The organism is Herbiconiux daphne (assembly GCF_024979295.1).
Classification (GTDB): domain Bacteria; phylum Actinomycetota; class Actinomycetes; order Actinomycetales; family Microbacteriaceae; genus Herbiconiux; species Herbiconiux daphnes.
In genome coordinates this window covers 115344-165500 of sequence record NZ_JANLCJ010000007.1, presented here as the reverse complement: position 1 = coordinate 165500, position 50157 = coordinate 115344, and the positions used below count along the sequence as shown (strand labels likewise).

General features: G+C 70.0%; 46 protein-coding genes, 1 tRNA gene, 1 other RNA gene and 1 pseudogene (1 of these 49 cut by a window edge). 25 read left to right on the top strand and 24 right to left on the bottom strand.

The genetic code is table 11. The features are described 5' to 3' along the window. The coding region (locus N1032_RS18065) for a hypothetical protein (RefSeq protein ID WP_259540593.1) at positions 1-442 on the bottom strand (442 nt) is incomplete at its 3' end. A 71-nt stretch (positions 443-513) separates the two neighbouring features. After that, positions 514-1083: pseudogene (locus N1032_RS18060) on the bottom strand (ice-binding family protein); the annotation flags it as partial. 353 nt (positions 1084-1436) lie between these two features. Between N1032_RS18060 and N1032_RS18055 the strand changes: the two are divergent. Continuing rightward, complete coding sequence (locus tag N1032_RS18055; protein ID WP_259540588.1) at positions 1437-2222, top strand: hypothetical protein; 786 nt, start codon at positions 1437-1439, stop codon at positions 2220-2222. Between the two features lie 18 nt (positions 2223-2240). Here the strand turns inward: N1032_RS18055 and N1032_RS18050 are convergent. Both N1032_RS18050 and N1032_RS18045 read right to left on the bottom strand, forming a co-directional pair. Beyond that, a tRNA-Ser gene (locus N1032_RS18050) sits at positions 2241-2325 on the bottom strand. 112 nt (positions 2326-2437) lie between these two features. After that, positions 2438-3091 carry an SDR family oxidoreductase gene (locus N1032_RS18045; protein WP_259540587.1) on the bottom strand — a complete coding sequence of 218 codons (654 nt, stop codon included), beginning with the start codon at positions 3089-3091 and terminating at the stop codon, positions 2438-2440. A gap of 58 nt (positions 3092-3149) precedes the next feature. On the opposite strand from N1032_RS18045, the gene ffs reads away from it, so the two are divergent. The 3 genes from ffs (at position 3150) to N1032_RS18030 (ending at position 6764) form a co-directional block, all read left to right on the top strand. Continuing rightward, positions 3150-3246, top strand: an RNA gene (ffs, locus tag N1032_RS18040) — signal recognition particle sRNA small type. 105 nt (positions 3247-3351) lie between these two features. Next, positions 3352-5571 carry a phosphate acetyltransferase gene (pta, locus tag N1032_RS18035; RefSeq protein WP_259540586.1) on the top strand — a complete coding sequence of 740 codons (2220 nt, stop codon included), beginning with the start codon at positions 3352-3354 and terminating at the stop codon, positions 5569-5571. Then, the gene (locus tag N1032_RS18030) at positions 5568-6764 is read left to right on the top strand and encodes an acetate/propionate family kinase (protein ID WP_259540585.1); all 1197 of its coding nucleotides are present in this window, start codon (positions 5568-5570) and stop codon (positions 6762-6764) included. Before pta ends, N1032_RS18030 begins: the two co-directional genes overlap by 4 nt. 120 nt (positions 6765-6884) lie before the next feature. Here the strand turns inward: N1032_RS18030 and N1032_RS28320 are convergent, their stop codons facing one another. Further along, positions 6885-8033, bottom strand: coding sequence for a GNAT family acetyltransferase (locus N1032_RS28320; RefSeq protein WP_310795966.1), 1149 nt, complete (start codon positions 8031-8033; stop codon positions 6885-6887). 74 nt (positions 8034-8107) lie between these two features. Here N1032_RS28320 and N1032_RS18015 point away from each other — a divergent pair, with 74 nt between their 5' ends. From N1032_RS18015 to N1032_RS18000, 4 genes are all read left to right on the top strand, one after another. Further along, complete coding sequence (locus N1032_RS18015; RefSeq protein ID WP_259540584.1) at positions 8108-8572, top strand: GNAT family N-acetyltransferase; 465 nt, start codon at positions 8108-8110, stop codon at positions 8570-8572. Between the two features lie 115 nt (positions 8573-8687). After that, a complete protein-coding gene (locus N1032_RS18010; RefSeq protein WP_407933055.1) occupies positions 8688-11786 on the top strand; it encodes a DNA polymerase III subunit gamma and tau in 3099 nt (1032 codons plus the stop codon). Between the two features lie 15 nt (positions 11787-11801). Beyond that, positions 11802-12401 (top strand): recombination mediator RecR, encoded by a 600-nt coding sequence (gene recR, locus N1032_RS18005; RefSeq protein ID WP_259540582.1) that lies wholly within the window; start codon positions 11802-11804, stop codon positions 12399-12401. Positions 12402-12877: 476 nt separating this feature from the next. Further along, positions 12878-14839 (top strand): bifunctional 3'-5' exonuclease/DNA polymerase, encoded by a 1962-nt coding sequence (locus N1032_RS18000; protein WP_259540581.1) that lies wholly within the window; start codon positions 12878-12880, stop codon positions 14837-14839. Between the two features lie 125 nt (positions 14840-14964). Here N1032_RS18000 and N1032_RS17995 read toward each other — a convergent pair whose 3' ends face one another. Next, entirely contained in the window at positions 14965-15168 is a 204-nt protein-coding gene (locus N1032_RS17995; RefSeq protein WP_259540580.1) for a hypothetical protein, read from the bottom strand. Positions 15169-15245: 77 nt separating this feature from the next. Continuing rightward, positions 15246-15674, bottom strand: a complete 429-nt coding sequence (locus N1032_RS17990; protein ID WP_259540579.1) for a cupin domain-containing protein — start codon at positions 15672-15674, stop codon at positions 15246-15248. A gap of 113 nt (positions 15675-15787) precedes the next feature. Here N1032_RS17990 and N1032_RS17985 point away from each other — a divergent pair, with 113 nt between their 5' ends. The 5 genes from N1032_RS17985 (at position 15788) to N1032_RS17960 (ending at position 22785) form a co-directional block, all read left to right on the top strand. Next, complete coding sequence (locus tag N1032_RS17985; RefSeq protein WP_259540578.1) at positions 15788-17056, top strand: aspartate kinase; 1269 nt, start codon at positions 15788-15790, stop codon at positions 17054-17056. 34 nt (positions 17057-17090) lie between these two features. Beyond that, the gene (locus N1032_RS17980; protein ID WP_259540577.1) at positions 17091-18179 is read left to right on the top strand and encodes an aspartate-semialdehyde dehydrogenase; all 1089 of its coding nucleotides are present in this window, start codon (positions 17091-17093) and stop codon (positions 18177-18179) included. Positions 18180-18345: 166 nt separating this feature from the next. Beyond that, positions 18346-19182, top strand: a complete 837-nt coding sequence (locus N1032_RS17970; protein ID WP_310795965.1) for an SGNH/GDSL hydrolase family protein — start codon at positions 18346-18348, stop codon at positions 19180-19182. Between the two features lie 83 nt (positions 19183-19265). Next, positions 19266-21764 carry a putative bifunctional diguanylate cyclase/phosphodiesterase gene (locus N1032_RS17965; RefSeq protein ID WP_259540576.1) on the top strand — a complete coding sequence of 833 codons (2499 nt, stop codon included), beginning with the start codon at positions 19266-19268 and terminating at the stop codon, positions 21762-21764. A gap of 31 nt (positions 21765-21795) precedes the next feature. Further along, positions 21796-22785 carry a glycoside hydrolase family 6 protein gene (locus N1032_RS17960; protein WP_259540575.1) on the top strand — a complete coding sequence of 330 codons (990 nt, stop codon included), beginning with the start codon at positions 21796-21798 and terminating at the stop codon, positions 22783-22785. Positions 22786-22793: 8 nt separating this feature from the next. On the opposite strand, the gene N1032_RS17955 is transcribed toward N1032_RS17960, so the two are convergent. After that, entirely contained in the window at positions 22794-23228 is a 435-nt protein-coding gene (locus tag N1032_RS17955; RefSeq protein ID WP_259540574.1) for a response regulator, read from the bottom strand. A 32-nt stretch (positions 23229-23260) separates the two neighbouring features. Between N1032_RS17955 and N1032_RS17950 the strand changes: the two genes are divergently transcribed. Beyond that, on the top strand, positions 23261-24154 hold the full coding sequence (locus tag N1032_RS17950) for a response regulator transcription factor (protein ID WP_259540573.1): 894 nt from the start codon (positions 23261-23263) through the stop codon (positions 24152-24154). Between the two features lie 6 nt (positions 24155-24160). Here N1032_RS17950 and N1032_RS17945 read toward each other — a convergent pair whose 3' ends face one another. Next, the gene (locus N1032_RS17945) at positions 24161-24550 is read right to left on the bottom strand and encodes a hypothetical protein (RefSeq protein ID WP_259540572.1); all 390 of its coding nucleotides are present in this window, start codon (positions 24548-24550) and stop codon (positions 24161-24163) included. Then, positions 24547-25992 (bottom strand): glycosyltransferase family 2 protein, encoded by a 1446-nt coding sequence (locus N1032_RS17940; protein WP_259540571.1) that lies wholly within the window; start codon positions 25990-25992, stop codon positions 24547-24549. The genes N1032_RS17945 and N1032_RS17940 overlap by 4 nt, the downstream gene beginning before the upstream one ends. Before the next feature lie 127 nt (positions 25993-26119). Here N1032_RS17940 and N1032_RS17935 point away from each other — a divergent pair, with 127 nt between their 5' ends. Next, positions 26120-26764 (top strand): hypothetical protein, encoded by a 645-nt coding sequence (locus N1032_RS17935; RefSeq protein ID WP_259540570.1) that lies wholly within the window; start codon positions 26120-26122, stop codon positions 26762-26764. A 304-nt stretch (positions 26765-27068) separates the two neighbouring features. Here the strand turns inward: N1032_RS17935 and N1032_RS17930 are convergent, their stop codons facing one another. Next, positions 27069-28241: a GGDEF domain-containing protein gene (locus tag N1032_RS17930; protein WP_259540569.1), complete on the bottom strand. Its 1173-nt coding sequence runs from the start codon at positions 28239-28241 to the stop codon at positions 27069-27071. A gap of 39 nt (positions 28242-28280) precedes the next feature. Beyond that, complete coding sequence (locus tag N1032_RS17925; protein ID WP_259540568.1) at positions 28281-29915, bottom strand: sensor histidine kinase; 1635 nt, start codon at positions 29913-29915, stop codon at positions 28281-28283. A 93-nt stretch (positions 29916-30008) separates the two neighbouring features. Here N1032_RS17925 and N1032_RS17920 point away from each other — a divergent pair, with 93 nt between their 5' ends. The 3 genes from N1032_RS17920 to N1032_RS17910 are packed head-to-tail and all read left to right on the top strand — an operon-like array spanning position 30009 to position 33033. Continuing rightward, positions 30009-30677: a response regulator gene (locus N1032_RS17920; RefSeq protein WP_259540567.1), complete on the top strand. Its 669-nt coding sequence runs from the start codon at positions 30009-30011 to the stop codon at positions 30675-30677. A 2-nt stretch (positions 30678-30679) separates the two neighbouring features. Beyond that, positions 30680-31882, top strand: coding sequence for a sensor histidine kinase (locus tag N1032_RS17915; RefSeq protein ID WP_259540566.1), 1203 nt, complete (start codon positions 30680-30682; stop codon positions 31880-31882). Next, positions 31879-33033, top strand: coding sequence for a hypothetical protein (locus N1032_RS17910; RefSeq protein WP_259540565.1), 1155 nt, complete (start codon positions 31879-31881; stop codon positions 33031-33033). Before N1032_RS17915 ends, N1032_RS17910 begins: the two co-directional genes overlap by 4 nt. Before the next feature lie 114 nt (positions 33034-33147). Here N1032_RS17910 and N1032_RS17905 read toward each other — a convergent pair whose 3' ends face one another. Then, positions 33148-33333 carry a hypothetical protein gene (locus tag N1032_RS17905; protein ID WP_259540564.1) on the bottom strand — a complete coding sequence of 62 codons (186 nt, stop codon included), beginning with the start codon at positions 33331-33333 and terminating at the stop codon, positions 33148-33150. A 322-nt stretch (positions 33334-33655) separates the two neighbouring features. Between N1032_RS17905 and N1032_RS17900 the strand changes: the two genes are divergently transcribed. Further along, positions 33656-34588: a TetR/AcrR family transcriptional regulator gene (locus tag N1032_RS17900; RefSeq protein ID WP_259540563.1), complete on the top strand. Its 933-nt coding sequence runs from the start codon at positions 33656-33658 to the stop codon at positions 34586-34588. Positions 34589-34607: 19 nt separating this feature from the next. Here the strand turns inward: N1032_RS17900 and N1032_RS17895 are convergent, their stop codons facing one another. Next, positions 34608-34811, bottom strand: coding sequence for a hypothetical protein (locus tag N1032_RS17895; protein ID WP_259540562.1), 204 nt, complete (start codon positions 34809-34811; stop codon positions 34608-34610). A 66-nt stretch (positions 34812-34877) separates the two neighbouring features. Here N1032_RS17895 and N1032_RS17890 point away from each other — a divergent pair, with 66 nt between their 5' ends. Beyond that, positions 34878-35486 (top strand): arsenate reductase/protein-tyrosine-phosphatase family protein, encoded by a 609-nt coding sequence (locus N1032_RS17890; protein WP_259540561.1) that lies wholly within the window; start codon positions 34878-34880, stop codon positions 35484-35486. A gap of 73 nt (positions 35487-35559) precedes the next feature. Further along, positions 35560-35826: a hypothetical protein gene (locus N1032_RS17885; protein WP_259540560.1), complete on the top strand. Its 267-nt coding sequence runs from the start codon at positions 35560-35562 to the stop codon at positions 35824-35826. A gap of 1 nt (position 35827) precedes the next feature. Here N1032_RS17885 and N1032_RS17880 read toward each other — a convergent pair whose 3' ends face one another. Beyond that, positions 35828-37087, bottom strand: coding sequence for an MFS transporter (locus N1032_RS17880; RefSeq protein ID WP_259540559.1), 1260 nt, complete (start codon positions 37085-37087; stop codon positions 35828-35830). 55 nt (positions 37088-37142) lie between these two features. Between N1032_RS17880 and N1032_RS17875 the strand changes: the two genes are divergently transcribed. Next, positions 37143-37724, top strand: a complete 582-nt coding sequence (locus N1032_RS17875) for a CGNR zinc finger domain-containing protein (protein ID WP_259540558.1) — start codon at positions 37143-37145, stop codon at positions 37722-37724. On the opposite strand, the gene N1032_RS17870 is transcribed toward N1032_RS17875, so the two are convergent. Both N1032_RS17870 and N1032_RS17865 read right to left on the bottom strand, forming a co-directional pair. Further along, positions 37721-38167, bottom strand: coding sequence for a VOC family protein (locus tag N1032_RS17870; RefSeq protein WP_259540557.1), 447 nt, complete (start codon positions 38165-38167; stop codon positions 37721-37723). The two genes, N1032_RS17875 and N1032_RS17870, sit on opposite strands and share 4 nt — an antisense overlap. Before the next feature lie 35 nt (positions 38168-38202). After that, positions 38203-39282 (bottom strand): SDR family oxidoreductase, encoded by a 1080-nt coding sequence (locus tag N1032_RS17865; RefSeq protein WP_259540556.1) that lies wholly within the window; start codon positions 39280-39282, stop codon positions 38203-38205. A gap of 196 nt (positions 39283-39478) precedes the next feature. On the opposite strand from N1032_RS17865, the gene N1032_RS17860 reads away from it, so the two are divergent. The 3 genes from N1032_RS17860 (at position 39479) to N1032_RS17850 (ending at position 44202) form a co-directional block, all read left to right on the top strand. Beyond that, a complete protein-coding gene (locus tag N1032_RS17860; RefSeq protein ID WP_259540555.1) occupies positions 39479-40492 on the top strand; it encodes an ABC transporter permease in 1014 nt (337 codons plus the stop codon). 83 nt (positions 40493-40575) lie between these two features. After that, complete coding sequence (locus N1032_RS17855) at positions 40576-41682, top strand: substrate-binding domain-containing protein (protein WP_259540554.1); 1107 nt, start codon at positions 40576-40578, stop codon at positions 41680-41682. A gap of 12 nt (positions 41683-41694) precedes the next feature. Continuing rightward, positions 41695-44202, top strand: coding sequence for an ATP-binding cassette domain-containing protein (locus N1032_RS17850; protein WP_259540553.1), 2508 nt, complete (start codon positions 41695-41697; stop codon positions 44200-44202). Between the two features lie 24 nt (positions 44203-44226). Here the strand turns inward: N1032_RS17850 and N1032_RS17845 are convergent, their stop codons facing one another. From N1032_RS17845 to N1032_RS17815, 7 genes are all read right to left on the bottom strand, one after another. Continuing rightward, positions 44227-45756 carry a glycosyltransferase family 39 protein gene (locus N1032_RS17845; protein ID WP_259540552.1) on the bottom strand — a complete coding sequence of 510 codons (1530 nt, stop codon included), beginning with the start codon at positions 45754-45756 and terminating at the stop codon, positions 44227-44229. A 21-nt stretch (positions 45757-45777) separates the two neighbouring features. Continuing rightward, the gene (locus N1032_RS17840; RefSeq protein WP_259540551.1) at positions 45778-45963 is read right to left on the bottom strand and encodes a hypothetical protein; all 186 of its coding nucleotides are present in this window, start codon (positions 45961-45963) and stop codon (positions 45778-45780) included. Between the two features lie 244 nt (positions 45964-46207). Further along, a complete protein-coding gene (locus tag N1032_RS17835) occupies positions 46208-47188 on the bottom strand; it encodes a glycosyltransferase family 2 protein (RefSeq protein ID WP_259540550.1) in 981 nt (326 codons plus the stop codon). After that, positions 47185-48519 carry a wax ester/triacylglycerol synthase family O-acyltransferase gene (locus N1032_RS17830; RefSeq protein ID WP_259540549.1) on the bottom strand — a complete coding sequence of 445 codons (1335 nt, stop codon included), beginning with the start codon at positions 48517-48519 and terminating at the stop codon, positions 47185-47187. Before N1032_RS17830 ends, N1032_RS17835 begins: the two co-directional genes overlap by 4 nt. Before the next feature lie 12 nt (positions 48520-48531). Next, positions 48532-49212 (bottom strand): 4'-phosphopantetheinyl transferase family protein, encoded by a 681-nt coding sequence (locus tag N1032_RS17825; RefSeq protein ID WP_259540548.1) that lies wholly within the window; start codon positions 49210-49212, stop codon positions 48532-48534. Next, on the bottom strand, positions 49209-49487 hold the full coding sequence (locus N1032_RS17820) for an acyl carrier protein (protein ID WP_259540547.1): 279 nt from the start codon (positions 49485-49487) through the stop codon (positions 49209-49211). Before N1032_RS17820 ends, N1032_RS17825 begins: the two co-directional genes overlap by 4 nt. Before the next feature lie 35 nt (positions 49488-49522). Then, positions 49523-50157 carry the final stretch of an AMP-binding protein gene (locus N1032_RS17815; protein ID WP_259540546.1) on the bottom strand. It continues 1087 nt past the right edge of the window, so 635 of the gene's 1722 nt are visible here — the last part of the coding sequence; its start codon lies beyond the right edge, outside the window; its stop codon occupies positions 49523-49525.

Below are 50157 nucleotides of genomic sequence, written 5' to 3'. Positions count from 1 at the left end.
TGTCGTCGGCGGGGTGGTTGTCGGCGGCGTTGTCGTGGGCGGCGTCGTGGTTGGCGGCGTCGTCGTCGGCGGCGTTGTCGTGGGCGGTGTTGTCGTCGGCGGGGTGGTCGTCGGCGGCGTAGTCGTCGGAGGAGTCGTCGTCGGCGGCGTCGTGGTGGGCGGTGTCGTTGTGGGAGGCGTTGTCGTCGGCGGGGTGGTTGTCGGCGGCGTTGTCGTGGGCGGCGTCGTGGTTGGCGGCGTCGTTGTGGGAGGCGTTGTCGTCGGCGGGGTGGTCGTCGGCGGCGTTGTCGTTGGCGGCGTCGTGGTTGGCGGCGTGGTTGTCGGCGGCGTTGTCGTGGGCGGTGTCGTGGTTGGCGGCGTGGTTGTCGGCGGTGTCGTCGTGGGCGGTGTCGTGGTCGGCGGCGTGGTTGTCGGCGGTGTCGTCGTCGGCGGGGTCACGCATCCGCCGCCCGTGAACACGTTCGAGTCGAGGGTGACCGAGCCGTTGCGGGCGAGAGCCCGGCCGTCGACGGTCGCGCCCGTCGCCAAGGTGATCGTGGTCAGCGCCATGATGGTGCCGACGAACGACGTCGAGGTGCCCAGCGTGGCCGAGCTGCCCACCTGCCAGAACACGTTGCAGCTGCGGGCGCCGTTGATGGGCACGACGCTGCTCGACGTGGCGGTGGTGAGCGCCGATCCGATCTGGAAGATGAAGACCGCGTTCGAGTCGCCCTGGGCGTCGAGCGTGAGCGCGCCGGTGAGACCGGCGGTGCTCGAAGCGTTGTAGACGCCGGCGAGGAGGGTCTGGCCTCCGAGGTCGCCGGTGATCGAGGCATCCGGAGCCTGCCCTGCGACCGCGTTGTAGGCCACGGTGAGGTCGCTCTGGGCCTGGCCGGCCGCGGCGTCCGCGGCGTGCGTGGCGCCCGAGGCGAGGCCGGGCGGAAACCCGGTGATGGCCGTGCCCGGGCTCACGCCGAGGTCGCCACCGAGAACGCTCGGTCCCGTGTTGGTGACCGAGGCCCCTCCGAGCACCGAGTAGCTGGCGGCGGTGCCGAGATCGGGAGCGACGCCGATGGCGCTCGCCGACTGCGAGGCCGAGAGCATGGCGGCGAATCCGACGAACAAGACGGTGCCACCCGCGATGGCGCGGTTGTGGCGACGTTTCAGATCGGTTGTTGCATGGCGTGGAACATTTCGGCCTCTCATGAAGCCCCCCAATTTCCCTCGACGACGAGGGTCCCCATCACGAAATGTGAATGGCGGCCAACCGTATGCCCCTCCAGGGGCGTTTACCTAGGCCAGCGGCCTTATTGCCAGGTTGGTGGACATTGTTCACATACCGGAAACTTAACGCCAGGTGTACGGTTCTACTATTCCGGGTGAACACGGTGCAGTGATCTCCCGGCTCGAGGACGAGTCCGGTGCCGGGTTCGCCGACCCGAGGGGGAGCACGCGCCATGGCAAATACACCGACGTCCGCCATCCGTTCCACTGTGCGCTGGACCTTCAGCGGTCAGCGCTCGGTCGCCCTCGTGGCGGTGTTGATCGTGGGCGTCGACATCGCTCTCGGCCTCGTGCATCTGCTCGTGATGGCCCTGTTCGACGCCCCGAACCTCTGGCGCGTCGACATGGACGGCAGCTACGGCGAGGCCTTCCAATACGTCAAGTACGTGTGGGTGCTCGCCCTGGTGATCGTCTACGCCCGGCAGGCGCGCAACTGGCCGATGGTGGCCTGGGTGCCGCTCATCGTCTACTTCCTGCTCGACGACTCGGTGCAGTTCCACGAGCTCATCGGCTACTGGTACTCCACCCAGCCGTGGTCGTTCGGCATCAGCGTCGTCAGCGCCGAGACGCTGGGTGAGTTGGCGGCCTCGGCGGCCTTCGGTCTCGTGCTGCTGATACCCCTCGTCATCGGTTACCTGAAGGGTGACGCCCGCACGCGGTGGATCTTCCGGGTCATGGCGGTCATCCTCGCGGTGCTGCTGGTGTTCGCCGTGGTGATCGACGTGCTGCATTCGCTGGTGGTCGACATCCGCATCCTCGACCGGGGCATCGGCTTCGCGGAGGACTTCGGCGAGATGCTGGCGCTCTCGGCGCTCGTGCTGTTCGTCTTTCGCCTGAACGTGAGCGGCGGCGAACGCGGCTTCGCAACGCCGCCTGCAGGCGTGGCGTCGGGTGTCGCAGAGCGGAGTGCGGCGGACTCGAACCCTGCCGTCGTCGCGCGCTCACGTCATGCGTCGTAGCGGTGGCTTTCGTAGGAGCGGAGAATGGGGGATTCGAACCCCCGAGGGCTTGCACCCAACACGCTTTCCAAGCGTGCGCCATAGGCCACTAGGCGAATTCTCCTGAGCATCGGCCCGCGGAACGGGCGATGACCAAAAAGCATCCTACCCGTAGTCGGCGGCCGCCGCGCGCCACCCGCCGCCGTCGAGCCCTCGACGGCCCACCCGCAGCTCGCTCAGAGCGCGCGCAACGCCTCGGCGATCGGGGTGGTTCCCGAGATCGCCTCGAACTGCTTGCGCACGGCATCGCCCGTCGTGAGCAGGTGCACGAGTATCCACGCCACGTCGGCGCGTGGGATGCTGCCGCGCCCGGTCGAGTCGGCGAGGGTCACGAGACCGGTCGCGGGGTCGTCGGTGAGACCGCCGGGCCGCACGATGGTCCAGTCGAGGTCGGTGGCGCGCACGGCGGCATCCGCTTCGCTCTTCGCACGCAGGTAGACCTGGAAGACGTCGTCGCTCGACGGATCGAACGCGTCGGCGCCCATGGCCGACACCAGCACGTAGCGGTGGATGCCGGCCCGCCACGCCGCATCGGCGAGCAGCACGGCCCCGTCGCGGTCGACGGTGAGCTTGCGCTCGGCCGATGAACCGGGCCCGGCTCCGGCCGCGAACACGACCGCGTCGATCGACTTGGCGGCCAGTTCGCCGGCGAGCTTCTCGGAGTCGGACTGCTCCAGATCGAGCACGAGCGCGTGGCCGCCGGCGTCTTCGACCTCCGACGCGTGGGCCGGATTGCGCACGATGCCCCACACCTCATGACCCGACGACGTGAGCAGCTTGGTGGCGAGCAGGGCTATCTGGCCGTGGCCTCCTGCGATGGCGATCTTCATGGCTCCAGTCAACGCCAGTGCGGGCTTCGAGCCAAGCCCGGGTCACGCTACAATGGTTTCCGGCCCCCCGTGTGGCGCCATCCAGGCCAACTCCCCCAGGACGGAAACGTAGCAAGGGTAACCGGGCTCTGGCGGGTGCGCGGGGGGTCCTTTCGTGCCCGCAGCAGGGCCGCTCGAGGGGTCGCGGCAGCTCGTGCAGCATCGCCAGCGGCACGGCCCGCGACCATAGACTGGAACACGGACGACCGAAGAGGATTTCCGTGCCTTCACTCGAACAGACCCCCCCCGCCGCCGGCATCAAGAGCATCTACATCACCTCTGCCGAGGGCCATTCCGGCAAGTCCACCGTCGCGCTCGGCGTGCTCGACACGCTGCGCCGCTCGATCCAGCGCGTCGGCGTCTTCCGCCCCGTCGCGCGTTCGGTGAGCGCCCGTGACTACGTGCTCGAGATGCTGCTCGAGCACGACGGCATCGACCTCGACTACGAGGCCGCCATCGGCGTCACCTACGACGACGTGCACAACGATCCGGATGCCGCCCTCTCCCGCATCGTCGAACGCTACAAGGCCGTCGAGCGCGAGTGCGACGCCGTGGTGATCATCGGCTCCGACTACACCGACGTCGGCAGCCCCACGGAGCTCGGGTTCAACGCCCGCATCGCCGCCAACCTCGGAGCGCCCGTGCTGCTCGTGCTCGGCGGCCGCAAGGGGCAGGGCTCCGAGGAGCTGCTCGGGCACTCCGATGCCCGCACCCCGGATGACATGCGGCAGATCACCGAGATCGCACTCGTCGAGCTGCGCAACGCCCACGCCACCCTCGTCGGCATCGTGGCCAACCGCTCCGACCCCGAGAATCTCGAGAAGATCCGCGACGCCATCGGCCGCGCCGCACGCGAAGCGGTCGACGACCTGGTGGCGTCGGCCGCGGTCGCCCCGCCCGTCGACGACACCCCGCCGCTCCCGGCCCAGCCCCGGCGCATCCCGGTTTGGGCCATTCCCGAAGACCGCGTGCTCGTGGCGCCGAGCATGGAGGGCATCGTCGAGTCCATCGGCGGAACCCTCATCATGGGCGACCCGCGCCTGCTGGCCCGCGAGGCGCTGGGTGTCGTCGTGGCCGCGATGTCGATGCGCAACGTGCTCCCGCGGCTCACCGAGGGCGCCGTGGTGGTCGTTCCGGGCGACCGCGCCGAGGTGCTGCTCGCCGTGCTGATGGCCAACGCCTCGGGCACCTTCCCCTCCCTCGCCGGCATCGTGCTGAACGGCGGTTTCGAGCTGCCCGAGCCGGTGGTGCGGCTGATCGAGGGGCTCGACCCCAAGATCCCCATCATCACCACCCCGCTCGGCACCTACGAGACCGCGGTGCGCATCACCTCCACGCGCGGCCGGCTCGCCGCAGACTCGCAGGTCAAGTACGACAGCGCGCTCGCCCTGTTCGAGCAATACGTCGACGCCGAGCAGCTTCTCGCCCTGCTCGACGTGAGCCGAGCGGATGTCGTGACACCGCTGATGTTCGAATACGGCCTGCTCGACCGTGCCCGCTCGGCCGACCGGCACATCGTGCTTCCCGAGGGCGGCGACGACCGCATCCTCCGGGCCGCGAGCACCGTGCTGAAGCGCGGGGTCGCCCGCCTCACCATCCTGGGCGAAGAAGACGAGGTGCGCGGCCGCGCCACCGACCTCGGCCTCGACCTCACGGCGGCGTCGGTCGTCAGCCCGTTCGATCCCGAGCTGCGGCAGAGGTTCGCCGAGGAGTACCAGAGCCTGCGCGCCCACAAGGGCACCACGTTCGACATGGCGTTCGACACGGTGACCGATGTCTCGTACTTCGGCACCATGATGGTGCAGCTCGGCCTCGCCGACGGCATGGTGTCGGGGGCCGCGCACACGACCGCGCACACCATCCGCCCGGCGTTCGAGATCATCAAGACCCGGCCCGGCGTCTCGGTCGTCTCGAGCGTGTTCCTGATGGCGCTCGCCGACCGGGTGCTCGTCTACGGCGACTGCGCGGTGGTGCCCGACCCCACCAGCGAGCAGCTCGCCGACATCGCGGTGTCGTCGTCAGAGACGGCGCAGCAGTTCGGCATCGAGCCGCGCGTGGCGATGCTGTCGTATTCCACGGGTTCGTCGGGCACCGGCGCCGACGTCGAGAAGGTGCGGGCAGCAACCGCGCTCGTGCACGAACACCGCCCCGACCTGCTGGTCGAGGGCCCGATCCAATACGATGCCGCAGCGGATGCCGTGGTCGCCGCCGCGAAGATGCCCGGTTCGCGGGTGGCGGGCCGTGCCACAGTGTTCATCTTCCCGGACTTGAACACGGGCAACAACACCTACAAGGCTGTTCAGCGGAGTGCTGGAGCGGTGGCCATCGGGCCGGTGCTGCAGGGACTCAACAAGCCCATCAACGACCTTTCCCGAGGAGCGCTCGTGCAGGACATCGTCAACACCATCGCCATCACGGCCATCCAGGCGGCCGGCGCATGAGCATCATCCTGGTCGTCAACAGCGGGTCGTCGTCGTTCAAGTACCAGCTGATCGAGGTGGAGTCCGAGACCGTGCTCGCGTCCGGTCTGGTGGAGCGCATCGGCGAGGAATCGGGCCACACCCGGCACACCACCCAGGTCGGCCTGTGGGAGGAGGAGCTTCCCATTCCCGACCACACCGCCGGGTTCGCCGCCATGCTCAAAGCGTTCGAGGAGCACGGTCCGAACCTCTCGACGCATCCGCTCGCCGCCGTGGGGCACCGCGTGGTGCACGGGGGCAAGCGTTTCCACGAGGCGACCGTCATCACCGACCTCGTGAAGATCAACATCGAAGACCTCTCCGAGCTCGCGCCGCTGCACAACCCGGCGAACCTGCAGGGCATCGAGGCTGCGCAGAAGGCCTTCCCCGACGTGCCGCAGGTGGCCGTGTTCGACACGGCGTTCCACCAGACGCTGCCGCCGGCCGCCTACACCTACGCCATCGACGCCCAGTTGGCCGAGAAGCAGCGGGTGCGGCGCTACGGGTTCCATGGCACGTCGCACAAATACGTGTCGCAGGCGACGGCCGAGTTCTTGGGCCGACCGCTCGAGGAAGTTAAGATGATCATCCTGCACCTCGGCAACGGGGCGTCGGTGTGCGCGGTCGACGGCGGGCGTTCGGTCGAGACATCCATGGGCATGACGCCGCTCGAGGGGCTCGTAATGGGAACGCGGTCGGGCGACCTCGACCCGGGGGTGCTGTTCCATCTGAACCGCAAGACCGGCATGGGGTTCGCCGAGCTCGACGAGTTGCTCAACCGCCGCAGCGGGTTGCTCGGGCTGTCGGGGCACGGCGACATGCGCGACGTGCAGAAGGCCGCCGCCGAGGGCGACAAGGCGGCCGAGCTGGCGCTCGAGGTGTATCTGCACCGCATCCGGGGCTATGTGGGCTCGTACTACGCGCAGCTCGGGCACCTCGATGCGATCGTGTTCACGGCCGGGGTCGGCGAGAACAACCCGCTCGTGCGGCAGCGGGCGCTGTCGGGGCTGGCCGAGCTGGGCATCGAGGTGTCGCCGGCGCTCAACGAGGCGGGTGGCTCGCGGGCGGCCCGGCGCATCTCGCCGCCGTCGTCGCGCGTCGAGGTGCTCGTCGTGCCGACCAACGAGGAACTCGAGATCGCCCGGCAGTCGCTCGCGGCGGTGGCGGGCGCTTAGGGCGGCCCGACCTGCCGGCCGTCTGGGCGAATTCGGTTAGCGGATGCAGAAATTTCGAAGAGCGAGGCCGTATACGCGGCCACTCGTCGAAATTTCTGCATCCGCTAACCGAACCCGGCGTCAGTCGTCGGGGATGAGGCGTTTGCCGAAGCTCACGGCGCCGTCGGGGGCGTAGCCGAGGGCCTCGTAGAACGCCATGACGGGCTCGTTGCCCGCGCGGATCTGCAGGTTGAGTTTCGGGCAGCCCCGCTCGCGCAGCAGCGTCTCGGCCTCGGTCATCAGGGCGCGGCCGATGCCGCCGCCCTGCGCGGCCGGGTCGACGGCGAGGTAGTTCACCCAGCCGCGGTGACCGTCGTAGCCCACCATCGCGCTGCCGAGCAGCGCGCCCGTGTCGATCGACTCGGCCACGAGAAAGAGCTCGGGCTGCGTGGTGAGTTTGCGGGCGATGTCTTTGCGGGGGTCGTTCCAGGGGCGCACGAGGCCGCAGGCCTGCCAGAGCGCGACGACGGCGTCGGTGTCGGCGGGGCGGAACGAGCGGATCCACGGGGCGGCGTCGTCGCGCGTGTCGTGGTCACGCGTGGCGGTCGAGCGGGCGGGCTCGGCGGTCGTTCGCCGGGCGGCGGCGTCTGCCGGGCCTGCTGCCGCGGCTTCGCTCGCGGGGGCTTCGGCACCCTCGGGGCGAGCCTCGCCGAGGGCGCGGGTGACGGCATCCGTCATCGCCTGGCGCTGAACGGCGGGGGAGTAGGTCTCGGGGTCGACGGCGCTGAGCGTGTTCGCGCCGTCGGCGAGCGAGATGAGCGCGAGGGCCTCGCGGCGCGCCCGGTCGGCCGGCCAGTCGGGCCGGCACGCCTCGACCAGCCGCGTGATGCGGGCCACGAAGCTGCGGTTGCGGGCGATGTGGCGCTCGGCGAGGGCGGGGTCGGCGAGGGCGGCGGCGAGGTAGCTGATCCACACGCGTGACTCGTCGACGCTGCGCTGGTCGAGCGAGAGGGCGTCGAGCAGCACGGCGAGCAGGGCCTCGCGGGGAGTGGTCGCCGCGGCCTCGGCGGCGTCGAGCTGCTCGCCGGTGCGCTGGTGCAGCAGGTCGCGCGCGTGCAGCAGCAGTGCCTCCTTGGTGGGGAAGGCGTGCATGACGAGGCCGGTGGTGCACCCGGCTCGCTCGGCGACCGCGCGGATGGTGAGGCCCGGCAGCCCACGTTCGGTGAGCAGCGACCAGGTGGCCTCGGAGAGGCGCTGCTGCTGGTCGGCGAGGTTGCGCTGGCGGCTCATGGGCGTCCTTTCCCGGTTTGCCGTCTCAGCATAACAATTGTTACGGTAATGCTTGTTCCCCGAAGGAGGCGCCCGTGCAGCCCGACATCACCATCGCCCGCGAGCCGTTCGACGGCGCCGACGCCGCCGCGTTGCGCCGGGCCCAGCGTGACGAGCTCGACGCCCGCTACGGGCGCGACGACCACGAGCCGGGTGAGAAGCCGACGGCTGAATCGGTGCCGGTGTTCCTGGTGGCCCGTGACGCGTCGGGAACGGCGATCGGATGCGGCGGGCTGCGACTGCTCGCCGACGGCGGCGCCGAGATCAAGCGGATGTACGTGGTGCCCGCCTCGCGCGGAACGGGAGTGTCGACCGCCGTTCTGCACGCGATCGAGCGCGAGGCGTTGACGCTGGGTGTCGAGCGACTGGTGCTCGAGACCGGCACCGAGCAGCCCGACGCCATCCGCTTCTATGAGCGCGAGGGGTACGAACTCATTCCCAACTTCGGTGCCTATGTCGACTCGCCGATCTCGGTCTGCTACGCCCGCCGTCTGGTCTGATCGCATCCCCTCCACAGGCGCCCTCGCCACCGGCCCCGGTGTCGGTGGGCGAAGGTAGTCTTGTCGGGTGGTCACCGCCCTTTATCGCCGTTACCGGCCAGAGAACTTCGCCGAGATGATCGGGCAGTCGCAGGTGACCGATCCGCTCATGACGGCGTTGCGCACCAACCGGGTCAATCACGCCTATCTGTTCAGTGGTCCGCGCGGGTGCGGCAAGACGACATCCGCCCGCATCCTGGCCCGCTGCCTCAACTGCGCCGAGGGCCCCACCGACACCCCGTGCGGCGTCTGCCCCAGCTGCGTCGAGCTCGGGCGCGACGGCCCCGGCTCGCTCGACGTGGTCGAGATCGACGCGGCGAGCCACAACGGCGTCGACGACGCCCGCGACCTGCGCGAGCGCGCGGTGTTCGCGCCGGCCCGCGACCGGTTCAAGATCTTCATCCTAGACGAGGCGCACATGGTGACGCCGCAGGGTTTCAACGCGCTGCTCAAGATCGTCGAAGAGCCGCCCGAGCACATCAAGTTCATCTTCGCCACGACCGAGCCCGACAAGGTGATCGGCACCATCCGGTCGCGCACCCACCACTACCCGTTCCGGCTCATCCCGCCGGCGCAGCTGCTCGAATACGTGCAGCACCTCTGCGACACCGAGGGTGTCGACGTGGCGCCCGGCGTGCTGCCGCTCGTGGTGCGGGCCGGCGGCGGGTCGGCGCGCGACACGTTGTCGCTGCTCGACCAGCTCATCGCGGGCTCCGAGAACAACCGGGTCGACTACGAGCGGGCGGTCGCGCTGCTCGGTTACACCCACGGCGCGCTGCTCGCCGAGGCGATCGACGCCCTCGGCTCGCACGACGGCGCGGCGGCGTTCGACGCGGTCGACCGGGTCATCCAGACAGGGCAAGACCCGAGGCGTTTCGTCGAAGACCTGCTCGAGCGGCTGCGCGACATCATCATCGTGTCGGCGACGCGCGAGTCGGCGTCATCCGTTCTTCGCGGGGTGCCGGCCGACGAGATCGAGGCGATGCGGCGCCAGGCGGCCCTGTTCGGGCACGCCGAGCTGTCGCGGGTGGCCGACATCGTGAACACGGCGTTGTCCGAGATGACCGGGGCGACGTCGCCGCGGCTGCACCTCGAGCTGATGATCGCGCGCGCCCTGGTGCCGGCGTCTGACGACACGCAGCGCGGGGCGCTCGTGCGGGTGGAGCGGCTCGAGCGGCGCATCGGGGTCGACGCTCCGGATGCCGGCGGGGGTGCGGCTGGGGTCTCGGGTGGGTCTTCGGCGGCGTCTTCTTCTTCTTCTTCTTCGTCTCCGTCTCCGTCTCTGTCGTCGTCGGCCGCGTCGGCGGCGCGTTCGGAGGCCTCTGGCGCGCCTGCGCGCGCGTTCGACGGCGCGGCTCCCGGGGCGGTTCCGGTTGCTGCTCAGGCCGGCTGGCCGGTCACGACTCCCGGTTCGGGCGCGGATTCGACCCGGCTGGCACCTGATGCGACTTCGTCCGCGGCCGCCGTGGTCGAGCCGCCCCGCGAGGCCGACAGTTCTGAAGCAGCCACAGGGTCACCCGCACCCTCCCGGGCCGAGCAGTCTCGCGCGGGTGAGACGGGCGCCGCGGCATCCGGAACACCCGTTCCCGTGGAGCCCACGCCCGACGGCGCGTTCTCAGGAAGCACGGCCTCGTCACCCGCCACGCCCCAGAGCGGGTCGGCCGCGGTGGCCGCGGCGGCGGGCGAGGTGTCGTTGCAGCAGCTGAAAGACGCCTGGCCCGAGATTCTCGAGGTCGTGCAGAAGGCCAAGATGACCGCGTGGCTCGTGGTCTACACAGCACAGGTTCGGGCGCTCGACGGCGACGTGCTCACCCTCGCGTTCCCGAGCGAGAACGACGTCGCGAGCTTCAAGGAGCGCTCGGCTCCCGGGCAGGGTGTCAGCGAGTTCCTGCGGCAGGCCATCCTCGACGTGCTGGGTCTACGCGTGAAATACATCGCCCGCGTCGACTCCTCCCTGCGCCCCCACGACGAGGCGCCGGCGGCGTCCACGCCGGCTTCCGCCCCCGCCGCCGCGCAGCCACCCGCCTCGCCCACGAACGAAGCGCCGCCCGCGGTCGCTCCTGCCGCTGGCGCGTCGGCGCCCGATGTCGACTCGACACCTCCCACGAACCGCACAGAACGCGGGGCCTCACTGCGCGGCGGCGCTGCGTCATCCACCACCAGCACTCCCGCGTCGCCCGTTCCTCCCCGCGTCGCCGGCACGCCCGACACGGCCCCGGCCGACTCCGCCACCCAGGGCCAACCGTCGTCCGGCGCGCCATCCGCTGTGAACACCGACGGCGACGACCTCGACGACCCGGACGAGCTCGACGACGATGACAACGACCTCCCACCCGAGGAGCCGCTGCCGCCCGAGCCACGCGCCATCGTCGATGCCTCAGGCTGGGCCGTTCCCGGACTCAACGAGAACACCGCAGCCCCGATCACCGACACCGCCGCGGATGCCGCCACCGACTCCGCCGAGGTGGCCCGCATGCGCGCGCAGCTCGCCTCGTTGAAGGGTGCCGCTCAGAACCCGGCCCCCACGCAGCGCCCCAGTTCGGCCCAGACCTCCAGCTCGCCCCCCGTCTCGGCGCCGTCCGCTGGCCGTCCGCCGGCGCAGGCATCTGCTCCGGCGCAGCGCCCAACCCAGCCACCGCGCGACGCGACGCGGGCTCCCGACGCGGCCGGCCGGCGACCACCGGCGCCCACTACCACCTGGGACGTCGTCGCCATCCCCACCTCCTCGAGCGAAGAGCCACCGCCCTTCGACGAACCGATGCCGAGCGACGAGCCCGATCTGCCGCCGTCGCTGGCCGACATCATGGCGCACGGCGACCCGTCGTCGTCCGCGTCGGCCGGCCGGCGGGCCCCAGGCGGTCCCGACCAGCGCGAGCGCACCGCCCCAGGCGGGCCGGCCCAGGCCGACGCAAGCCGCGCCCCCCGCGCCGGCGATCCCGCCGCGCGCCCCGGAGCCCTGCGCTTCGCGGCATCCGGGCCCGAGCCCGACGCCGAGACGCAGACCTCGCCCACCCGAAACGCCGATGCACCCAGCGCACCGGCCGCGGCATCCGCCCCGCCCTCGACACCACCCGCCACTTCCCGCGGCCGCGCGCGCTATGGCGAGGCGGTCGTGCGCGAGATCCTCGGCGCGAATTTCATCGAAGAGCAGCCCCTCCCGGGCCGAGACGGCTAGCGAGGCGCCCCGCACATGTATGAAGGAATCGTTCAAGAACTCATCGACGAACTCGGCCGCCTGCCCGGAATCGGGCCGAAGTCGGCCCAGCGCATCGCGTTCCACATCGTGCAGACCGAGTCGTTCGACGTGAGCCGGCTCGCCGAGATCCTCACCGATGTGCGCGACAAGGTGCACTTCTGCCAGATCTGCGGCAACGTCTCCGAGCAGGAGACCTGCGCCATCTGCCGCGACCCGCGTCGTTCGCAGAACCTCATCTGCGTGGTCGAAGAGGCCAAAGACGTCGTGGCCATCGAGCGCACCCGCGAGTTCCGTGGCCTCTACCACGTGCTCGGCGGCGCGATCAGCCCGATCGACGGCATCGGCCCTGACAACCTGCGCATTCGCGAACTCATGCAGCGCCTCGCCGACGGAACCGTCACCGAAGTCATCATCGCCACCGACCCCAACCTCGAGGGCGAGGCCACCGCCACCTACCTGTCGCGCCTGCTGACCACGCTCGAGATCCGCGTGACCCGCCTCGCCTCAGGCCTCCCCGTCGGCGGCGACCTCGAATACGCCGACGAAGTCACCCTCGGCCGCGCCTTCGAGGGCCGCCGCCTCGTCGAGCGCTAGCGTGCGCCGGGCCCGGTCGCGCGCTCACGCCCGCCTCGCCCCGCACCCCGGCCCCGGATGTCGCCGATGAACCCCTCCGTCGTCGCCACCGCCCCGGCTTCCGCCCGTGTGCACCTCGTGTCCGCCGACGACACGGGTGCCCCCCTCCCCGTCCCCGGATGCCGCCCATGAGCCCCTCCGTCGTCGTCGCCACCGCCCCGGCTTCCGCCCGTGTGCACCTCGTGTCCGCCGACGACACGGGTGCCCCCCTCCCCGTCCCCGGATGCCGCCCATGAGCCCCTCCGTCGTCGTCGCCACCGCCCCGGCTTCCGCCCGTGTGCACCTCGTGTCCGCCGACGACACGGGTGCCCCCCTCCCCGTCCCCGTATGCCGCCCATGAGCCCCTCCGTCGTCGTCGCCGCCCCGGCTTCCGCCCGTGTGCACCTCGTGCCCGCCGACGACACGGGCGCCCCCCTCCCCGTCCCCGGATGCCGCCGATGAGCCCGTTCATCGTCGTCAGCGCCGCCGGCTCCGGACGTGTGCACCTCATCCGCACCGACGACGCCGGTGCGCCGGTCCCCGCCGATGTGTCTGAGGCGGCGGCGCCTGTGGGAGCGGACCCCGCCATCACCACCGTCGACGCCGCCGACCTCGCGCGCACTGTCGCAGCGCTGGAGAGCGAGCGCCCGCGTTGGGTCTGGGACGACACTTCCCGCTGGTACCCACCCCTGCTCGCCGCCGGAGTGCGCGTCGAGCGCTGCGTCGACCTGCGCCTGTCGCACGCCATTCTGCGGCACTCGACGCTCACCGAGTCGTCGGAACTCGCCAAGTCCGCGCCCAATGCCTTCACCTCGGTCGCCCAGGCCGGAGTGCCCGCGCCCGCGCTCCCGCCCTCCCCGTCCGCTCGTCAACAGCACTCCACGCTCTTCGACCTCGACGTCGACCTCGACCCTGACGACCGAGCCGATTCTCTGGGCACGCCGCCCACTGGCATCGACAGCCGCGCCGCATCCGATGACGACCGATCAGCTACGAAGGCGATCACGCCGACACCCACGCCTGCTTCCTCGACGCCGACGCCGACGCCGACGACCACGACCGCAGGCACGCCGGCTCCCACCACCCCGCCCGCCCCCAAGCCCGCGACCGCCGAGAACCCGGTGCTCCGCGAGTTCCGACGCCAACGCGAGGCCATCCGCACCGCCACCGACCCGAGCCGCATCGCGCTGCTCATCGCGGCCGAATCTGCCGGCAGCCTCGTGGCGGTCGAGATGCAGCACGCCGGAATCCCCTGGAACGCCGACCACCACGACCGCCTTCTCGCCGACCTGCTCGGCCCGCGCCCGGTCGCCCCGGGCATCCGGCCCGCGCACCTCGAAGAACTGCTCGCGAGCATCCGCACCGCTCTCGACGACCCTCTCGCCAATCCCGACTCGCCGGTCGAGCTCGTCAAGTCGCTGCGCCGCGCCGGCCTCGACGTCACGAGCACCCGCTCCTGGGAGCTCAAGTCGATCGTGCACCCCGTCATCGAGCCGCTGCTGGAATACAAGAAGCTCTCGCGCCTGCTCACCGCCAACGGCTGGAACTGGGTCGACACCTGGGTGCGCGACGGCCGATTCCACCCCAATTACATTCCGGGCGGCGTCGTCACCGGCCGCTGGGCGTCGGAGGGTGGCGGCGCCCTCCAGCTGCCGAAACAGGTGCGCAGCGCCGTCATCGCCGACCCGGGCTGGAAGCTCGTCGTCGCCGACGCCGCCCAACTCGAACCGCGCATCCTGGCGGCCCTCGCCGGCGACCGCGCCATGGCCGCCGCCGGCCGCGGTCGCGATCTCTACGACGGCATCGTCGCCTCGGGCGCCGTCGACACCCGAGCCCACGCCAAGGTCGGCATGCTCGGCGCGATGTACGGCGGCACCACCGGCGAGAGCGGCCGCATGCTGCCGCGCCTCGCCCGCGCCTACCCGGCGGCCGTGAAGTTCGTCGAAGACGCCGCCCGCGCGGGCGAAGCGGGCGCCGTCGTCACCACGCGCCTCGGCCGCACCTCACCCCGCCCGAGCGACGCCTGGCTCGACGTGCAAGACGCCGCCGGCGCCGACGGTGCCACGGATGCCGCCCGCAACCGGGCCCGCTCCGCCGCCCGCAGCTGGGGCCGCTTCACCCGCAACTTCGTGGTGCAGGGCACCGCCGCCGAATGGGCGCTCTGCTGGATCAGCAGCGTGCGCCGCCGCCTCTGGCACCTCACGCCGCCGGCCCCGGGCACGCCACTCGAGCAGCGACCCCACCTCGCGTTCTTCCTGCACGACGAGGTCATGGTGCATACACCCGCCCACCTCGCCGACGCGGTCGCCGAGGAGCTGCGATCGGCCGCGCTCGAGGCCGGCCGCCTGATCTTCGGCGACGCCCCGGTGGAGTTCCCCGTCACGGTCGCCATCGTCGGCAGCTACGACCAGGCGAAGTGACGCCCCGATCGAAAAAGCTGCAAATCACGCACACCGAGGCCCTATAGGGCCTCACTCCTCGTCATTTGCAGCTTTTTGAGCAGCCCGACGAGCAGCCCGATGCGCGCCGCCCGACCCGCCGACCCTCAGACCAGCGCCGACACGATCTCGTCGAAGCGCTCCACGCCCGCCTCGGGGCTGATGCGCCCCGCCTCGACCGCCGCCACGACGGAGTGGTACTCGAGCCGCCGCCCCGCGACATCGGCCGTCAACGGCCGCGTCGCCGAGTCGAATGCGATGTCGGCGCGCAGCCGCGCCTTGAGGGCCTTCTTCGTCCAGTTGGTGCTCACCCGAGCACGCTAACCACGGCCGGTGAATGGCTTGTGAACGGATGCCGCGAATCGGCTGTGCGACCCCGACCGCACCCTCAGCGCCGCACCAGCACCGCGACTTCCTCGGCCGTCAGCGGCGTCGGCGTGCCCGACGTCACGAGCTTCTCGAAGCCGCCGTCGTCGGCCATGATCGTGATCGTGCACAGCGGCTCGGTCGCCGACGCGTTCACGATGCGGTGCTCCGACCCCGGCTGGAGCACGAGCACGTCGCCCGCCTCGAGCGACACGACCGACTCGTCGGAGTGCGCGGTCGCCACCCCCGACAGCACGATGAACGTCTCGGCCGACTCGGCGTGCGAGTTCAGCGGCTGCGCCCCTCCCGGCTGCCAGATCTCGAGGAACACGCTCGCGCTCGACCCCTGCGCCGGCCCCGCCAGCGCAGCCAGGCGCACGGTGTCGTGCGGGCTGATCAAGAACCCGGGCAGGTCGGCGAGCTTTCTGACGATCGGTGCTTCTCCACTCATGCCCGGACTCTACGCACCCCGTGTGACAGCCACGTTTCGCGCCAGGCGATATAGTTGGCAGTCGGGTTTTCGCGCGCCCGAGCGCAACCCAGAGCAACCCCCGGGAGTCCCACGTGAGCTTGATCGTGCAGAAGTACGGCGGATCATCCGTCGCCGACGCAGAGAGCATCAAGCGGGTCGCCAAGCGCATCGTCGAGACCCGCAAGGCGGGCAATGAGGTCGTCGTGGCCGTGAGCGCCATGGGCGACACCACCGACGAGCTGCTCGACCTCGCCCACGAGGTGGCCCCCATCCCCGCGCCGCGCGAGATGGACATGCTGCTCAGCGCCGGCGAACGCATCTCGATGGCCCTGCTCGCCATGGCCATCGAGTCGCTCGGCCACGACGCCCGCAGCTTCACCGGCAGCCAGGCCGGCATGATCACCGACGCCCGCCACGGCGCCGCGAGAATCGTGGATGTCACGCCGGTGCGCCTGCGCGAGGCCCTCGATGAGGGAGCCATCGTCATCGTGGCCGGCTTCCAGGGCTTCAACCGCGACACCAAAGACATCACCACGCTCGGCCGCGGCGGTTCCGACACCACCGCCGTCGCCCTGGCCGCAGCGCTGAACGCCGACGTGTGCGAGATCTACACCGACGTCGACGGCATCTTCTCGGCCGACCCCCGCATCGTGCCGAACGCCCACAAGCTCGACCGCATCTCGAGCGAGGAGATGCTCGAGCTCGCGGCCAACGGGGCCAAGGTGCTCTACATCCGCGCCGTCGAATACGCCCGCCGCCACGGCGTGACGCTGCACGTGCGCTCCTCGTTCAACAACAACGAGGGAACCATCGTCTACAACGAGACCGAGAATGAGGGTGCCATGGAAGAGCCCATGATCGCCGGGGTCGCCACCGACCTGAGCGAAGCCAAGATCACCGTGGTCGGTGTTCCCGACATCCCGGGCAAGGCTGCCCAGATCTTCACGATCGTCGCCAAGACCGGGGCCAACATCGACATGATCGTGCAGAACGTGTCGGCGGCGAGCACCGGCCTCACCGACATCTCGTTCACCCTGCCGAAGAGCGAGGGCCAGCTCGTGCTGACCTCGCTGCGCGCCGAGCAGGAGGAGACGGGCTTCAAGGCGCTGCAGTACGACGACCAGATCGGCAAGCTCGCCCTGGTCGGCGCCGGCATGCGCACCAACGCCGGCGTCTCGGCGAAGCTCTTCACGGCCCTGTTCGAGGCCGGCATCAACATCGAGATGATCTCGACCAGCGAGATCCGCATCTCGGTGGTCACCCGCGCCGACACGATCAACGACGCACTCCGCGTGGTGCACACCGCGTTCGGCCTCGACGGCGACACCGAAGCCGTCGTGCACGCCGGCACCGGCCGGTAGACTGGGTCACTTCGGGAACGAACGGAGAGATCACGTGAGCAAGGCACTCAACGTCGGCGTCGTCGGCGCCACCGGTCAGGTCGGCAAGGTCATGCGTCGCCTTCTCGAAGAGCGCGACTTCCCGATAGAGTCGATCCGCTTCTTCGCCACGGCCCGGAGCGCCGGCACCGTGCTGCCCTTCAAGGGCCAGGATGTCGTCGTCGAAGACGTCGAGACGGCCGATCCCACGGGTCTCGACATCGCCTTGTTCTCGGCCGGCGCCACCGGCTCCCGCGCCCAGGCACCGCGTTTCGCGGCGGCCGGCGTCACCGTGATCGACAACTCCAGCGCCTGGCGCATGGATCCGGATGTTCCCCTCGTGGTCTCCGAGGTCAACCCGCACGCCATCGCCGACGCCCGCAAGGGCATCATCGCCAACCCGAACTGCACCACCATGGCGGCCATGCCCGTGCTCAAGGTGCTGCACGAGGAGGCCGGCCTCGAACGCCTCATCGTGAGCACCTACCAGGCGGTGTCGGGCTCCGGTCTCGCCGGCGCCGAAGAGCTCGCCACCCAGGCCGAGGCGGCAACGGCCGACCCGGCGAAGCTGCTGAACCTCGTGCACGACGGCTCCGCGGTCGACTTCCCCGCTCCGGTCAAGTACGTGCGCCCCATCGCATTCGACGTCATCCCGCTCGCCGGCTCCATCGTCGACGACGGCTGGCTCGAGACCGACGAAGAGAAGAAGCTGCGCAACGAGAGCCGCAAGATCCTCGAGCTGCCCGACCTGCTGGTCAGCGGCACCTGCGTTCGCGTTCCGGTGTTCACCGGCCACTCGCTCTCGATCAACGCCGAGTTCGCCGCCGACATCACGCCCGAGCGCGCCTACGAGATCCTCGCCAGTGCGCCCGGCGTCGAGGTGACGGATGTGCCCACCCCGCTGCAGGCGGCCGGCAACGACCCGAGCTACGTGGGCCGCATCCGGCAAGACCAGTCGGCTCCCGGCAAGCGCGGCCTCGTGCTGTTCATCAGCAACGACAACCTGCGCAAGGGCGCCGCCCTCAACGCCGTGCAGATCGCCGAGGTCATCGCGGCGAACGCCGCCGCGGCCGAAGAGTCGTTGCAGACGCCGGTCACGGTCTGATCCTCGGGTCTGACGGGTAGACCGGCCGCGGCGTCGCAGGCGGTTCCAATCCGATCCGGCCGGCACGCCGAACAACCGACGTGCTGAAGCGTTCCCCGAAAATCGCCCTCGTCACGGTGCTGTTCGCGGCCGGCGTGCTAGCGTTCGTCGCCGGCATCGCCGGATCGTGACCGGCACCCGCGTGACCACCCGCACGGCCCGCACGACGGCCCGCACCACCACTCTGTCGCTGGCCGGCGCGGTCGTCGGCCTGGCCGCCCTCATCGGGGCGATGACCGGGCTCTCGGCCTGGTCGACCGCCGGCGCCTCCACCGGGCAGCAGGCCAACCCGCCCGCCGGGGCCTCCAAAGGGCAACAAGCCGCCCCGGCCGCCCCGCTGCCCACCGTCGACCCCGCCCTCGCCGCCGAGGCCCGCGCCGCCGACCCGGATGCCCCGCTCGTGGCCTTCTACGGCGACTCCTACACCCTCGGCACCGGCGCATCCGACCCCGCCCTGCGCTGGTCGACCACCATCTGCGCCGACCGCGGCTGGACCGAGTTCAACCCCAGCGTCAACGGCCTCGGCTTCGTCAACAACCGCGCGAGCACCCCGCCCGACTACCTCGACAGCGACGAGATCCCCCAGATCATCGCCCGCGACCCCGACATCGTGTTCGTGACCATGGGCCTCAACGACAACTTCTCGATGCCCGAGCGCGCCGACGCCATCCAGAACGCCATCGCCACCGACTTCACCACCCTCGTCGCCGCACTGCCCGACGCCCGCATCATCGTGGTCGAGCCGTTCTGGTACACCGACGATCGCCCGCCCTCGGTGCAGACCGTCATCGACTGGGTCGACCGCGAGGCCGCCGCGATCGGCGCCGATCGAGTTCCGGATGCCTCGCAGTGGCTTCGGGGGCATCCGGAGTGGATGGCGGCCGATGGTCTGCACCCCGACGACCAGGGCTATGCCGAGATGGCTCGCAGGATGGACGCGGCCCTCCGCGAGCTCGGCCTGTAGCCGCTCGGCCCGGCGACTCGATAAACTTCACCGCACAGGAGGCACGTCAGACCGGCTCCCGCCCCCATTGTCGACAGGACGCCATGGCAGAGCTCGAACAACGCAAGGTGAACACGCTCGTCTCGTTCCTGCTCGTGCTGGCGGCGATGGCGATCCTGGTCACGGGCGTGGTGATGGGCCTCGGGAATCCGCCGGCGAACTGGCTCACGGTCGCCGTGTTCCTCATCAGCGTCGGCGTCGCCGCCGTCTACCAGATGCCCACCGGCCGGGTCTCGGGCCTTCCGCCGCTCGGCGTCACCGGAGCGCTGCTCGTGGTCGCCACGATCGGCACCAATCCGGCCTTCGACGTCGCGATGTGGGTCTTGGCCTACTTCACCTCGAAGGCCGTCATCACGCGCGCGCCGTGGGTCGCCGCCCAGTGGACCGGTGTCGCCGCCGTCGCCGCGGTGGCCTTCGTGGCCGTGTCGCGCGCACTCATCGACCTCGGCCTGTTCGCCCCGCTCGCCATCGTGCTCAGCATGGCGGTCTACATGGCCGTGGTGCTGGCGCTCGAGTTCGTGCGGGAACGCGGCCAGTGGAGCATCAACCAGTCGTTCGGCATCAGTGCCCTGAGCCCCGTGCGGCTGCTGGTCATCCTCGCCATCTGCTCGGTGGTCGCGGTCGGCATCTACGCGGTCTCGTCGGGTCTGCTCGGGCTCGTCGACGGCAGCGAAGACGAGTTGCGGCTGGCGCGGCAGACCATCCCCCTGCTCGTCGTGGCCCTGTTCTTCTACGGGGCCGCGAAGAGGCGCCAGACCCGCAGCAGCGAGCGCCGGCTCAGCGGGGTCGTGGATGCCGCCCGCGCCCTGCCGTGGGATCTGCAGCAAGACCCCAAGGAGTCGATGGTGCTGTTCGCGCGCCGCGCGATCGAGGCCGCCGACTTCGAGGTGCGCCGCACGCCGCCGGGCCGCAACGAGATCGGCGCCCGCTTCTCGTCGATCAACGCGGCCGACCCTCAGCTCACGCCCGAGTCGATCGATCGCGGCGAGGACGACGTGTCGCAGGAGCATCAGGAAGACGCGGTCGAACCCACCGAATACCTCGTGGCGAGCCGCAAGACCGGTGGTGGCCCGTTCACCCCCGACGACGAGCTCGCTCTCGACGCGATCGGCCACATCGCCTCCGAGACCGCGCGGGTGCGCGGCGCCTACGACACCCTGCTCGACCGGGTCGACCGCGACTCGCTCACGGGCCTGCCCAACTACAACGCGTTCCAGCGCTCGCTCGCCCGGCTCAACGAAGACCGCAGCTACGCCTCGGGCATCGCCGTGCTCTTCATCGACCTCGACCAGTTCAAGCGCCTCAACGACACCGAGGGCCACCACATCGGCGACGAGGTGCTCTCGACGGTGGCGACCCGCCTGCGGGCGAGCGTGCGACCGCACGACTTCGTCGCCCGGGTCGGCGGCGACGAGTTCGTGGTCATCCTCACCAAGCTGCAGTCGCTGGCCGAGAGCAAGGCGGTCGCCGACCACATCGTGGGCAACATCGGCACCCCCGCGACGCTGGGCGGCCGCGAATACCGGCCGCTGGTGAGCGTGGGCCTGGCCTACTCGGGTCACCAGGAGACCGACCCGCAGTCGATCGTGGTCGACGCCGACCACAGCATGCTGGCCATCAAGAAGTCGCGCCGCCAGGGCGGCCCGTCGTTCGAGTCGAGCATCGGCATCTCGCCCCACCGGTCGAGCCGCATCAACGAGATCGTGGCGAAGGCCATCGACGACGGCGTGCTGAACGTGGTCTACCAGCCCATCGTCAACACGCTCGAAGACAAGATCTGGGCGTTCGAGTCGCTCGTGCGCTACACGCATCCGGAGCTCGGCCGCATCTCGACGTCGTCGCTGATCGAGAAGGCCAAGGGACTCGGCCGCATGGACCTGCTCACCAAGCAGGTCATCGAGGCGTCGCTCAAGTCGGCCCGCGAGTTCCGCAAGGTCGTGCCGGGCATCTCGGTGATGACCATCAACCTCGAGGTCGAGCAGATCCGCGACGAGCACGTCGGCGCCTTCTTGAAAGACATCGTGCCGCGGTATCCGGATGTCTCGCTCTGCCTCGAGCTCAATGAGCGCTCCACGAAAGACATCGACGACGACCTCCGGGCGCAGGCAGAGCACTTCCGGCAGCTCGGCATGCTGATCGCCCTCGACGACTACGGTTCCGAGGCGTCGAGCGTCGGCGCGCTCGTGCGCATCCCGATGGACATCCTGAAGATCGACCGCTCGCTCGTCGACAACCTCGACGACACCCGCCAGCGCGAGGTCGTGCGCGCGCTGCAGGGCTTCGGCGACGCCTTCGACTACTCCACCGTGGTGGAGGGCATCGAGACCCAGGATGCGGTCGACGTGCTGGTCGGCATCGGCGTGCGCCACGCGCAGGGCTTCTTCTACGGCCGCCCGGTGCCGTTCTCGCAGACCATGTCGCGGTTGAAGGCCTACGGCGCCGCGGGCACCATCACGCGACCGGGCATCGTGAGCCCGCCACCGCCCCCGGTCGCGGGCCGGGGCCCCGCCGTTCAGAGGGATAGCGCCGTTCAGACCGGATAGAGTGAGGCAACGTCCGATCGGGGGAGACAACGTGACCGGAGTTCTGCCGCGAGTCGGCTTGGGGGTGGCGATCGTGGCGATCGTCGGAGCGCTCACCGCCATGGTCGCTGGAGTCGGCTCGATCTACGCCCAGGGCGGGGTCGCGTCTGACAACCCCTTCGCCGGCAAGACGCTCTTCGTCGACCCGGAGTCGAAGGCCGCCACGGCGGCGGCGAAGGCCACCGACGACGGCGACACGGCGTCGGCCGGCACGATCGGCGGCATCGCCGACGTGCCCACCGCCATCTGGCTGACGCCCGAGAAGCATCCGACGGGCGAGGTCGGCGGGTATGTCTCCGACCTGATGGATCAGGCCGAGAACCTCGGCCAGACCCCCATCTTCACGGTTTACGGCATCCCGAACCGCGACTGCGGCAACTACTCCGGCGGCGGCCTCTCGGCGGAGCAGTACCCGGTGTGGGTGCAGGAGATCGCCGACGGCCTGCAGGATCGCGGCGCGGTGATCATCCTCGAACCCGACGCGCTCGCGTTGGCCGACGAGTGCGACAACGTCGACGAGCGACTCGACGAGGTCGGGGCATCCGTCGACACCCTGGCCGCCGCAGGCCTGACGGTCTACATCGACGCCGGGCACTCGAACTGGGGACCGGCCACCGAGATGGCCGACCTGCTCAACCGTGCCGGGGTCGAACGCGCCCGTGGGTTCTCGACCAACGTGTCGAACTACAACGCCACCGATCTCGAGCAGGCCTACGCCGACACCATCTCGGGGCTCACCAACGGCGCCCACTACGTGATCGACACCTCGCGCAACGGCAACGGCTCGACGGGGGAGTGGTGCAACCCGCCCGGGCGTGCGCTCGGTGCGACGCCGGCGGCCTCGCGGGCCGGGTCGGCCCAAGACGCGAACCTCTGGGTGAAGCCGCCCGGCGAGAGCGACGGCGAGTGCAACGGCGGCCCCGCGGCCGGCGAGTGGTGGACGAGCAACGCCCTCGAACTCGCGGCCGACGCGGGCTGGTAGCCCTCAGCTCACCGCCGGCCGGGTGTTGGGTCGGGCGCCGTGTCGCTCGGCGGAGCGAGCGGAAGGCCGAGCGCGCCACGGGCCATCTCGTCGATGAGCCCGAACGGCACGCTCTTCTCGAGCACGGTGAAGGCGCCCGCCGAGAGCGCACGCTGGGGGTCGTCATCCGGATCGGCCGCGGTCACCACGAGCACAGCGGTTCCTGAGGCCCGGATGGTGCGCACGCGCGACTCGATCGACTTGCGCTGGCTCGAGGCGGCGTCGACCACGGCGAGATCGGTGGGAAAACCGGGGTCGTTCAGCAGGTCGCCCCAGTTGGCGACCGAGAGCACGACCTCGAGGGCCCCGTCGTGCACGGCGATCCATCGAGCCAGCCCGTCGGCGAATTGCGAGTCCCCGCTCACGATCGCGACCCGTAGTCGGCGCGTGCCCGAAACCTTCATCTCGATCCCCAACCGTTGATACCATCATGGCAATGGACACTCATGGGGAACGACGCGTCGCAGTGATCATCGAGGATGATGCGGACATCCGCCATCTGCTCGAGACAGTCCTCACTCAAGCCGGCTTCGAGGTGGTGGCCACCGGTAACGGCCTCGACGGAGTGCAGGCGGTTCGCGCCTACGACCCCATGGTCACCACTCTCGACGTCAGCATGCCGGGCATCGACGGCTTCGAGGCGGCCAAGCGCATCCGGGCGTTCAGCAACACCTACCTGGTGATGCTCACCGCTCGCGACGAAGAGATCGACACCCTGCAGGGCCTCGAGGCCGGGGCCGACGACTACCTCACGAAACCCTTCCGGCCGCGCGAGCTGCGCGCCCGCATCGAGGCCATGATGCGCCGCCCGCGTCAGGTGCTCGCCACCGACGGTTCGGGCCCGGTCGCTCCGGTTGCCGCTGCGGCCACCCCGGTCGCGGCGCAGCCCGCCACGCTCGCGCCCGCCGCCGTCACCACCGAGGCTCCGGTCGCGGCGGCTCCGGCGCCGGCGCCCGCGGCCGAACCCGCTGCCCCCAAGAGCTACGACAAAGACGACGGATGGCTCGAGCACAACGGTCTCTTCGTCAATTCCGAGATGCGCCTCGTCGAGAAGGAGGGCAAGTCGGTCGAGCTCACGCGAAGCGAGTTCGACCTGCTCAACGCCCTGATGGAGAGCCAGCGCCGCGTGCGCAGCAAGGCCGACCTGGCGCTGCTGCTGCGTGGCGAGAGCTACGTGACCGCCCACTTCGTGAGCGAGGCCGACAAGCGGGCCATCGAGGTGCACATGGCCAACCTGCGCCGCAAGCTGGCCGACAGCATAACGACCCCGCGCTGGATCGAGACCGTGCGCGGGGTCGGTTACCGACTGGCTGCTTCCGAAGACGACTGAGGTCATCTAGGGCTGAGCTCCTGCTGTCTGCTGTGGGGTTCGGAGCGACTCCATCACAGTGGCCAGCTCCTGGCAGGTGAGCTCCCCGACTTCGTTGAGCCGTGCAAGGTGGCTCAGGCTTCCGGGCAGATCGGCAACTCTCACCGCAGAATGCACCATGCCGGCGACGGCCTCGAGAGGCCGTGCGCCGAGCATGGCGCTGCTGCTGCGGATGCTCAGCAGAACCACATCGGCATCCTCGAAATCGCGGTTGCCGAGGGCATTCATCAACCTCTGGGATCGGGTCTCCCAGAGGTTGATGAAGTCGTGCGCGAACCGCCCGCGGCGCTCGTCGTCCCCGATCGATCCGAGGAGAGCGAGCAGCGCGGGCTGTTCGACGTAGGTGGGTGAGGTCAAACCTTGTACCCCCGGTAGCGGCGCAGAACCTTCGCCAGCATGCTGAGGGTCTGGATGATCGTGATCACACCGAGGATGGGCCAGCCGATCCAGAGCACGGTCGACTGCATGAACGGGTCGAGCTGGAACCAGACCAGCACGAGCACGGCGACGACGAGCACCAGGATGACGAGGGGAACGAGGTAGCCGTTTCCGCGGCCGCGCTCGGCCTTGGCCTGAGCGGCCCAGTTGTCGGTCTGCTTGCGGCTGAGGAACTTGGTCCAGGCCCGCAGGAAGTGCCCGAGCCTGACCCACATGTAGATCTCGGCCGGAAAGAGGAAGACGGCGAAGAAGATGTCGCGCCCGTTGCGGTTCTTCATCGACAGCGCGGTGCGCAGGTTCAGGAGAATGGCGATCACCGGGGGGATGAGCCAGATCGGCGAGAAGACGAAGGCGCTGATCGACAGCGACGCGAGCAGCAGGATGAAGAAGAGCACGCGGGTCACGAGGTTCGTGAGCATCGAGAGGTTCTCGAGCCAGCGCAGGCGCAGGTTGGGGTGGAAGGGCTGACCCTTGGTGTCGCCGCGCTGACCGGGCCACATGAGCTCGATCGCGCCGAAGTTCCACTTGACCTGCTGGGCGTCGAGGCCGCGGAGGGTGGTCATGCCACCGACATCCGCTCGCGACTGGGCCGAGATCTTGGTGAGGTAGCCGGCGCTCTTGATCTGCAGCGACAGCAGCGAGTCCTCGACCTCGGAGTCTTTGACCCAGGGGGTGTCCTGGTGGTTCTCGACCATGATCTGGCGCAGCGCCTTGGTGCTGAAGATCGAGAACTGGCCGCCGAGCACCGCCATGTTTCGGCCTTTCAGCATGTTCTGCATGTTGAAGGCGGCGAACTGGAAGCGCTGGCCGGTGATGAGGAACTTCGCGATGAAGCCCTTGATCGGGCGGTCGTCGATCGAGAAGATCGCCGAGATGCCGCCGATGCGGCTGTCGGAGGTGATCTCCTCGGCGAGGCGCTCGACCGCGTCGGGGGCGGCGGTGGTGTCGCCGTCGACGCCGAGCAGGAAGTCGCAGCCCTCGACCAGCTGGTAGCCGTAGTTGAGCGCGCCGACCTTCTTGTCCTTGTTCTTGCCGATGTCGTGAACGTAGACCTCGGTGAACTGCTCGACCCCGTCGATCTCCTTGAGGTGCGGGCCGGCGTACTGGGCGGCGATCTTCACGGTGTCGTCGGTGGTGTTGTTGACGACGACGTGGATGACGTCGGGGAGGCGGGTCTGGCCGAGAAGCGACTCGAGCACGTCGCCGATGGACTCGGCCTCGTTGTAGGCGGGGATGATGCATCCGATGGTCGGACGGTAAGAGGGGAGGGACTCGACCGACTCGATGAAGTCGTTGGCGAACGCGTCGTCGGAGGCGCCGAGTTCGGTGCGGTCCGTCACGTACGGGTTGATGTCTGTCATGTCTGCAAGTCTGCGATACCTCCCACAGCGTTCCCGCGCCAATGGGCCAGGGTCGCCTCAAGATCGGCTTAGGATTGCGTCAGTGCATCTTGAGGCTGCGCTGAGGTTCAGGGGGAGGGGCGAGGCCATGGCAGAATTCCGCGGAATCACGCGGCGCGGGGCGGTGCGATCGATCACCGTCACCGGGCTCGCGCTGGCCGCTGCCGTGGCGCTCAGTGGGTGCGGAACGGCCCCCTGGGACCAGCCGGGCTTCAACACCGACTCCGTGACCCCCACGAGGTCGTCGACCCCGACGGCGCCGGCAACGATCACCCCGATCGTCAACGAGCTCGCCACCGGGTCGGCCCACCACACGCTGCAGGCCGGCGACATCGCCCTGTCGGTCGACTACTACTCCACCCTCAGCATGGATCAGTGGACGGCCGAGGCCAACAAACCGCTCACCTTCTCGCTGCAGGGCACGCTCGGCTCCGACCAGGGGCAGAGTATCTACCTCTCACGCGTGTCGCTGACGCCGGCGGTCAGCGGACCGACCGGGCCGCTCACCTCGCCCTCGCCCATCACCGACCAGTCGTCGACGGCGCCGGGCTACTACATCAAGGCGCCCTACACCTACAGCCAGACCTTCATCCTGCCGGCGCTCGACCCGTCGGCGACGTCGGTCACGCTCTCGTTCACCTACGAGATCCTGCTGCAGACGGCTCCCGGCTCCGGCGACTACGCCAAGCAGACGGCGAGCGACCAGCTGACGGTGGCGATCGCGCAGCCCTAGCTGCTGGCTGTGCTAGCTGCTGCGGGCGCCGTGCTTCGCGCGGCGTCCGCAGGCCGCGCCGCGGCCTCTGCGGCGCGGGGCGACACCTGAGCGCGCGGTCGCTGCGCGGCCGCGCGCGCAGCTTGGGTCGTTGAGTGGGGCCTGGTGCGTTTGCGTCGCGTGCGCGGCGTGGGGGGTCGCCGAGGAGTCACTTTTTGGTGCCTAGCGGGGGTGGTTGGGCTGGTTTTTGACTTTTCGGGGAGGTGGGGGGGGGCTACTTTTCGGGGGAGGTGGGGGGCTGCTTTTCGGGGAGGTGGGGGGTGCTCTAGTCGAGGAGTGCGGTTTTGCGGCCTACGACGATGCGGTTGCCGCCCTCGTCGCGCGCTTGGAGGGTGGCGTCGTCGAGGCCGCGGCGGAGGGCCGGGAGGCTGTAGCCGAAGGAGTCGGTGTCGACCACGCCGAAGCTCGCGGTGGCGCGCAGCGACTGCTGCGGGTCGATCGGCTCGTCGACCAGGGCGGTCTGCAGCCGGATCGCGAGCTGTTCGGCCTCGGTGGCCCCCGCGGTGACGACGACGATCACGAACCTTCCGGCACCGGTGTGGCCGAGCAGCGACGCGGTGGGGGAGTAGTGGCGCACGATCTGCGCGACCGACCGGATGGCGGCGTCGCCGAACGATCGGCCGAACGCCGTGTTCATCTGCGGCAGGTTGTCGACGTCCATCGCGATCATCGCCAGCCGGTCACCGGTGAACGACGAGCGCTCCACCCAGTCGGCCCACTGCTGCATGAACGACGCGGCCGAGAGCACCCCGACCACCGAGTGCACCCCCACCGTCACGTCGCCGAGGGCCCGGGCGCCCGAGCGCTCGGCCTGCAGGATCGACATCGAGATGCTGCCGAGCAGCACCAGCAGAATGGTGATGACGGTCGCCGGCTGCGACCCGAAGTAGGTCTGGAAGATCTCGCTCGAGGGCCCGGCCGTCACGAAGATCGAGGTGCGCAGCACATAGAAGGCGCAGACGATCCACAAGACGAAGCTCAGGATGCGTGCATTGAGGTTGCGGCGCATCCGGGATCGCATCGTCTCGGCCCCGCCCAGCCCGGCGAAGACGGCGATGCCGATGAACAGCACGGTCGAGCCCGTCCAGATGCCGGCGTCGGGACCCTCGATCGCCGTGTAGGCAGCGGTCACACCGCCGGCCGCGAGCCCGACCGAGATGTAGGCCTTGCGCCCGTTGAAGACGCGGGCGCCCGACCAGATGGCCGCGATCGAGATGACGTAGGCCGTGTTGCCGATGGCGAGCACCCACCACAGGCCCGGGTTCACCGCCCAGACGAGGAACGACAGCGCGGTGAGCATGCCCGCGATGTAGGAGAGGCTCCAGAGCCGGCCCGACGGGTCGTTGCGCCGCATCGCGGTGTTGAGAATGAACGAGATGCCGCAGAGCACGATCACGAGGCCGCTGATCAGAAGGAGTGTGTCCGTGTCGAGCGCCATGCCGCGACTCCCCTCGATCGATGACTGTTCAGACGGAGTTTAGCGCGAGCGCGGGATGGTTGCGGTGAAGGTCGTGCCGACGCCGAGAGCGCTCGACACGACGAGATCGCCGCCGTGGCGCCGGATGATGTCGCGGCTGATGGTGAGCCCGAGCCCCGACCCGTGAATGGTCGACTGGCGCACCCCCTCGGCGCGGAAGTAGCGCTCGAACAGCTTCGTCTGCTCGAGCTCGCTGAGGCCGATGCCGGTGTCGCTGACGACGAGCTCGATCTGGGCGTCGGAGGCCCGCACGCTCACCGACACCGTGCCGTTCTCGGTGTTGTACTTGATGGCGTTCGAGAGCAGGTTGTCGACCACCTGCCGCAACCGGAACCCGTCGGCGTCGAGCAGCACCGGCTGGGTGACCGAGTTGTCGATGGCGATGCCGCGGTCGCCGGCCGCCAGGCGCTGCGCCTGGATCGACTGCGCCACGATTTCCGACAGGTCGCACTGGTTGAACGACATCACGATCTGCTGGTCTTTCTCGCTCGCCGCCGTGAGCAGATCGGCCACCAGTGCGAGCAGCCGGTCGGAGTTCGCCGACGCCACCTCGAGCATCGACCGCGTGCTCGTGCTCAGCGACTCGTCGTCGAGCGCGAGCTCGAGGTAACCGAGGATCGACGTGAGCGGCGTGCGCAGCTCGTGCGACACCGAGGCCACGAGGTCGTCGCGGGCCTGGATCGCGTTGATCTCGGAGGTCACGTCGCGCGACACCATCACCCCGCCGTCGAGCTGCCCGTCGGGGCCGGTGAGCGGCCTCGAGCTCACCGACAGCGCGAGCCGGTGCTCGCCGGGGTCGCCCATCCACACCACGAGATCGTCGAAGCGCTCGCCGGCGACGGCGCGCCGCATCGGCCGCTCCTCGTCGGGCAGGGTCGACGTGCGGTCGGCGGCGTAGAGCACCGGATGCTCCACGGTGGTCTCCGGCAGACCGAACTGCGCCTGGTAGCCCCGGTGGGCACGGTTCAGGATGGTCGTGCGCCCGGTCTGGTCGAACGCCACCACGCCGAAGGTCACGGCGTTGAGCACCTCGTCGAGCGTCTGCTCCTGCCGCCTCGCCCGGCGCAGCGCCACCTCGAGCAGATCGGCCTGCTGACGCAGCAGGCCCCGCTGGGCGGCCGTGCGCCTCGACGTGAAGAGCGTGGTGGTGGCGATGAAGGCGAGCGTGACGGGCAGCACGAGCAGCCCCGGGATGCTGTTGAGCGTCAGCGGGTCGCCGGTGACGAGGGTGCTCGCCCACAGCAGCACCGACGAGACCACGACGCTGACGACGGCACCCGTGAGCCCGAAGTAGCTCGAGAGCCAGATGACCGGAAAGACGAGCAGCAGCCCGGCGCCGAGCGCCGTGTTGCCCTGACGCACCGCCACGATCGCGACGATGTCGATGATCGGCAGCAGCGCGATCCACTGGGTGGGGATGGTCGACCAGGGAATGAGGGCCGCCGCACCCGTGAGTGCGAACACCAGTGCCACACCGCCGAAGAACTTCAGGTCGAAGACCGAGTCGGGCTGGAACACGAAGGCCGAGCAGACGAGCAGCAGCAAGGCGGCCGCCAACAGCAGCTGCGACTGGAAGACGGCCCGGTCGAGTCGCGAACGGCGATCCGCATCTCTGGCGTCGCTCCCCGGGCTCATGGGTCGAGGTTACAGCCAACTCCCGGTCGCCGATTGGACTGCGCGATCATGCGCCCGATATCATCCGATCAGGGGTCTGACGTGAATTCTGCCGTGAACGCTCGAAGCGCCGAACCGCACGGCGTCGCACCGCACCGCGTGGGAATCGTCGACGACCACGAACTCATCCTCGACGGGCTCTCCAACTGGATCGACGCCCACGCCCCCGATCTGCACATCGTCATCCGCGCATCCTCATGGGTCGACATGGCGCGTGACGCGCAGTTCCCGCCCGACATCGTGATCATGGACCTGCAGTTGAAGGAGCCGATCTCGGTCGAGGCCCGCATCCGCATCTGCCGTTCGGTCGGCGCCCAGGTGGTGGTGATGAGCGCGCTCGACTCGCCCGAGACCGAGAAACAGGTGCTGGCCGCCGGCGCCGCCGCCTTCGTGTCGAAGGCCCGGCCGGCCAACGATCTGGTCGACACCGTGCGCTCGGCGTTGGGCGTGGCATCCGGTCGCCCCGGTTCGGCGTGGGATGACGCGCCTCGCCGCACAGCGCCAGGAACCGCCATCCGGTTCACCGAAGAAGAAGAGGAGACGCTGCGGCTGTATGCCTCGGGCCACAGCCCGGTGGAGGTGGCGATGATCATCGGCACCAACATCCAGGCCGTGAAGAACGCGCTCGAGCGGGTGCGCGAGCAGTACCACTCCGAAGGGCGGGTCGCCGACAAGAAGCAAGACCTCATGCTGCGGGCCGCCGAAGACGGCTACCTGTCGTAACGGTGACACTCCAGATAGCGGCCGACATCGACGGCCTCGCCACCAGCCGGGCACTCGCGAAAGCGGGCACCTGGCTCGCCGGCGTGTTCCTGGCGGCCACGGTCGTGATCTCAGGTCTGTTCATTCCCGTGACCGGCCACTCCGAGATCGTCTACGGCCTCGCCGGCCTGGTGATCGTGGGGCTCGGCGTCGTGGCCGCTCTGCACACCGCGAGCTTCGGGCGCGCCCTGCTCTACACGCTCATCGCGTGCGCCGGCCTCTACGGGTTCGCCCTGGTGTCGGCCGGGGTGTCGGTGCAGGTGCCCGGCCCGACGCCGGCGAGCGACTACGTGCTGCTGTCGATGCCCGAGTTCGCCGTGCTCGTCGTGGGAATCTCGGCGCGCTCGCTCGGCAAGTCGATCGCGCTCGGCACGCTCGCGTTCTTCGCCGGCCCCGGTCTCGTGCAGCTCGCCGCCTGGCAGCAGGGCATGCCCCTCGCCGTCGACGTGCCCGTGCTGTGCTCCTATCTCGCGCTCGTGCTGTTCGTGACCGCCCTCTGGTTCGGGCGCCGTGACGCCGCGCGGGGCACCGCCCTCATGTCGGGGGCCGCGCTGGCCGAAGAACGGGATGTCGCACTCGAGCGCTTCTCGACGCGGGCCTCGAGCTGGCTGCACGACACCGTGCTGCACGACCTGAACGCGCTGGCGATGGCCGAGCCCGGCCCGTTGACGCTCGCCCACACCCAGGCCCTCGACCGCGATCTGGCGAACCTCGCCGACGTGCGTCTCATCCTCGACGAGCCGGGTCGCAGCGGTTCCGCCACCCGGGAGCTCGCCACCGTGCCCGCCCTGCTGGCGGTCGTGCGGGCCGCCGAGCAGAGCGGTCTGCGCATCCGCGTCGGTGGGGATGTCGCGGCCGTCAACGATCTCGCGCCCGCCGTCGTCACCGCCCTCGAGCGCGCCCTCGACGAGTGCCTCGACAATGTGCTGCAGCACTCGGGGGTGCGTGAGGCCGAGATCTCGGTGATGTCGAGCCCGCCCGGTCTCAGCGTGATGGTCTCCGACTCGGGATCGGGCTTCGACGTCGACGCGATCACCGATCAGGCCGTGGGCCTGCGGGTCGATGTCGTCGACCGTATCGTCGAGATCGGCGGGTCGGTGCAGATCTGGGCGCGACCGGGGGCGGGCACCGCGGTGTTCATCACGGTGCCGGAGGCCTCGTCGTGAGGGTGGGGCGCCGCTCCCGGCGGCACGTGCGACTGCCGAGCGGGGTGACCGCGCTCGAGCTCGATCCGCTGGCGGCGATCAGCGCGCGCGGGTTCCTCGTGGTGGTCGCCGGGGTGTCGATCGCGTGCGCCATCGGCTTGACGATCGCCACCGCCTCCCAGGTGTCGTCGTGGCCGCTGGCGATCGCCGCGCTCGTCTCGCTCGCCGTGGGCTTCGGCTGGTTCATCCGCAGCGCTTTCCGGTTCGATCTGGGCGTCACCAACGACAGGTTCGCCATCAGCTTCGCGGTGATCGCGATCGCCGCGGTGCTGAACTCGCTCAGCTGCCTCGGCACCAACGCGTTCGTGCGCGACGACTGGGGGCTCATCACCCTCGGGCTCGTGCTGATGGCGGCGGCGCCGTTCCGCACCTCCGCCGAACTCGGCACCTACACCGCGGTCTCCACCGTGCTCGCCACGATGCTGGCGCTGCTGCACACGTTCATGAGCGCCACAGCCGACGTGCCGCGGCTCGTGGTGGTGCTCGTGGCGGTGGCCCCTCCGCTCGCCTTCGGGCTCGGAGCGATGGCCTACGCCCGGCAGCTGCTGCGCGGCATCTACTCCGAGCGCCTCCGGCAGGCCGAGGAGCGGGAGCAGCAGCTCGACGAGCTGCGCCGCACCTTCGTCGACGACGACGTGGTGGGCGAGATCGGCTCATTGCGCGCCGAGATCGTGCCCTTCCTCGCGCGGGTGCGCGGTCAGGGCGTGCTGACGGTCGACGACCGCGTGCGCGCCGGGGTGCTCGCGCAGAACCTGCAGACCGCGATCAGCGAGTCGCGCCGGCTCGACTCGCTCGGCGACCACGTGGGCGAGTTGATCGACGAGAGCGACCTCGCGCCGCGCCTGCACGAAGACGACCGGGCCACGCTGCGCGCGCTGCTCATCGCCCTCAATGCCTCCGAGCACGCCCGGCCCGACGACATCACGCTCGAACTGATCGAGGGCGAGTCGTCGCGCTTCGGCGTGGTGCGGTGCGCGAGCGCCGACGTGCGGGCGCTGCGAGCCGACGTGCTGCCGTTCATCCGGATGACGCGGCTCATGTTCCGCCGAGCCGAGGAGCAGTCGGCCGGCACCGTGCTCCTGGTGCAATTCGACATCGACCGCCTGGGCTGATGGCCTGCACGCCGCCGCTTCGACCGGGCGTGCAGGGGCGTTGCGGGCCCGTGCGGATTTCCGCACCGATCGCGCATAGTTGCCGGGCGGCCCGTCTCGGGTGAGAGCGCGCTGCTAGCGTCGTGCCACGTCGAGGTTGTCGCCTCGATGTGTGACGAGGGAGTGCTCGATGGGTCTGCAGATCGCAGTCAACGCCGCGGTGGGAGCCGTCGTTGTCGACGCGGGCAGCGCGACCATGGCTTCGGCCGTGACGCGGGCGGATTCCGCACTCCCGAGATCCTCGGCAGCGGTGGTGGACAATGTCGCCGGTTCACCCCACCCAGCGATGATGCGCATCGCTGCCGAGCTCACTGCGACGGCCTCGCGAGCAGGTTCTGCCGCTCGCGGGGCCGCCGCGCCAGACCCGGCGTCCCGAGTCGCACCAGCCGTGCGCAGATAATCGGCATCGCGTCGAGGTGGCGTTCGGGTCCGCCGCGACGACGTCGTCGTTGTGCACGACCGTGACTCGGGGCGTCGCTTCTGTGCGACGCCCCCGCGCGGACTCACTACTCTTGAGAACATAAGACCGTTCGCCGGCGCGTGAGCGCGCGTTCGGCAGTGTTCTACTTTGGGGGTGCAATCCGTGGCCGATCGTGGTGCTTCTGCAGAATCCCTTCAGCGCCGCGCGCGTATCCGGGCGGCCGAGGTGCGCCGCCGCGTGCTGGATGTCGCTCTCGACCGGGTGGAGGGCATCGGCCTCACCATCGGCTTCGAGCACATCGTGATGGACGACCTGATCCGCGAGGCCGGCGTTCCCCGCAGCTCGACCTACCGGCTCTGGGACTCGAAGGAGGCGTTCGTCTCCGACCTGCTGATCGAGATCGCCTCCGAGACGTCGACGAAGCTCGCCGACGAAGAGACCCTGGCGATCAGCGAGCGCATCCTGTTCGACAACGTCGATCGGCTGCTGACCGAAGACGGCCGCAAGCGCGTGATGTTCGAGGTCATCCGGGTCGCCCTCGAGCACAACTACCGCGCGGTCATCGCGTCGGTGTCGTGGCAGTCCTACGTGGGGCTCTCGGCCACGCTCCTCAGCCACATGGAGTCGTCGGCCCGCGAAGACATCGAGCAGGCGCTGCGCACCGGCAGCGACGAGTTCATCGAGCGCATGGCCGAGTTCCACAAGTGGTTCTCGACCATTCTCGGCTACCGCATCCGCGAGGAGTGGAACGGCGACTACCGCCCCTACGCCGTGGTCATCTCGGCCGTCGTCGAGGGCCTCGGTCTTCGTCACCTCGGCAACCCGGGGCTCGTCGACGCGGCCTACCGCGGGCCCGCGACCATCTCGTCCGACGACGCCGAGTGGGCGCTGCCCGCCATCGCGCTCGTCGCCATCCTCGAGCGGTTCCTCGAGCAGGACCCGGAGTTCGACGCGATCGCGAACGTCGACGCGCTGAAGGCCATCAAGGCCGAGCGCGAGGCCGCGGCCGCAGCCGCCACGCACCCGCCGAGCGAAGGCGCCGCTTCCCCCTCCGACGACCTCGGCGGTGCCGCCGACCCTCAGCAGTCGGCGTAGAGGTCGATCTCGAGCCCTCTTACCCGACCGCGGTGGTTCCGATCAACGCCGCGAGAGCGACCTCGGCGGTGTCGTAGGGCCCCGACCAGGCCTGACGCGTGTGCACGTTCGCGAGCTTCGCGTGCCAGCCGTCTTTGAGACGGTAGAGACGGGCGATCGGTTTCTCGATGTCGCCGGTGTGGATGACGGCGTGGTCGTCGCCTTCGTAGTGCAGATTCCCCATGGTGCCGATGCTACTCACCACCACCGACGGCCGCTCGCACGGTTACGCTGCGGGTAGCGTAGACGTGTGCCCGAATTCTCTGTGCTGACCGTCTGTTCCGGCAACATCTGCCGCTCGCCGCTGGCCGAGCAGATCCTGCGGGCGCGGCTCGCCGACCTGCCGTCGATCGAATTCGCGAGCGCCGGAACCTTCGCCGGAGAGGGCGACCGGATGCCCGACGAGGCCGCCGAGCTCTCGGTGCGTTTCGGGGGCGACCCGTCGCAGCACAGCGCGCGGTACCTGACCGAGCAGATCGTGGGCGGCTCCGACCTCATCCTCGCGATGTCGCGCAGCCACCGCCGCGAGATCGTGGAGCTGGTGCCGCGCAAGGTGTCGGTCACGTTCACGCTGCGCGAGTTCGCGCGACTGTCGGAGGGGTTGCCCGACGCCGAGATCGCCGAGGCCGCGTCGCGGGGCACCACGGTGCGGGCGGGTCTCGCCGAGGTGGTGGCGCTCGTGGTGTCGCGCAAGGGGCAGGTCGGGCTGCCGTCGTCGACCGATGTCGACGACATCATCGACCCCTACCGCCGCAGTGCCGAGACCTACGAGCGGTCGGCCGCCCAGCTCGTGCCGGCGGCCGAAGAGGTCGCCCGCGTGCTCCGGGTCGCGGCGGGTGCCGCCGGCCCGGCTCTCTGACCCGCGCCGAAACCCGCCCAGCCGAGCTGTCAACCCCCGCGCCGGATGCCCGCCGCCGGAGTTGGCTGAGGGCATGACCACTCGACACAGCCACCTGCCCGCGCGCATCCGCGCCCTCGCCATCGGCACCCTCATCGCGGCCGGCGCCGTCACCGGCCTCGCCGGCTGCAACGCCGACGCGCAGACCGAATACCCCGAGCGCACCGAGTCGGGCACCCCCGTGGCGCCCAACGACGAGGTCACGCCCCTGCCCGAGACCCCCTCGCCGACACCGACGGGCACGGATGTTCCGGCACCGGTGCCGAGCTCGTCCGACGACTCCGGCACCCTCAGCGGCTGAGTCACGCGGTCGGCGGCGCGGTGATCTCGTCGAGCGCACGCAGGCGGCGCACCGGCGAGAAGATCACCGGCAGGCTGGCCGTGGCCATCGCGGCCGCCCCGATCAGCCCGCCCGCCCACGGCCCCACCGCCGTCACGAGCGCTCCGCCGGCCAGCGCGCCGAGCGAGAGCGCGCCCCACGACACCAGGCGGTAGGCGGCGTTCACCCGCCCGCGCAGGTCGGGCGTGACGGCGAGTTGCCGCAAGCTGACGGCCTGGGAGTTGGCGACGCCGATGCCGATCCCCGAGACGACGAAGGCGGCGGCGAGCCCGGCGATTCCCGGCCACCCGGGCAGCCCGGCGAGTAGCACGCCCACGAACGGCGCCGTGTTGCCGAAGGCCATCGCCACGATGAGCGACCTGCCGTAGCCGAAGCGCGCGGTGAGCCACTGGCTGCGGATGCTGCCGACGAAGGCACCCACCCCGACGCCGGTGAGAACCAGGCCCAGAACGACCGGGCCGTAGCCGAGGGTCTGCAGCAGCAACACCGACAGCGCGATCATCAGCACCTCGTTGCCGAGGTTCCACAGGCTCGCCTCGCCCACGAGCGCGCGCAGCACGGGGTGGCGCCAGAGCACCGCCACCCCGGCGCGGGCCTCGGCCAAGGCCGAGGAGCGCTCGTGCCGTGACCGGCGGGGCTCGGTGACCCGGATGCGTGAGATGAGCGCTGCCGAGAACAGGTAGCCGACCGCGTTGACCCCGACCGCGAGCGGCGCGGTGAGAGCCTGCACCAGCACGCCGCCGAGCCCCGCTCCGGCGACCCCGATGGCCGACTGGGTGGCCGTGATGCGGGCGTTGGCGTCGATCAGCGCGGGCTCGTCGACGACCTGGGGCAGAAAAGAGAAGTCGGCGAGCGAATAGAGCACGGTCAGCGACCCCACGAGCACGGCGGCGCCGATGAGCATCGGAACGGTGAGCCAGCCGGCCAGCGCGAGCCCGCACACCGCGAGCAGAAGGATGCCACGCCCGAGGTCTGCGACGATCATCAACGGTCGCCTCGGCATCCGGTCGACCAGCACACCCAGCCAGAGCGTGAGCAGCAGGTAGGGGGCGAGGAGCGCTGCCCGCACGAACGAGAGTTCGGCCGCGGTGGCGCCGAGCGTCACCAACGCGAGCACCGGCACGGCGAGTTCGCCGATCTCGGCTCCGAGCGACGAGAGTGCGCTCGCGCCCCAGACTTTGCGGAAGGCCGGCACCCGCCAGGCGTTTGTAACCGTGGTCATGCTCAAGAAGGTTACAAGCAACCGTCAAATCCGCAATGCCGGTTATGGTGGAGGCATGACCGCAGCGGCCGACCTGCCCACGACGACCTCGCCGGTCACTCCCGCGCCCGGCGAGCTCGAGTTCGTGCGCGCCTTCGTCAACACCCTCGACATCGAGGCGCACACCGAGCGCCTGGCCGACCCGGCGTCGTGGGCAAAGTGGGCCGCAGAGCACGACCTCGGTGCCGCCGCCACGGCCGCCGACCTGCGCGAGGCGCGGGCCTTGCGCGAGACGCTGCGGCAGGCGCTGCTCGCGAACCACGACCGGGCCCCGCTGCCGGCCGAGACGATCGAGGCTCTGGATGCCGCGGCCGACCGCAGCCGCCCGGCGCTGCAATTCTCGGGCCGAGGGTCGCACCTCGTGCCTCGGGGCTCGGGGGTCGACGCCCTGTTCGGCCGCGTGGTCGCCACGGTCGCGGCCGCGCTGGCCGACGGAACCTGGCAGCGTCTCAAGGTGTGCGCCTCCGACGACTGCCGGTGGGCGTTCTACGACACCTCGCGCTCGCGCACCGGGCAGTGGTGCTCGATGAGCATCTGCGGCAACCGGGCGAAGCAGGCCCGCTACCGTGATCGCGCCGGCGCCCGCGAGCAGCCCTAGCGGGGCGACTGCCAGATCTCGAGCTGAATGCCGTCGGGGTCGCGGAAGTAGGCCCACTTCGAGCCGGTGAGGTGACCCTCGGTGATCTCGATCGGCGAACTGCTGAACACCGCTCCCTTGGCCGTGAGATCGGCGACGGCGCCCTCGATGTCGTCGACCTCGAAGCACACGTGAGTCGCGCCCACGTCGCAGTTGCGACGGTCGAAGTCGTCGCCGACCGGCACCTGGTATTCGAGGAACTCGATGCGCGTCGAGCCGATCCGCAGCATCGAGAAGGTGAGCTCGGCATCCGTCACCTGCACGCCCTGCGCGAGTTCGGGGCCCGACCCGTGATTGATCGCGTCGGGCGTGAGGTCGAACATGCGGGTGTACCAGTCGCGCGATCGCTCCAGATCGCGCACGGTGATGCCCACGTGATGCACGCCTTCGAGAATGAACGTCATCGTCTTCTGCCTTCCAACGTCGTCGGGGAGAGGGGTCAGGGAATGATGCGCGCCGCCCGGTAGCGTTCGACCTTGTCGAAGAAGCTCCACGGCGTCGACCGGAAGTTGAGGAAGCCGGCCTCCCGGCTCTTGTTCATGCTGGTGAAGCACTCGACGTTGCGTCCCAGGTCGCTGTCGGTGTGCCACCAGCTCGCCAGCCGGTCGACGTCGCTCTCGACCAGGTCGTTGTCGCGGGCGATCTGCTGCCAGATCTCGGCGGCCCCGCCCATGCGGGCCGCGAGCGGATCGGGCGACTCCTCGAAGCCCACCCAGTCCACGCCGAAGTGCTCGGCGACCCGCGGCCAGAACCAGCGCCACCGAAAGACGTCGCCGTTGGCGATGTTGAAGGCCTGGTCGCGGCCGGCGGGGTCGGTCGCCGCCCACTCCAGCTGCTCGGCGAGCAGGTCGGCGTCGGTGACGTCGGTCACGCCGTTCCACTGCGTGAACGACCCCGGAAAACGGAACGGCTCACCGGTGGTCTTGCAGATCGTGGCGTAGACCGAGAGAGTCAGGGCCATGTTCATGGCGTTGCCGACGGCGAAGCCGAACACGGTGTGGGCGCGGTGCACGCTCCAGCCGAAGCCGTGCTCGGCCGCCGAGGCGAAGAGCTCGTCTTCTTGCGCGTAGTAGAAGTTGGGCTTGTCGAGCCGCTCCTCGCTCTCGCGGAACGGGGTGTCGGCGGTCACGCCGGTGGCGTAGTTGTCGAACGGCCCGAGATAGTGCTTGAGGCCCGTGAGCAGAGCGACGTGCTCGACGGTTCCCCCGGCCGTCGCCGCGGAGAGCACGTTGCGCACGATCGCGCTGTTCACCGCGATGTTCTCGTCTTCGGTGTCCTGCTTCATCCACGCGGTGATGAACACGAGCTGCGGATGCACGCCCTCGACCGCCGCGAGCAAGCCGTCGGCGTCGAGCAGGTCAGCTGCGATCGGGGTGACGCCGGGCACCGGGGTGGCGAGCGACCGCGAGACGCCGAACACGTCGAATCCGTCGGCCACGAGACGTCGGCTGAGGGCCTGACCGGCGATTCCCGTGGAGCCGATCACCAGCGCTCGCCGCGGGATTGCTTCGGTTGACATCGTCGTCCTTCCATTGGCTTGTTCACAGTAAACGTACACTTCAGCTGCACGTCAAGGGCCGCGCTCGGCGACATCCGTCGCTCAGTAGCGGGGGTGGCCGAATAGTTATCAAAAGCCGTTGTGAACACTTGGAGGCAGGTGTAAAGCTGTACTCAACGACGAGTTCGACGAAGACACTCGAGGTTCTGGAGACGGCATGAGCGTGACGGAGCGGCAGCACACCGGGCTGAAGAGTTCGCGGTTCACCGTTTCGCGCGGCCTGATCACGGTGGGCGTCGCCGTCGTCGCATTGTTCATCGTGAGCGCCATCGTCGCTCCGTCGAGCATCTCGCAGGGCGCCATCCTGGGCATGCTGCCGTTCTTCGCCGTGCTCACCTGCGTGGGGCTCGGGCAGATGCTCGTGGTGCAGCAGGGCGGCATCGACCTCTCCATCCCGGGCGCGGTGTCGCTCGCGATCGTGGTGGTCAGCCGCATCCCGAACGGCGACAACTCGCTGCTGCTGCCCGCCGTGCTGCTGGCCACCGGCATCGCGGCCCTCGCCGGAGTGCTCAACGGCGTGCTGGTCGGCCTGCTGAAGCTCAACGCCATCATCGCGACCCTCGGCACCAACGCCCTGCTGTTCGCCGTGGTGCTCGGCATCTCGGGCGGCAGCCCCACCACCACCACGAGGGCGCTGCGCGACATCGCCGGCGGTCTGTCGTTCGGCGTGCCCAACTCGGTGTTCTTCGCGGTGGCCGCGCTCATCGTCGTCTCGCTGATGGTGAAGAAGACCGTGCCCGGGCGCCGGTTCGAAGCCGTCGGCGCCAACCCGATCGCCGCCCGTGCCACCGGCCTGCGCGTGCGCACGCACCAGGCGGCCGCCTACGTGTGGGCGCAGCTGCTCTACTGCCTCGCCGGCATCCTGCTCGCCGGCATCACGGCGCAGCCCACCGCGTTCCAGGGCAACTCCTACCTCATCCCCGCCGTCGCCGTGGTGGTGCTCGGGGGCACCTCGCTGCTCGGCGGTCGCGGCTATCCGCTCGCCACCGTCGTGGCCGCCCTGTTCCTCAGCCAGCTCGACCAGTTCGTGCTCGCGGCGGGTGTGCCGTTCGCGGTGCGCTCGATCATCCAGGCCGCGGCGCTCGCCGTCGGGGTCGGGCTCTACACCATCAACTGGGCGGGCATCCGGGCGCGACTCGGGCACCGTCGGCGGGCAGCAACCGCCACCTGACCACCCGAAGACCCGATATCCGATCTACGACGACGTAGACACGTGCGGCAGAGGCGCCGCCTGATGTGAGAGGAACGCAAATCATGGCAATTCGAAAGAGGATCGCATTCTCGGCCGCGGCGATGAGCGTCGCCGTGCTGGCCCTGGCCGCCTGCAGCAGCGGCGCGCCGTCGTCGAACGACACCCAGACCACGGGTGCTCCGGTCGAGGGCGCCCCCGACTGGTGCGGTCCCAACCAGATCAGCCTGGGCCTGCTCGACGGGTTCGGCGGCAACAGCTGGCGCAAGATCACCACGGCGGCCGGAGCCGACGAGGCGGCGAAGTGTCCGAGCGTCACCGACTACCAGTACGCCGACGGCCAGGGCGACACCCAGAAGTCGATCGCCGACATCCAGGGCATGGTCGCGAAGGGCGTCAATGCGCTGGTGGTGTTCCCGGATGCCGGCGAGGCCATGCTCCCGGCCCTCCGCAGCGCCTACCAGGCCGGTGTCGTGACGGTTCCCTACCGCGTCAACCCGGGCGGCGAAGACGGCGTCGACTACGACGCGTGGATCGGTGCGGACTTCACCACCGACGGCGAGAACTGGGGCAAGTGGATCACGACGAACTTCCCCGACGGCGCGAAGATCCTGTTCGTGAGCGGCCCGAAGGGCAACAGCCAGGGCGAAGACGAGCTGGCTGGCATGAAGACGGTGTTGACCGATCCGTCGTACGAGTTCATCGGCGAGCAGCCGTTCGAGCCCACCAACTGGGACCCGGCGCTGACGCAGCAGGTGCTCACGAGCGCGATCGCCAAGAACCCGCAGATCGACGTGATCGTCTCCGACTTCGGCCCGTCGCTCGTCGGCGCGCTGCCGGAGTTCACCAAGAGCGGCCGGTCGATCCCGGCTCTGGTCACCTCCGACGGCAACGTGCTCGGCTGCTTCTGGACCGACAACCAGGCCGCCAACCCCGACTTCAAGATGATGACGGTGGCGACGGGCAACGACAACGTGCGCCTCGCCGTGCAGTACGCGGTCGCGAAGGCGACCGGCGGCGTGCTGCCCGACACGACCACCTTCGACGCCCCGGTGTTCGAAGACTCGGTGAGCGGAACGCCGAACCCGGTCGAGTGCGAGGCCGACCTGCCCGGCGACATCTTCTTGTCGGCGGAGATGAGCCCCGAAGACCAGGCGGCGCTCCTGAAGTAGCGAAGGAACCCAGTGGACACGCAAATCGAAGAGGTCGACACCTCCGTCGCCGTGCTGTCGCTCACCGGAATCTCGAAGTCGTATTCCGGTGTGGCGGCGCTGACGGATGTCTCGTTCGACGTGCTGCCGGGCGAGGTGCATGCTCTGCTCGGCGAGAACGGGGCCGGCAAGTCGACGCTCATGAACGTGGCATCCGGAACCGTGCAGCCCGACGACGGCAGCATCCGGGTGAACGGTGAGCAGATCGACTCGCTGAGCCCCGCGCTCGCGGCGCGCCTCGGCATCGCGATCGTGCACCAGCACCCGGCTGTGCTGCCCGACATGAGCATTCTCGAGAACCTGCAGCTCGCGCTGCCGGCCTCGGTGTTCCAGGGCAAGGGACCGATCGACGAGTACGCCACCTCACTGATTCGGGAGTCGGGCCTCACCGCCCACGTGGGAGACCGGGTCGATTCGCTGAGCGTGGCGCAGAAGCACCTGCTCGAGATCACCAAGGCGCTCGCGCTCGACCCGAAGGTGCTGGTGCTCGACGAGCCCACCGCCCCGCTCGGGCAGGACTCGGTCGATCTGCTGTTCGGGCGGGTGCGCGAGGCCGTGGCGCGGGGAACGGCCGTGGTCTACATCACTCACCGCATGGCGGAGGTGCGGCAGCTGGCCGACCGCGTCACCGTGCTGCGCGACGGCAAGCTGCGCGGGGTGGCCGAGGTCGACGAGGTGACCGACGACGAACTGCTCACCATGATCGTGGGCCGGCAGATGGAGTCGACCTTCCCGCCGAAATACACGGCGGCCGACGGCGACGAGATCAACCTCGTGCTCGACGGCATCTCGGGCGACGGCTTCGTCGACGTGTCGGCCGCGGTCAAACGCGGCGAGATCCTGGGCATCGCGGGCGTGGTCGGCAACGGCCAGAGCGAGCTGCTGCGCGGCATCGCCGGGCTCGACTCGTTCACCGGCCGCATCGTCGTGGGCGGCACCGAGATGACGTCGTCGCAGCTGCTCGAGGAGGCCGCCTACCTGCCCGCCGACCGGCACACCGAGGGCCTGATGATGTCGCTGACGGTGCGCGAGAACGCGGCCGTCGCGGCGCTCAAGCGATTCAAGCGCTGGGCTCTCGTGAGCAACAAGCTCGAGGTCGACACCGTGGGCGCGACCCTCGACTCCCTCGAGGTGAAGGCGGCGTCGATGGATTCCGTCGTCTCGTCGCTCTCGGGCGGAAACCAGCAGAAGGTCGTGATGGCCCGCGCGCTGCTCTCGCAGCCCTCGATCGTGGTCGCCGACGAGCCGACGCAGGGCGTCGACGTCGGGGCGCGGCTCGAGATCTACCGCATCCTGCGCGAGGTGTCGGCCTCCGGCATCCCCGTGGTCGTGGCGTCATCCGACGCCAAGGAGCTCGAGGGCCTGTGCGACCAGGTGGTGGTGATGAGCCGCGGCAACGCCGTGGGCACGCTGCTGGGCGACGACATCACCGAGACCCGCATCGTGCAGTCGGCCGTCACGTCGACCGCCCACACGGCCAACGTGCAGCTCGCGTCGGAGCGGGTGGCCCGGTCGACGCCGTTCCGCCGTTTCATCCAGGGCGACTACGCGCCGTCGGCGCTGCTTGTGGGCGTGATCCTGGTGCTGGGCGCCTTCATCTTCAGTCAGAACGTGCGCTACCTGAGCGACTTCAACATCTTCTCGGTGCTGATGCTGGTGAGCGCGCTCGGCTTCATCGCGCTCGGCCAGACCATCTCGCTGCTGATCGGGGGCATCGACCTGTCGGTGGGCCCGCTCGCCGGGTTCCTGGTGGTGGTGGGGTCGTTCTTCGTCAACGACGACAAGCCGCTGGGGGTGGTGGGACTCGGCATCCTGCTGATGTTCGTGCTGGCCATCGCCACGGGTCTCATCAACGGCTCGCTGATCAGGTTCGGCAAGTTCACCGCCATCGCCGCCACGCTGACGCTCTACATCGCCCTGCAGGGCCTGAGCTTCTTGTTGCGCGACTCGCCCGGCGGCTACATCGCGGCCGGCTACACGGCGGTGCTCACCACTCGCGTGGGCCCGGTGCCCGTGATCTTCATCGTGCTGATCGCGTTCACGGTGGTGCTCGAACTGCTGCTGCGCAAGCGCAAATGGGGCTGGCGGCTGCGGGCGACGGGGTCTGACGAAGAGGCCGCCCGCCGCGTGGGTGTCAACATCGACCGCACGGTGGTGTTCGCCTACATGGCCACGTCGGCGCTCGCGTTCTGCGGTGCCCTCGTGCTGATGACGCAGATCGGTGTCGGTGACCCGGCCCAGGGCGTCAGCTACACGCTGTCGAGCATCACGGCCGTGGTGCTGGGCGGCACGTCGCTGCTCGGTGGCCGGGGAACCTTCGTCGGCAGCCTGCTGGGGTCGATCCTGTTGATCCAGGTGCTGAACGCCACGACGTTCCTCGGGTTGACGCAGATGTGGCAGTACATCTTCCAGGGAGTTCTCATCCTCGTGGCGGCCGTGTTCTACTCGGTGGCGAGGCGGCGGCGCAAGACACTGGTGTGACCGGTCGGCGAGCGGCGTGGCCGGTCAGTCGAGGTGGGCCAGCCTCGGCCAGAGATCGCTCCAGGGCGTGAGCGGATGCCGGCACACGGCGATCGGCTCGCCCTGCTCCTCGTTGTCGACGTCGTCGCCGTTGTCGAGTTCGGCCACGGCGTCGCAGCGCTCGAACAGCGGCGTGATCTCGGTGGCGAGCGCGCCCACCACGATCACGGTGTCGACGTCGTCGGCCGGCCGCCCCAGCGACGCCAACGCGTTGTGTCCGCTGAAGACCGGGGGCAGGGCCGACGATCCGAACCGGTCGAGCGCTCCGGCTTCGCCGTAGTTGGAGGTGACGATGGCGGTGCGCGCCGGTGAGGTCGCGGCATCCGCGGCCACCGTGGCCGCCACCGCCTCGACCTGGGCGACGTAGCGCGGCCAGCCCACCTGGTCGGCGGTGCTCTGGTTGATGGCGGGGATGGGGGTGGCCCCGAGCAGCCCGACCGGCACCACGGGCAGCGAGATGACGCTGCTCACCGCCGAGTTCAGCGCCACGACCGCGACGACGAGCACGCGCCGGCCGCGGGAGGAGCCCGCCCAGCGCGCCACGGGAACGCAGCCGAGGGCGTAGAGGCACACCAGCAGGCCGTAGGGGTAGTAGAACTGTGCGCCCGCGAGCGCCACCAGCACGAGCAGCACGCCGAACGCCACCGGCACGAAGCGCAGGTCGGCCCACTCGCGCCGGCGGAACGGCGCCACGATGCCGGCCACCCAGAACGGCACGAGCGGCGGCCCGAGCAGAAGCAGCAGGAACGGCCACATCAGCACGCGCACCTCGTCGCCGTTGCCGCCGCTCAGGGCGCCGCCCATCGCGAGCTGCGGCCATCCGTTCGCCCACTGGTAGACGAGGTTGGGCAGCCCGATCACGACGATCAGTCCGACGCCGGCGTAGAGCCAGGCCGACCGCAGCACGCGCCGCGGCCCCACGACGGCGAGACCCGCGGCCAGGGCGACGAGCAGCAGGGCGATGAGCAGCTTGTTGTAGGTGGAGAGGCCCACGATCGCGCCGGCGACCAGCCACCATCGGGCGTCGCGGCGCACCGCCTTGATCACGGCGAGCACCACCGCCGGCCAGACGAGCAGGTCGATCGACGCCGTGAGCAGCACGTGTCCGAAGGCGAGGGTGAACGAGCCGAACGCGTAGCCCCAGGCCGCGAGACCCTGCGCGAGCCGACCGCCGCCGACCTCGCGGGTGATGAGCGCGACCACGATCACCGACGCCACGGCGCAGACGATGGCCGGAAGACGAAGGGCCCACGGCTCGTCGGTCAGCCCGCTGAGCAGGCGGGCGAGCGCCGGGGTCAGCGGGGGCTGATCGACGTAACCCCAGGCGGGCGGCAGCAGGCGGAAGTAGAGCTCGTCGCGGTGGTAGCCGTAGAGGTTCGCGAGCGCCCCGAGCACGACGGCCAGCGCGCCGGCCGCCCCCAGCACGGGCCCTCGCGCGAACCGCGGCGCGAGGCCGTCAGCGTCGCGGTCAGCGGATGCAGAAATTTCGTGGACAGACCCCGTATGCGACGCCACTCGCCGAAATTTCTGCATCCGCTAACCGCCTGCGGGTGCCGAAGGGTCGTCGGGCCGTGCTCCGCGATCGCGCGGCTGCTCGCCCTCGACCTCGGCCTCGTGCTCGACGTCGAGTTTGTCTTTCTCGCTGCGGGCGTAGGAGTACACCACGATGCCGATGGCGATCAAGACGATGATGCCGATAGGTATCCAGAAGATGGGGTCCATGGTTCATTCAACCGCAGATGACCCCGCCGGGCCGAGAAGAAACCCGGGCAGAGAACGCCGGACAGAGAGAAACCCCGGACAGGCGCCATTGCCATGATTTCCCGTCCGGGGTCGTCCGGGCACGTCGGCCCGGGCATGGTCGCCACCCAGGGTGGGGGGCCCAGTGGGGGCGAACACCCTCAGAGTATTCGAGCCGCGCGGGGCGGAAACGGCTCGGGCCGAGGTGTGCGGCCATCGTTGCGGTTTACCGTAGCGGCGCGCTCTCGGTGGCGATCCGGTAGCCGCGCATCGCCAGCGCTCGCCGCAGCATGCGGGCGATGCCGTCTTGCACCTTCCACACCCGGATGCCGCCGGCCACCCGGTAGACGCCCGCCAGCAGTGCCTCGAGAGCGCCCGGTTCGTCGCGGCCGGCGATGCGGCGTTGCACCCACGCCAGCACACGGTTGTAGGAGCGGGGGATCACGATGATCGGCGTCAGCTGCGCGGGCCGCTCGCCCCAGCGGCGCTCGAGGTCGGCGATGGCGTGCCCCCGCGCGACGCACTCCCGCCGGTAGGCATCCAGTCCGCGGTCGTGGTGATGGGCCGCGCGGGCGTGCTCGTCGAAGTGCGCCGTGGCGCCGAGCTTCTCGAGCCGGAGGCCGAGGTCGAGGTCTTCGTTGTACTCGATGCGGATCGACGGCTTGAGCGCCTCGGCCCGCTCGTAGAGCGAGCGCGGGAGGCTGAGCGTGCCTCCCCAGAGCGACCGAAGCACCGTGCGCGAGTCGCCGCTGCGCCAGGCCTGCACCTGCCGCAGGTAGTCGCGGGCGTAGAGGTAGGTGGGTGCGGCATCCCGCCCCCTCCGCGCGGGCAGCGCGACGGGCATGAAGCCCTGCAGCACCCGGTCGCCGCCGGCCGCGTGGAACGCCCGATGCGCCTCGACGAACCCCGCCTGCGGCTCCACGTCGTCGTCGACGGCCAGCACCACGTCGCCGGTCGACGCCCGAAGGCCCCCGATGCGGGCCACGGCGAGGCCGACGTTCTGCGGCAGCTCGACCACGCGAACGCGCGGGTCATGGTCGTCGAGCACGGCGGCCCAGCCGGGATGCGGCCCGTCCAGCACGACCACGACCTCGTCGGCGTCTTGCGCCAGGTAGGCCGAGATCAGCGCCGGCAGCCGGTCGACACGGTGATAGGAGGGGATGACCACCGACAGGGTCGGCGGCCTCCCCGCACTCGACGGCGTCATGATCGGGTCTGGTCCTCCAGCCCCGTCATTCCCTCGTAGATGCGGCCCACGGTCGCGTCGACGTCGAGGGCGACGGGCATGTTCGCGCCGATGAAGAGCGAGCCGTTGTACATGATGCCGGCCGCGGCCAGCTGGTCGCGCCCGAGGCTGGCCGGAAACGGGATGATCGCCGACACCTCGCCGCCGCAGAAGTACTGCGGCCGCGAGACCCAGGGCAGCAGGGTGCTGTAACCGATCGGGAATCCGGGCACCGGCTTGCCGGCGAACACCGCGTCGCGGTCGGCCACCTGATCGTGCACCGAGCGCACCGTGACCTCGAGGTCGGCGTCGGCGTCTCCCGTCACCGCCATGTCGCGCACGTGGTTGCGCACGTGCGGGGCGTCGGCCGAGTGGTGCGACACCGGGAACCGCAGGCGCACGATGCGCTCCTCGCCGGGCCACGCGCCGATGATGGCGGCCACCTGCAGGTCGCTCACCGTGCCGCCGAGGGCTCGGGCGCGGCGCCCGACCTGGCTGGCGTCGACCTTGCGGTAGGCCGAGTGGATGGGCGGCAGCGAGAGCTCGCGGGCCGCGGCGCCGCCTCGCCCGTAGCGCAGCGGCAGCGTGATGCGCGCGGCCACCCGCCGGGCACGGCGCAGCAGGGGCTTCGACCAGTACGACGCCCACGCCGCCTTGCCGTCGGGCTGGCGCGCCCGCCACTGAGTGAACGCCAGACGCGGCAGCTGCCACGCCGACGCCGGCCGGATGCCCGCGAAGGGGTCGGTCGGGGCCGCCAGCGGCGCATCCGGCGTCTTCTGGCAGATCGACGAGAACATCTTCATGCCCGAGAGGCCATCGAGGCTGGCGTGGTGCATCACCATGCCGATCGCCACGTCTCCATCGCTGAGCTCGGTGACCCGCATGCGCCAGAGCGGATGCCGCAGCGACATCACCCCGTCGTAGGCGCCGGCGAGGCGCCGCAGGTCGGCCGTCGCCGGTTCTTCGACCGTGTCGGCGAAGAGCACGTGCCGGGAGAGGTCGAAGTCGTCGTCGGGCACCCAGGCGGGGGGAGTGAGCCCCAGGGCGGAGCGCTGCAGCCGCAGCCGGAAGTTCGCGCCGCTGCCCATCGTCGCCTCGATGTAGCCGAGGATCTTGACGCGGTCGAGCTTGCCGTCGTCTTGACGCAGCGGGGCGCCGTCGACGATGAAGAGACCGGGAACGTGCATGTTCTCGAACGAGATGTGGTTCGAGACGTAGCCCTCTTCCCAGATCTGCATGAACTCGGCATGCGGTTCGCGACTGGTGGGGCCGGTGACGGGGTCGAGGGTCGTCGTGCCATCGAGGGTGGGCATCGTGGTGCCTTTCTAGAACGTCAGTCGGTGGAGCAGGGGCTGCGCGTTCTCGTCGAGGATCGCGAGGTGGGCTTCGAACGGCGGCTCGGCCGCGGCGGCCGGATGCGCGGGCCCGGCCGCGGGAGCGGCTGCGGCCGAGAAGAGGGCGGTGGGGTCGGGCAGGTCGAGCACCATGGTGCGGAAGTCGCGGCGCGGGCCCGGGCGGCCGGGGCCGGCGCCCTGGGCCTTCACCACGGCCTCCTTGGCGGTCCACACGGTGGCGAGGTAGCGGCGGCGGGCGTCGCCCTGGAGGGTGGCGGCCACCTCTTCCTCGTGCGGCGTGCACATGCGGCGGGTGAGGCTCGCCGAGTCGAAGGCCGTGGAGGTGGCCGGCTCGATGTCGGCGCCCACCCGGGCGCCGCGGCAGGCCGCCACGAGGATGACCGGCCCGGTGTGCGAGATGCTCACGTCGGCGTCGGGAGCGCCCACGGGCTGCGGCTTCGACCAAGGGCCGGATCGCTCCAGCCCGCGCCACGCGAAGACGTCGCGGTCGGCCACCAGGCGGGCGAGCCACCGGTGCGCCGTGCGCGACACGTCGGCGCGCGTCGTCGACGGACTCGGGGCGTGCCCGAATCGCCAGAACACCTCGACGGACCCGATCAGCGCGCACCCGTCACGGGTGCCGCCTTCCGGATCCGTCGCCGCTTCGATCACGCTGATGCGATCCGCTCGTCGAGCGCGGTGGCGACCTGGCCGAGGGTCTCGAACTCGGCGAAGAACGTGGGGTCGATGCTGAGGCCGTAGGTGTCCTCGATGTCGCCGCACAGGGTCATCACGTAGATGGAGTCGAGACCGAGCTCGGTCAGCGGCGCGTCGAGCGTGACCTCCTCGGCGTCGACCTGGTTGTAGAGGCGGATGCGCTCGATCAGCCAGTCACCGGTGGACTGCGGGGTCGACTCGGTCTGGGGGCTGCTGCTTGCCTGGGACATGGTGTGTGCTCCTCGTGATCGGATCTGGTGGTTCTTCAGCGGGCCGAGGCGGATGCCGCGGCCGGGACTCCTGCGGGATGCAGGACGACGAGCTCGGCGTTGTCGAGCTGCTGGCGAGTGGGCTTGCGGCGGATCTTGCCGGTCGGCGTGCGCGGTAGGGAGCCGATGGGCGTGAGCGACACGGTGACCGACGGGATGGAGAACCGCTTCGTGACGGTCTCGGTGACGAGCGACGAGAGTTCGTCGAGGGTGACTCCCTCGGTGAGCTCCTCGTCGACCTCGACCACCACGCCGACCCCGGGCCGCGGCCCGCTCAGCTCGAACGCCGCGGCGATGCCGAGCGCGGGGGAGAGCGCGGCGGCGGCGGCCTCGATGTCCTGCGGGTAGATGTTGCGACCGCGGATGATGATGACCTCTTTGAGACGACCCGTGACGTAGAGCTCGCCGTCGAGGGTCGCGGCGAGGTCGCCCGACCGCATGTAGGAGCGATCGTCGCCCGCCAGGTGGAACCCGAACGTCTCGGCGGTCGCCTCGGGTCGCTCGAAGTAGCCGGGCGACACGACCGGCGACGAGATCCACAGCTCGCCGACCTGCCCGTCGGACACCTCGACCAGACGGTCGGGGTCGACGATCTTGAGCGTCGTGCGCGGAAGCGGGTGCCCGACCGAGA

Excerpts from the sequence above, each read along its gene's own strand:
- N1032_RS17955 (WP_259540574.1), bottom strand. The coding sequence starts at position 23,228 with ATGAAGGTTTCGGGCACGCGCCGACTACGGGTCGCGATCGTGAGCGGG.
- N1032_RS17930 (WP_259540569.1), bottom strand. The coding sequence starts at position 28,241 with ATGGCGCTCGACACGGACACACTCCTTCTGATCAGCGGCCTCGTGATC.
- N1032_RS28320 (WP_310795966.1), bottom strand. The coding sequence starts at position 8,033 with ATGAGCCGCCAGCGCAACCTCGCCGACCAGCAGCAGCGCCTCTCCGAG.
- N1032_RS17835 (WP_259540550.1), bottom strand. The coding sequence starts at position 47,188 with ATGACGCCGTCGAGTGCGGGGAGGCCGCCGACCCTGTCGGTGGTCATC.
- N1032_RS17895 (WP_259540562.1), bottom strand. The coding sequence starts at position 34,811 with ATGGGGAATCTGCACTACGAAGGCGACGACCACGCCGTCATCCACACC.
- N1032_RS18010 (WP_407933055.1), top strand. The coding sequence starts at position 8,688 with ATGATCGGGCAGTCGCAGGTGACCGATCCGCTCATGACGGCGTTGCGC.
- recR (WP_259540582.1), top strand. The coding sequence starts at position 11,802 with ATGTATGAAGGAATCGTTCAAGAACTCATCGACGAACTCGGCCGCCTG.
- N1032_RS17865 (WP_259540556.1), bottom strand. The coding sequence starts at position 39,282 with ATGTCAACCGAAGCAATCCCGCGGCGAGCGCTGGTGATCGGCTCCACG.
- N1032_RS18030 (WP_259540585.1), top strand. The coding sequence starts at position 5,568 with ATGAGCATCATCCTGGTCGTCAACAGCGGGTCGTCGTCGTTCAAGTAC.
- N1032_RS18000 (WP_259540581.1), top strand. The coding sequence starts at position 12,878 with ATGAGCCCGTTCATCGTCGTCAGCGCCGCCGGCTCCGGACGTGTGCAC.
- N1032_RS18045 (WP_259540587.1), bottom strand. The coding sequence starts at position 3,091 with ATGAAGATCGCCATCGCAGGAGGCCACGGCCAGATAGCCCTGCTCGCC.
- N1032_RS17875 (WP_259540558.1), top strand. The coding sequence starts at position 37,143 with ATGACCGCAGCGGCCGACCTGCCCACGACGACCTCGCCGGTCACTCCC.
- N1032_RS17990 (WP_259540579.1), bottom strand. The coding sequence starts at position 15,674 with ATGAGTGGAGAAGCACCGATCGTCAGAAAGCTCGCCGACCTGCCCGGG.
- N1032_RS17820 (WP_259540547.1), bottom strand. The coding sequence starts at position 49,487 with ATGTCCCAGGCAAGCAGCAGCCCCCAGACCGAGTCGACCCCGCAGTCC.
- N1032_RS17870 (WP_259540557.1), bottom strand. The coding sequence starts at position 38,167 with ATGACGTTCATTCTCGAAGGCGTGCATCACGTGGGCATCACCGTGCGC.
- N1032_RS17925 (WP_259540568.1), bottom strand. The coding sequence starts at position 29,915 with ATGAGCCCGGGGAGCGACGCCAGAGATGCGGATCGCCGTTCGCGACTC.
- N1032_RS17830 (WP_259540549.1), bottom strand. The coding sequence starts at position 48,519 with ATGCCCACCCTCGATGGCACGACGACCCTCGACCCCGTCACCGGCCCC.
- N1032_RS17935 (WP_259540570.1), top strand. The coding sequence starts at position 26,120 with ATGGCAGAATTCCGCGGAATCACGCGGCGCGGGGCGGTGCGATCGATC.
- N1032_RS18055 (WP_259540588.1), top strand. The coding sequence starts at position 1,437 with ATGGCAAATACACCGACGTCCGCCATCCGTTCCACTGTGCGCTGGACC.
- N1032_RS17965 (WP_259540576.1), top strand. The coding sequence starts at position 19,266 with ATGGCAGAGCTCGAACAACGCAAGGTGAACACGCTCGTCTCGTTCCTG.
- N1032_RS17950 (WP_259540573.1), top strand. The coding sequence starts at position 23,261 with ATGGACACTCATGGGGAACGACGCGTCGCAGTGATCATCGAGGATGAT.
- N1032_RS17940 (WP_259540571.1), bottom strand. The coding sequence starts at position 25,992 with ATGACAGACATCAACCCGTACGTGACGGACCGCACCGAACTCGGCGCC.
- N1032_RS17855 (WP_259540554.1), top strand. The coding sequence starts at position 40,576 with ATGGCAATTCGAAAGAGGATCGCATTCTCGGCCGCGGCGATGAGCGTC.
- N1032_RS17840 (WP_259540551.1), bottom strand. The coding sequence starts at position 45,963 with ATGGACCCCATCTTCTGGATACCTATCGGCATCATCGTCTTGATCGCC.
- N1032_RS17880 (WP_259540559.1), bottom strand. The coding sequence starts at position 37,087 with ATGACCACGGTTACAAACGCCTGGCGGGTGCCGGCCTTCCGCAAAGTC.
- N1032_RS17860 (WP_259540555.1), top strand. The coding sequence starts at position 39,479 with ATGAGCGTGACGGAGCGGCAGCACACCGGGCTGAAGAGTTCGCGGTTC.
- N1032_RS17885 (WP_259540560.1), top strand. The coding sequence starts at position 35,560 with ATGACCACTCGACACAGCCACCTGCCCGCGCGCATCCGCGCCCTCGCC.